We start from the raw sequence: 56,085 nt of genomic DNA on the forward strand, positions 1-56,085 counted from the left end.
GATCGCGCAGGCCATGCTCGGGATGCCGGACCTGCTGATCCTCGACGAGCCGACGAACGGTCTGGACCCGCCGCAGATCCGGGAGATGCGGGACGTGATGATCCGGTACGCGGCGGGCGGGCGGACGGTCATCGTCTCGAGTCATCTGCTGTCGGAGGTCGAGCAGTCGTGCACCCACCTGGTGGTCATGGACCGCGGACGGCTCGTGCAGGCCGGCGAGGTCGCGGAGATCACGGGCGGCGGGGACGTGCTGCTGGTGACGCTGGCGGAGCCGGTGGACGAAGGGGTCGTGGGCAAGGTGGCCGCTCTGGAGGGAGTGGGTTCCGTGGCGGCGGCCGACGACGGGCTGCTGGTACGGCTGGAGGGAGCGACGGCCGCCGGGCTGATCGCCGAGCTGGTACGGCTGGAGGTGCCGGTGTCCGCAGTGGGGCCGCACCGGCGGCTGGAGGACGCGTTCCTCACCCTGATCGGAGGTGCGGCGTGAGCGCCGTGACGGAGACCGTGACAGAGGTGGCCCCCGGCTACCGGGCGAGCCGTACGCTGCCGCTGCGCGTGGAGGCACTGCGCCAGTGGCGCAGGCGGCGGACGCTGGTGATGGCCGGGGTGCTGGCCGCGCTCCCCTTCGTCATGATCGTCGCGTTCGCGGTGGGCGGCGGACGGGACGGCGGCCGCGGGGGCGGGGACGGGCGGATCACGCTCATCGACACGGCGACGGCCTCGGGCGCGAACTTCGCGGCCACCTGTCTGTTCGTTTCGGCCGGCTTCCTGTTGGTGGTACCGGTGGCGCTGTTCTGCGGGGACACGGTGGCGTCGGAGGCGAGCTGGTCCTCGCTGCGCTACCTGCTGGCCTCGCCGGTGCCGAGGGCCCGGCTGCTGTGGAGCAAGCTGGTGGTGGCGCTGGGCTTCAGCCTGGCGGCGATGGTGCTGCTGCCGCTGGTGGCACTGGCGGCGGGCACGGCCGCGTACGGGTGGGGACCGCTGAAGCTGCCCACGGGCGGCTCGTTGCCGGCCGCGGACACCGTGCCGCGCCTCGCCCTGGTCGTGGCGTTCGTCTTCGTGTCGCAGCTGGTCACGGCCGGGCTGGCGTTCTGGCTGTCGACCCGGACGGACGCGCCGCTGGGTGCGGTGGGCGGGGCGGTCGGTCTGACGATCGTCGGCAATGTGCTGGACGCGGTGACGGCGCTCGGCTCCTGGCGGGAGTTCCTGCCGGCGCACTGGCAGTTCGCGTGGGCGGACGCGCTGCAGCCGCAGCTGGAGTGGGGCGGGATGGTCAAGGGGACGGCGGTGTCGGTGGCGTACGCGCTGGTGCTGTTCGCGCTCGCGTTCCGTGGGTTCGCCCGCAAGGACATCGTGTCCTGACCGCCGCACGCGCCGGGCGGGCCGTCGGCTTTCGGCGGGGCCCGCCCGGGGTGTGGGCCGTCCGTGCCAATGGGGTGTGCGCCCGCGTGTGCCTGCCGTCCGGGCGCCCGCGGCGCGCTGAACAATCGCGGTCGTCACGACGTACGACGCGTCTGCGCGGCACCGAGGGGTACCACCCATGCACACGACAGGACTTCCGGCCCGCAGGGCCCTGCTGACCGGAGGCCTCGCGGCCGCCGTCGTCGCGCTCTCGGGGTGCTCGTCCCCGAGGCCGCCTCGGGTGACGACCGCGGCCCCGCCGCCGCGTCCGGCCACCCCCCAGGCCGCGTTCGCGCGCCTTATGGAGGGCAACCAGCGCTGGGTGAGCGGAAACCTCGAACATCCCGACCGCGATCCCGAGCGGCGCGAGCTGGTCGCCGAGGCGCAGGACCCCTTCGGAGTGGTCCTGTCGTGCATCGACTCCCGGGTGGCACCCGAGCTGATCTTCGACACCGGGCTCGGCGACCTGTACGTCCTGCGCACGGGCGGACAGGCGGTCGGCCCGGTCGTGACCGGTTCCGTCGAGTACGGGCCCATGACGGGCGGCACCCCGCTGGTCGTCGTGCTCGGACACCAGCGCTGCGGCGCGATCGAGGCCGCGTACAAGGCACTGAAGGGCGGCACGCCGCTGCCCGGCAATCTGCAGGCCATCGCCAAGGCCATGGTGCCGGCGTACGAGCTGACGGCCGAGAACCCCGGCGCCGACCCCGTGGACACCATGACCCGCCACCAGGTCAAGGTGACCGCGGACGATCTGCGGGCCAACGCCGACCTGGGGCCCCTCGTGCAGAAGGGCGCCCTGGCCGTCGTCGGCGCCTACTACTCGCTGGACACCGGCAAGGTGGAGGTCCTGACGGGTGCGCCCGCCTGAGCCGCCCCGCCGGAGCACTGCGCCGCGGCTCAGGCCGCCGCGATCGCGTCGATCTCCGCCAGCAGTTCCGGCTCGAGCGGGCGGTCGGCGACGGCCGCGTTGGCCCGTACCTGCTCGGGGGAGGTGGCGCCCGCGATGACGGAGGAGCAGCCCGGCTGGGCGGAGAGCCATCCGATGGCCAGCTCGAGGACGCTGCGGCCGTGCTTGTCGGCGACGGCGGCCAGCGCCTCGACCGTGTCGAGCCGCTCCTCGGTGAGGTACGCGTCGCGCCCCTCCAGGCGGGAGCCGGCCGGGACCGGGGCACCCCGGCGGATCTTGCCGGTCAGCAGGCCGTTGGCGAGCGGGAAGTACGGGAGCACGCCGAGGCCGTAGTGCACGGCGGCCGGGACCAGCTCCGCCTCCGCGTCCCGCCGGAGCAGCGACCATTCGTTCTGCGCCGACACGAAGGGGGACGCGCCCGTTTCGCGGGCGACGTGGGCGGCTTCGGCGAGCTGCCAGCCGCTGAAGTTGGAGTGGCCGATGTAGCGGACCTTGCCCTCGGTGACCAGTTCGGTGAGCGCCGCCAGGGTTTCGGCGACGGGGGTCGCCGGGTCGGGGCTGTGCAGCTGGTAGAGGTCGATGTGGTCGGTGTCCAGGCGGCGCAGGGACTCCTCGACGGCCCGCCGGATGTACGCGCGGCCGCCGCGGGACCCTGCGGCGGGCCCGTACTCCATGTCCATGCCCGCATAGCCGAACTTGGTGGCGAGGACGACCTGGTCACGGCGGCCCTTGATGGCCTGTCCGAGGTGGCGCTCGGAGCCGCCGCGGCCGCCGTAGATGTCGGCGGTGTCGAGGAGGGTGATCCCCGCGTCGAGGGCTGCGTCGACGACGGCGCGGGTCGCCTGGGCGTCGAGGCGGCCTCCGAAGTTGTTGCAGCCGAGTCCGACGGCGGATACCTGCAGACCTGAACTGCCCAGCGGGATGTAGCGCATGCGTTTCGTTCCTCCGCACTCGTCCGGCACATGATCGACCAATTGATCAGTCTAGGCAGGCCGGTTCGACGGAAGCTGCTCTTCCCCTTCTCAGGCCGTCCGGCCGGCCCCGGCGGACGGCTCCGCCGTCGTGATGCGCGGCGGCTTGTGGCCCGCCCGTACGAAGGCCTCCGTCACGGCCTCGGCCACCAGCGGCTCGGCGTCCGCGTCGATCAGGGCCAGGGCCGAACCGCCGAACCCGCCGCCGGTCATCCGGGCCCCGTACGCGCCCGCCGCGTTGGCGGTGGCGACCGCCAGGTCGAGTTCGGTGCAGGACACCTCGTAGTCGTTCCGCAGCGAGGCATGGCCCTCGGTCAGCAGCGGGCCCGCCTCCCGCAGCCGTCCGGCGCGCAGCAGTTCCTCCACCCGTACGACCCGTTCGTTCTCGGTGACGACGTGCCGGACCCGTTGGCGCCGGACCGGGTCGTCGAGGCGCGCCAGGGCCTGGTCGAGCTCCTCGTACGGGAGGTCGCGCAGGGCGGGCACCCCGAGATCGGCGGCCGCCCCGTGGCAGGAGGCGAGGCGTTCGGCGTAGGCCCCGTCGGCCAGGTCGTGCTTGACCCGGGTGTCGATGACCAGGAGGCGCAGGCCCGCCGCCGCGCAGTCGAAGGGGATGTGCCGCTGTTCGAGGGTGCGGGTGTCCAGGTGCAGGGCGTGGCCTTCGGTGGCGCAGGCCGAGGCCGTCTGGTCCATCGCCCCGCAGGGCACGCCGACGTACGCGTTCTCGGCGCGGCGGGCGAGCGCGGCCAGTTCGGTCCGGGTGAGCGGGATCCCGTACAGGTCGGTGAGCGCCAGGGCGGTGGCCACCTCCAGGGCGGCGGAGGAGGACAGTCCGGCGCCGGTGGGCACGTCGGAGCGGATGTGCAGATCGGCGCCGCCGAGCGGAAGGCCGGCGTCCAGCAGGGCCCACAGCACGCCGGCCGGGTACGCGGCCCATCCTGCAGCGCCGGCGGGCGGGCGGGCCGGGTCGAGGTCGGCGGGGCGGACGGTGACCACGCCGGAGGGGACGTCGGCGGAGTGGAGCCGGAGGATCCCGTCGGCGCGCCGGGCGGCGGCGACCTCCGTGCGCTGCGGGAGCGCGAAGGGCAGGGCGAATCCGTCGTTGTAGTCGGTGTGTTCGCCGATCAGGTTGACCCGGCCCGGAGCCGCCCAGACTCCCTCGGGCTCGGACCCGTACAGCCGGCGGAACCCGTCCGCTGCCTGGTTCACAGGCTCGCCACCTCCCGCAGCCGCGCGGCCGCGTCCTCGGGGCGGACGTCGTTCATGTAGGCCTCCATACCGGATTCGGTTCCTGCCAGGTACTTCAGCTTGTCAGCGGTGCGGCGGACCGTGAAGAGCTCCAGGTGGAGCGCGAAGTCGGCCCGGCCCTCGCCGGAGACCGGCGCCTGGTGCCAGGCGGAGATGTACGGGGTGGGCCCCGGTGCCCCGAACAGCCGGTCGAAGCGTCGCAGCAGCTCCAGGTAGAGGCGGGGGAACTCGGCGCGGGCCGCGGCGTCCAGGGTGGTCAGGTCGGCGGTGCGGCGGTGCGGATAGAGGTGGACCTCGTAGGGCCAGCGCGCGGCGTAGGGCACGAAGGCGGTCCAGTGCTCCCCTTCGAGGACGACCCGGGTGCCCTCGGCGCGTTCGGAGGCGAGCACCTCCTCGAAGAGGTTGCCGCCGGTGCGGGCGATGTGGGCGGCGACCGTGGCGAGCATGCGGGTGGTGCGCGGGGTGATGAAGGGGAAGGCGTAGATCTGGCCGTGCGGGTGCGCGAGGGTCACGCCGATCTCGGTGCCGCGGTTCTCGAAGCAGTAGACCTGCCGGACCCCGTGGTGGGCGGAGAGTTCGGCGGTGCGGTCCGTCCAGGCGGCCAGGACGAGCGCGGCGCGTTCCTCGTCGAGCTCGGCGAAGGAGGTCAGGTGGTCGGGGGTGAAGCAGATGACCTCGCAGCGGCCGGTGTCGCCGGCGAGGGAGGGGAAGCGGTTCTCGAAGACGACCACGTCGTAGTCGGGGGCCGGGATCTCGCTCGCGCGCCCCTCGGTGGAGGGGCACAGCGGGCAGGCGTCGGCGGGCGGGTGGTAGGTGCGCCCCTGGCGGTGGGAGGCGATGACGACGGCGTCGCCCAGCAGCGGGTCGCGGCGCACCTCGGAGGAGGTGGCGGACGCGTCGAGGGGGCGGGTGTCGGGGACGGCGCGGGCTGCGCCGTCGTCGGCGTCGTAGTACAGGATCTCGCGGCCGTCGGCCAGGCGGGTGCTCGTTCGCTTCACGGGGAGAGCTTCTCTCAAGGGATGGTCACCGGAGTGCGCTGGGGTGCCCGCGGTTCGCGGGGCTCGCCGGGGTCAGGCGGGGTTCATTCGAGCGTGACGACGGTGGGGCGGCCCAGGTCGGGGCGGTCGCGCAGCGGCAGGTCGGCGCCGGGACGCTCCAGCTCGAGGACGACGATCTCGTTCCGGCCGGTCCGCCACAGCGGGGCGGGCGCGTAGAGGGTGCGCTGCGGGCCGCGCGGGGTGTCGTAGTGGCCGAGGAGGAAGCCGTTCAGCCAGAGGAGGCCGGTGCCCCAGCCGGAGACGTCGACGAATCCGTCGGCGGGGGCGTCCGGGAGGGCGTGGGTGAAGCGGTGGAAGGCCGGGCGGCCTGCGCCGGGTGCGCCGGGTGCGCCGGGTGTGTGGCGTGACCAGCGCAGGCCGGTCGGGTCGGTCAGCGGGAGCGGCCGGATCTCCCACTCGAACAGCAGCTGGTGGCCGTGGCGGACGCCGCGCCAGATGCCCTTGCGGTCGTCGAGGAGCGGGCCGTAGTTGACCCGGCCCTGGGCGCGGACGAGGACGTCGAGGACGACCCCCGCCTCGCCGACGGACAGGTCGAGGCCCTCGTCGGGCCGGTTGCGGTCGAGGATGCCGAGGGGCTCCCCGTCGGCGAACACGTACGCGCGGTCGCCGAGGCCGTCGATCCGGACGGGCATGGCGGGGCGCGGGCCGGTGACGGTGGTGCGGTAGTGGATCATGCCGTGGGCCTGGCCGAGCTTCTCCATGGACTCGGGCGCGGCTCGCAGGACGGGCTCCCCGCCGAGCAGGTCGAGGTGGGCCAGGAGCGGTGCGGTGCCGGCCGGGACGGCGAGGGCGGGGGTGATACGGGGCGGCGGCTGCGGCAGCGGCCCGTCGGGCAGCGGTACGTACTTGCCGATGACCTCGCGGAACGCGTGGAACTTGGGGGTGAGTTCGCCGGCCTCGCCGATGGGGGCGTCGTAGTCGTAGCTGGTGACGGTGGGCTGGTAGCCGGGGTCGCCGGGGCGGGACCCGGTGTGGTTGGCGCCCGCCCAGAAGCCGAAGTTGGTGCCGCCGTGGGCCATGTAGAGGTTGACGGAGGCGCCGGTGGCGAGGAGTTCGTCGAGGGACTGCGCCGCGTCCTCGACGGCTCGGACGTGGTGGCCCTCGCCCCAGTGATCGAACCAGCCGATCCAGAACTCCATGGCGGTGAGCGGGCCGGTCCTCTGGTAGCGGCGCAGCTGGGCGAGGCGTTCTGCGGGCCGGGCGCCGAAGGTGGCGGTGGCGAGCCGGCCGGGGACCGTGCCGCCCTGGAGCATGGCGTCCTCGGGCCCGTCGGCAGTGAACAGGAGGCAGTCGACGCCGCGTTCGACCAGGGCCTGCTCGACATGGGCGCGGTAGCGGGTGTCGTTGCCGTACGAGCCGTACTCGTTCTCGATCTGTACGGCGACGACCGGACCGCCGCGGCTCGCGAGCAGGGGCAGCAGCTCGGGGACGACGAGGTCGAACCAGCCGTCGGCCTCGGCCTCGAAGCGCGGGTCGGAGCAGCGCAGGCGGAGGCCGTCGACGGCGAGGAGCCGGGCGGGCAGGCCGCCGAAGTCCCATTCGGCGCAGATGTACGGGCCGGGGCGGACGACGGCGTCGAGGCCGAGGTCCTGGGCGGTGCGCAGGAAGCGGCCGAGGTCGCGCGGGCCGGTGAAGTCGGCCTTGCCGGGGGCGGTCTCGTGGAAGTTCCAGGGGACGTACGTGTCCACGGTGTTGGCACCCAGGGCGCGCAGCCGCCGCAGCCGGTCCTCCCACAGGCCGGGATGGACCCGGAAGTAGTGCAGGGCTCCCGAGACGATGCGGTGGGGGCGGCCTGCGCGCCGGAATCCGTCCTGGTCGTACGTGAGCATGCGCTGACTCCCGGGAGAGGTCGTGATGCCGTGAGGTGCCGGACGCCGCCGAATATATGAACGCACCCTCCGCGCCGTCAATGACCGGTTGATCGGAAACGATCGAATCGATCGGTTCGGTTCTCTATGATGACCAGGACACGGCGCGCGGACAGGTGATGCCGTCGAAAGACCGCAGGGGGTACGGAAACCTTGAGACCACATGTGGACCAGCGCCAGGCGCAGGTGCTCGCGCTCGTGCGGGCACGGGGCAGCGTGCGCGTGGCGGACCTGGCGCAGGAGCTGGGCGTCTCGCCGGTCACCCTGCGGCGCGACATCGAGGCGATGGCGGCCCGGGGCGAGATCCACCGGATGCACGGGGTGATCAGCCGGGTGGAGACCGGGCGGCCGGGCGCTCCGGCAGCCCGGGCGTCGGCGCCACCGGCGTCGGCGGACGCCGCCTCGGCGGGCGCCGAGGGGCTGGTGATCGGGATGGTGGTGCCGACCACGGAGTACTACTACGCGGAGGTCGTACGCGGAGCCCGCGAGGTGGTCGAGGCGCGCGGCGCGCGGCTGACCGTGGGCCTGACCCGGTACCTGCCGGGCGAGGACCGCACGCAGGCCGACCGTCTGCTGTCCACCGGGGCGGACGGGCTGCTGCTCACCCCGAACTGGGACGCCGGTTCGCCCGGCCCCGGGGAGGGCGCGTGGACGGCGGAGTTGCCGGTTCCGACGGTGCTGGTGGAGCGGTGGGCCCCGCCGGGGCATCCGGCCGCGGCCCTGGACCGGGTGGCCTCCGACCATGCGCACGGCGCTGCGGCGGCCGTGCAGCACCTGGTGGAACGGGGCCACCGGCGGATCGCGCTGGCCAGCCGTGCGACGCCGACGACGCCGCGGCTGCGGGCCGGGTACGAGGCGGCGGTGGCCGCCCTCGGACTGGAGCCCGCGCCGCCGTGGCCGCAGGCCGGACCGGGGCCGCTCTCGGACGCCGACCTGTTCGCGCGGATGCTGGACTACCTGTGCGAGGCGGTGACGGCGGGCGGGGTGACCGCTGCCCTGATCCACAGCGACACCGACGCGATCATGCTGATCCCGAGACTGCAGGCGCGCGGCGTACGGGTGCCGGAGGACCTCGCGGTGATCACGTACGACGACGAGGTGGCGGGGCTGGCCGACGTACCGCTCTCGGCGGTGGCGCCGGCCAAGCACGAGGTGGGGGCGCGGGCGGCGGGGCTGCTGCTGGACCGCGTGACGGCGGCCGGCGAGGGACGGGGCGGGGGGCAGGAGGCGGGATCGCGGCAGCATCTGGAGCTGCTCCCCCGCCTGACGATCCGCTCGTAAGGAACAGGAAAGGACCCCCGGACCGATCATTTCGATCGAGTTGCGCATTCGCTCTTGACGGTGTGCGTGTTCGCACAAAAGATGGGTCGCGTTCTCCCCTCCGCCGCCGTCTGCGGTCGTCCGTAGGAGTCACTCCATGTCGCGCAGCTTCCGTTCCTTCCGCATGCCCCGGTTCGTCCTGACCGCCTCGGCCGTCTCGTTCGTCCTGCTCGCCGCCGCGTGCGGAGGGGAGACGGAGCCGGGCGCGGCCGGGGCGGCCGGCGGCTCGCCGGAGCAGCCGGTCACCGTCACGTACTGGTCCTCGTCCGCGGGTGCGCAGCAGACCGCGGACGCCTTCAACAAGACGCACCCGAACATCCGGGTGCAGTTCTCGGCGGTGCCGGGCGGGCCGGACGGGGCGGCCAAGCTGGCCAACGCGGTCAAGGGCGGCAACGCGCCGGACGTCGCGACGATGGACTACTCGGCGCTCCCGGAGTTCGCGAGCGGCGGCAACCTGGAGGATCTGAGCGGGACCTCCGGGAAGCTGGTCTCCGAGAAGTTCCCCGAGGCGGTCCAGTCCCTGGTGAAGCTGGGCGGCAGGACGTGGGCGGTGCCGTTCGACGTCACCCCGCTCGAGCTCTTCTACCGGAAGGACATCTTCGAGGAGCACGGAGTGGCCGTGCCGAAGACGTGGGACGAGTACAAGGCGGCCGCGGAGAAGATTCACCAGGGGGACCCGTCGGTGAGGATCACGAACTTCGGCGGCGGTGACCCGGCGGTGCTGGCGGGCCTGTCCTGGCAGGCGGGCGCGCGGTGGTACGGGACCGAGGGCGACAAGTGGAAGGTCGCGATCGACGACCCCGCGTCGAAGAAGGTGGCGGAGTACTGGAACGGGCTGATGGCCTCGGGGGTGGCGTCGAAGACCCCGCTGTGGGGCGAGGGTGAGGCGAAGGAACGTTCGTCCGGGCAGGTCGCGACCGTCATCGGTGCCGCCTGGACCGCGGGCACCTTCCTCGCGAACTACCCGGACCTCAAGGGGAAGTGGGGGATCGCCCCGCTCCCGACCTGGGACGGCAAGCCCGCCACCGGCATGTACGGCGGCACCTCGTACATCGTGCCGAAGGGCAGCAAGCACACCAAGGCTGCGGCGGAGTTCATCAAGTGGGTCACCACCGACCCGGAGGCGATCAAGGCCCGGCTCAGCTCGCTGAAATCGCCGAGCAGCGCCCTGCCGGCCAATGCCGAGATGCGGGCCGAGGCGGCGAAGCTGTTCGACACGACGTACTTCGAGGGGCAGGACCCGTACGGCCTGGCCGGCGCCGCAGCGGCGACCATCGTGCCGGGCTGGACATGGGGTCCCGTCCACCTCCAGGTCACCTCGGCGCAGAACGCGGCCGGGCCGGACCTGGTCAAGGCCCTCGGCGAGGGGCAGTCGGCCGCCGAGAAGGCCATCAAGGACCGCGGCCTGGGCCTGGCCGGCTGATGCGCAGCCCCCAGCCGCACGCCTCCCACCACCCCGGCCCCGCCTCCGCGGCCACCCGCCCGGCAGCCGGACGCCGCTCGGCGCAGTCGGCCCGAACCGTTCCCACCGCCGCAGGCCGCCGGATGTCCTCGCCGGAGTACTCCCGATCCGGCGCGGCCGGGTGGTTCATGGCCCCCTTCTTCCTCCTCTTCGCGCTCGTGACCCTCGCCCCCATCGGGTACGCCGCCTGGCTCAGCCTCTTCCGCGCGGAGCAGTCCGGCCTCGGATTCGGCGGCGCCCGACAGGTCTTCAGCGGAATCGGGAACTACACCAAGGCTCTGTCCGATCCCCTGTTCCTGGCCTCGTTCCGCCACGTCGCCGTCTACTGCCTGCTCTACATCCCGGTCATGGCCAGCGGCGCCCTGGTCCTCGCCCTGCTCCTGGACTCCGCCCTCGCCCGCGCCCGGCGGTTCTTCCAGATCGCCTTCTACCTGCCCCACGCCGTCCCCGGCCTGATCGCCGCGATGATCTGGCTCTACCTCTACACGCCCGGCCTCAGCCCCGTCCTCGACGTCCTCGACTCGGCCGGGATCTCCTGGAACTTCTTCGGCCGCGACGAGGCCCTGCTCTCCGTGGTCAACGTCTCGGCCTGGCAGTGGATGGGCTACAACATGATCATCTTCTACGCCGGGCTCCAGGCTGTCCCCCGCGAGACCCTCGAGGCCGCCACCATGGACGGCGCCGGGGCCGTCCGCACCGCCTTCCACGTCAAGGTGCCGAGCATCCGGCCCACCATCATCCTGACCGTCCTGTTCACCTGCGTCGGCGCCGTCCAGCTCTTCGACGCCCCGCAGCTGCTCCAGCTCCGGGCCACCGAGATGGGCGAGTCCTGGTCCCCGACCATGTACATCTTCAGCGCCGCGTTCAAGGGCCACGACTACGGGCTGGCGGCCGCGAGCGCGCTGCTCCTCGCCCTGGTCGCCGGCGCCGCCTCCTACGTCGTCACGAAGCTCGGCAACCGCTGGAGGTCCGTATGACCGCCTCGCCCGCCCGGGCCGAGGCCGCGCCCCCGGCCCGCGGCCCTGCCCCCGGTCAGGGCCCCGGCCAGGCCCCGGGACCCGCCTCGGGACCCGCCCCGGCCCGCCTCGCGCCGAGGAGCGCCCTGCTTTCCCGTACCGCCGTCAACGCGGCCCTCTTCCTCGTCGCCGCCTACACCCTGATGCCCCTCGCCTGGCTGGTCCTGGCCGCCACCAAGAACCGCCGCGACCTCTTCGCCACCGCCCCCTACGCCCTGGGCGACTTCGGCCTCCTCGCCAACCTCGGCGAGGTCTTCACGTACGACGACGGCATCTTCGGCCGCTGGCTCGCAAACAGCCTGCTGTACACCGTCGTCGGCTCCACCCTCTCGGCCCTCATCAGCGTGGCCTGCGGCTACGCCTTCCACGCCTACGAGTTCCGCCACAAGGACAAGCTCTTCGGCGTCGTCCTCGCCGGCATCCTCGTCCCCGCCACCGTGCTCCAGCTGCCGCTGTACCTGATGGCCTCGGCCGTCGGCGCCGTGAACACGTACTGGGCCTACCTGGTGCCCGCCCTGGTCAATCCCTTCGGGGTCTACCTGGCCCGCGTGTTCGCCGAGGGCTACGTCCCCGACGAGGTGCTGGCCGCCGCCCGCGTCGACGGCGCGGGTGAACTGCGGCTGTTCGCTCACGTGTCGTTCCCGATGCTGTGGCCGGGGTTTGTGACCATCTTCCTGTTCACCTTCACGGCCATCTGGAACAACTTCTACGGCGCCCTGACCATGCTGAACGACGAGCGGCTCTACCCCGTCAGTCTGGGCCTGTTCATGTGGAACCGCAGCGTCTACCAGCAGCCCGAGCTCTATCCCCTGGTGATCACCGGTTCACTCGTCGCCGTCGTCCCGCTCGTGCTGGCCTTCCTCGGCCTGCAGCGGTTCTGGCGCTCGGGTCTCACCGCAGGAGCCGTCAAGTGACCCACCGTCTCCTCCCCCGGCGGCGCCCCGCCACGGTGCTCGCCATGAGCCCCGGCACCCGGGCCGCCGTCCTCAGCGGCCGGATGCTGCCCGAGCTCGTCCGCGTCGCCGACGTGGACGCCGATCTGCTGCTGACCGGCTTCGACCACGACGATCCCGAGCTCCACCGCCGCCTCGCGGAGGCCGAGGTGCTGTTCACCGGCTGGGGCTGCCCTCCGCTCGACACCGGGGCGCTGGACCGGATGCCGCGGCTGCGCGCCGTGGTGCATGCCGCCGGGAGCGTCAAACACCATGTCACGGAGGCCTGCTGGGAGCGCGGTCTGCTGGTCTCCAGTGCCGCCGCCGCAAATGCCCTACCGGTCGCCGAGTACACGCTCGCCGCGATCCTGTTCGCCAACAAGCGGGTCCTGGAATCCGCCCACGCCTACCGGGCGGCGCGCGCCCCGATCGACCTGCTGCGCCGCTACCCGGCCGTCGGCAACTACCACCGCACCGTCGGCATCGTCGGCGCCTCGCTCATCGGCCGACGCGTCATGGAACTGCTGCGCCCGTTCGACCTGCGGGTGCTCGTCCACGATCCGTACGTCGACCCGGCCGAGCTCGCCACGCTGGGCGGCGAGTCCTGCGCGCTCGACGAACTGCTGCGCCGCAGCGACGTGGTGAGCCTGCACGCCCCCGCGCTCCCCACGACCCGCCATCTGCTGGACGCCGCCCGGCTGGCCCTGATGCCGGACGGCGCGACGCTCGTCAACACCGCGCGGGGCTCGCTCGTCGACACCGTGGCGCTCACCGAGGAGCTGGTCGCGGGACGGCTGCACGCCGTGCTCGACCACACCGAGCCCGAGGTTCTGCCCACCGGCTCCCCGCTGTACGACCTCCCGAACGTACTGCTCACCCCGCATGTGGCGGGCTCGTTGGGCGGGGAGCTGGACCGGCTGGCGGCCACCGCGGTCGAGGAACTGGAGCGGTACGCCATGGGCCTGGACTTCCGCTACGCCGTCGACCGCGGGCGGCTCGCCTACTCGGCCTGAGGCGCGGCCGCCGCCGCCTGCACCGTCGCCACGAGGCCCTCCAGGTAGTCCCGGCCCCGTGCGAGCTGTCCCGGCAGCTCGGCGGCGCCGGGATACCAGCGTTTCTCGTACTCCCAGCAGAGCCAGCCGTCCGGCGGTACGGCGGCCACCGCCTCGGCGAGCGGCAGCACTCCGGTGCCGAGCCCGAGGGGGGTCAGCTCCTGCGCCGACGCCACGTCCTTCACCTGTACGTAGCCCAGGTGCCCGGCCAGGGACCGCCGCGTCTCGGCCGGGGACTCGCCCCCGAGCCAGGTGTGCAGTACGTCCCACAGCGCGCCCGCACCGCAATGCGCGACCCGGTCCAGCACCCGCCCGGCGGCGGCTCCGGTCCGGTGCGAGTCGTGCGTCTCGAGCAGGATCCGCACCCCGTGCCGCTCGGCGAACGGCGCGGCGGCGGCCAGCCGGCGTACCGCATGCGCGTCGGCGACGGCCGCGGACTGCTGGGCTCCGCCGGGGAACACCCGGACGTACGGGGCTTCGAGGTCGGCGGCGAGCCGCACCAGGCCGTGCAGTTCGGCGAGGACCGGCTCGTCCGCTCCGGGGGCGGCCACTCGGGCATAGCCCGCGACCCCGAGGACCGTGACGCCGGCGGCGGTGAGGGTGCGCAGACCCGCCGCACGGTCGGCCGGCGGGCTGTCGGGGTGCAGGGGCTCCTCGGGGTGGGCGCGCAGTTCGAGGCCGTCGTAGCCGTGGGCGGCGGCGAGGGCGGCGGTCCGGTCGAGCGGCGTGCCGGGCAGGCCGAGCGTGGAGTAGGCGTACCTCACGGACGGCTCGCGCCGGCCGGGGGCGGCGCGGTGGAGCCGCGCACCATGAGCTCGGTGGGCAGGGTGGTGATGCCGCCCGGGGGCAGCGGTCTGCGGCCGGTGACCAGCTGGGCGGCGAGTATGCCCGCCTCGCGCAGCGGCACGCGCACGGTGGTGAGCGCGGGGGCGGTGTCGACGCAGAAGGGGAGGTCGTCGAAGCCGGCGACGGAGACGTCTTCGGGGATGCGCAGACCGGCCTCGCGCAGGGCCGCGGCCACTCCGGTGGCGACGGTGTCGTTGGCCGCGGCGACGGCGGTGAAGGGTTCCCCGCGGCGCAGCAGTTCGCGGGTGGCGTCGTAGCCGGCGGAGCGCTCGAAGCCGGCGTGCACGGTGAGCGGGTCGCAGGCCGCGGGCAGGGCGGGATCGTGGCGCCGAAGCGCCTCGACGTGTCCGCCGAGCCGCTCCCGGGTGGTGCTCAGCCCCGGGGGGCCCGCGACGTACGCGATGCGCCGGTGGCCGAGCGTCAGCAGGTGCTCGGCGAGGCGGAAGGTGCCACCACGGTCGTCGAACATGACGGTGGCGACGGGCAAAGCGGCGGATACGGGCAGCGGGGGCCGGCCGCACAGGACGACGGGCGCTCCGGTGCCCGCCATCCGGGTGATGCGGGCGGTGAGCGCCGCGGTGTGCCCCGGCTCCTCCACGGCGCCGCCGGTCAGGACGACCCCGCCGGCCCGCTGGCCCTCCAGCAGGGTGAGGTAGGCGAGTTCGGCCGCGGGGGCGCCCTCGGTGTTGCAGACGACGGCGAGCCGGCGGGCGTCCGGCCGGCTCGCAGGCGAGAGGGCGCTCTGCAGGGATCCGGCGAGGATGCCGAAGAAGCTGTCCGCGACGTCGTGGACGAGGACGCCGATCAGGTCGGACGTGGCGGCCGCGAGGGCGCGGGCGGGGCCGTTGGCCACGTAGCCGAGCTGTTCGACGGCTTGTTCCACCCGCGTCCGGGTGCCCCCGGCCACCGGGTATCCGCCGTTGAGCACCCGCGAGACCGTCGCGGGCGATACGCCCGCGTGCGCCGCGACCTCGGCGAGAGTCACCGCCATCCTGCACCCCTCCTGCTCGTCCCGGGTCATCGTCTCATCCGGTGTGTGCCCCTCCATACTCCCCGATGAAGAAAGCGCTTTCCATCACCCGAATGAGTGTTGCGCGGTGACGATTCCCGGGCCTAGCCTGAACTGAGTGAAAGCGCTTTCTATCGAGGCTTTCCAGCACAACGCACGACCGAGCACGAAGAAGACAAGCGCCGGCACGAAGGAGGGGACACCGTGGAACGCAGGACGATCAAGGTCGCCATGAACGGCGTGACCGGGCGGATGGGATACCGCCAGCATCTGGTCCGCTCGCTGCTCGCCCTGCGGGAGCAGGGCGGGCTGGACCTGGGCGACGGCCGGGTGCTGTGGCCCGAGCCGGTGCTGGTCGGGCGCCGGGAGCCGGCGCTGCGGGCCATCGCCGAGGAGCACGGACTGGAGCACGTCAGCACGGACCTGGCGGCCGTGCTGGCCGACCCCGAGGTCGAGATCTACTTCGACGCCCAGGTCACCGGTGCCCGCGAGGCCGCGGTCCGGCAGGCCGTGGCGGCGGGCAAACACGTGTACTGCGAGAAGCCGACCGCCCTGACCTTCGCGTCCTCGCTCGAACTGGCCCGCCTGGCCTCGGCGGCGGGGGTGAAGCACGGCGTGGTCCAGGACAAGCTGTTCCTGCCGGGCCTGCTGAAGCTGAAGCGGTTGATCGAGGGCGGCTTCTTCGGCGAGATCCTCTCCGTGCGCGGGGAGTTCGGGTACTGGGTCTTCGAGGGGGACTGGCAGCCGGCCCAGCGGCCGTCGTGGAACTACCGGGCCCAGGACGGCGGGGGCATCGTCGCCGACATGTTCCCGCACTGGGAGTACCTGCTGCACGAGCTGTTCGGCCGGGTCCGCACGGTGCAGGCCCTGGCCCGTACGCACATCGGCCGCCGCTGGGACGAGGAGGGCAAACCGTTCGAGGCGACGGCGGACGACGCCGCGTACGGCGTGTTCGAGCTCGAGGGCGGTGCCGTCGCGCAGATCAACTCCTCCTGGGCGGTGCGGGTCCACCGGGACGAGCTGGTGGAGTTCCAGGTGGACGGGACGCACGGGTCGGCGGTGGCCGGGCTGCGCGGCTGCCGCATCCAGCACCGCGGGGCGACACCCAAGCCGGTGTGGAACCCCGATCTGCCGCAGCCGGAGGCGTTCCGCGCCCAGTGGCAGGAGGTCCCGGACAACGTCCCCTTCGACAACGGCTTCAAGGCTCAGTGGGAGCTGTTCCTGCGCCATGTCGTACTCGACGAGCCCTGGCAGTGGGACTTGCTGGCCGGTGCGCGCGGGGTGCAGCTCGCCGAACTGGGGTTGCGGTCCTCGGCGGAGGGCCGGCGGCTGCCGGTGCCGGAGGTGGTCCTGTGAGCATCCGGCTGCCGTCTCCGGACGGCGGCTACCGCCTGCACCGGCCGTGTGGCAATCCGCTTCCTCCATTGGTCTGCGGTCCGGCGCGCAGCCGCAGGTTCTATGCGGCCGCGCATGTGGTCGCGGATCCGCTCGCGGCCTCGGCGGGCGGCTCGGGGCAGACCGGTCAGGAGGTGGACTGGGAGGCGACGCTGGCGTTCCGGCACCGGCTGTGGGCGCAAGGCCTCGGCGTCGCGGAGGCCATGGACACGGCGCAGCGCGGGATGGGCCTGGACTGGCCGGCCGCGGCGGAGCTGATCCGCCGGTCCGCCGCCGAGGCCCGGGCGGTGGGCGGCCGGATCGTCTGCGGCGCGGGCACCGACCAGCTGACCCCGGGCAGGCACGCGCCGGCCGTCATCACCGCGGCGTACGAGGAACAGCTCGCGCACATCGAGGCGTGCGGGGCGGGGGCCGTCCTGATGGCCTCCCGCGCCCTGGCGGCCGCGGCGCGCGGGCCGGAGGACTACCTGGAGGTGTACGGGCGGCTGCTGCGACAGAGCGCCCGGCCGGTCGTCCTGCACTGGCTCGGCCCGATGTTCGACCCGGAGCTGGCCGGGTACTGGGGCCACGCCGACCTCGACGCGGCCACCGAGGTGCTCCTGAAGATCATCGCCGACTGCCCGGAGAGGGTGGACGGGGTCAAGGTCTCGCTGCTGGACGCGGAGCGGGAGCGGGACATCCGGCGCAGACTCCCGCCCGGCGTGCGCTGCTACACGGGCGACGACTACCACTATCCGGAACTGATCGCCGGGGGCGGGGAGGGGGCCGACGACGGGGAGCCCGGCAGCGACGCGCTGCTGGGCGTCTTCGACCCGATCGCCCCGCTGGCCGCCCGTGCGGCGCTCGCCCTCGACCGCGGCGATGCTGCGGGGTTCCGGGAGCTGCTGGATCCGACGGTGGTGCTGTCCCGGCACCTGTTCGCCCCGCCGACCCGCCACTACAAGACGGGGGTGGTGCTGCTGGCCTGGCTGGCGGGGTACCAGGAGCACTTCACGATGGTGGGCGGGCTGCAGTCGGCCCGGCCGCTCCCCCATCTGGCCACCGCGTACGAACAGGCCGATCTGCTGGGTCTGTTCCCCGATCCGGAGTTCGCCGAGGCGCGGATGCGCCGGCTCCTCGCGGTCTACGGGGTGGCGTCATGAGCCGGGGGCCGGCGCCTGCCCGGTTCAGCCTCAACCAGGAGACGGTCCGGCAGTGGTCGATGCCCGAGCTGGTCGCCGGGTGCGCGGAGGCCGGAGTGGGCGCGGTCGGGCTGTGGCGGGATCCGGTCCGGGAGTTCGGGCTGCGCGAGACGGCGAAGCTGTGCGCCGGGGCCGGCCTGCGGGTCAGCTCGCTGTGCCGCGGCGGGTTCTTCACCGCCGCCGATCCGGCGGGGCGTGCGGCGGCCCTCGAGGACAACCGCCGGGCCGTGGAGGAGGCAGCCGAACTGGGCGCCGACGCACTGGTCCTGGTCTCGGGGGGCTTGGCCGCCGGCGACCGGGACCTGGTCGGGGCACGGCGGCGGATCGCCGACATCGTGGGCGAACTGGCCCCGTGGGCCGACGCGCACGGGATACGGCTGGGGATCGAGCCCCTGCATCCGATGTTCGCCGCGGACCGCTGTGTGGTCTCCACCCTCGGCCAGGCGCTGGACATCGCCGAGCAGTTCCCGGCGCGACAGGTGGGGGTGGTCGCCGATGCGTACCACCTGTGGTGGGACGAACGACTGCCGGCCGATCTGCGCCGTGCGGGTGCGGGCGGGCGGATCGTGTCGGTCCAGGTCGCCGACTGGGTGACCCCGCTCCCCGAAGGGGTGCTGCTGGGCCGGGGGCAGCTGGGCGACGGCTGCATCGATCTGCGGGCGTTCCGGGAGCTGGCCGACGAGGCCGGTTACCGGGGCCCGGTGGAGGTGGAGATCTTCCATCCGGGGCTGTGGGCACGGGACGGCTCCGAGGTGCTGAGGGAGGTGATCGACCGCTACCGCGAGCACGTGGCGTGAGGCAGGCCGAGCGGGGCGGGTGAGGGGCCGGTGCGGGAATCGGTGCGGGAATCGGTACGGGATCGGACAAGGAGCAAGCGATGACAGACGTGTGGAGTCGGCGCGCCTTCCTCTCCGCAGCGGGCGGGGGTGCGCTCCTTTGGGGAGCGCCCGCCACGCGGGCGGGGGCTGCGCCGGCAGGCGAGGTCCACGACGCCATGAGGGCGGTGTGGCGCGGTCTCTTCCTGGGCGGTGAGATCCCGGCCGCGGCCGAGCCGTTCCGTTCGAGACTCGCCGACCTCGGCGTCCTGGCCGGCGGATGGCGCTCCGCCATGGCTCCGGCGGCCGGCTCGCTCTGGCCCGACCTGGGGTACGGCAGCGACCCCGAGATGATGATGCAGAGCTACTACCGGCTGCGGGCGATGGCCGAGGCCTACGTCCGGCCCGGAACCGGGCTCACCGGGGACGGCGCGCTGCGCTCGGCCCTGCTGACCGGGCTGGACCATCTGCACGCGGACGTGTACCACGCCGGCCAGCTGCGGTACGGCAACTGGTACTGCTGGCAGATCGGCGCCCCGCAGGCCCTGCTGGATCTGTGCGTGCTGCTGTACGGGGAGTTGCCGGCCGCCCGGATCGCCGATTTCTGCGGCGCCGTCGACCACTTCGTCCCGGACTCGGCCGTCGGCTCGTACACCGGGACCAGCACCGGGGCGAACCGGGTGGACCTGTGCCGGGTGCTGGCGCTGCGCGGGGTGGCCGGCGGGGACCCGGCGAAGATCACTCTGGCCCGGGACGCGCTCGCGCCGGTGTTCCCGTACGTCACCGCGGGCGACGGGCTCTACCGGGACGGGTCGTTCGTCCAGCACACCTGGGTGCCGTACACCGGGACGTACGGGGCGGTGCTGCTCGGCGGGCTGGGGTTGCTGTTCGCTCTGCTGAAGGGCACTCCGTGGCAGGTCACGGACCCCGGGGCGCAGATCGCCTTCGACGCGGTGGAGCGGGCCTGGGCGCCGTTCCTGTTCAACGGGCTGGTCATGGACTCCGTGTCGGGGCGGGCGGTGAGCCGGGGTCTGCTGGTCACCGACCCTCGGCAGGTCCAGCAGGACGACCACGCCCGGGGGCATGCCGTGCTCGCCGCGATCCTGCTGCTCGCGGAGGGCGCGAGCGCCGCCGAGCGGGCCCGCTGGCGGGGGCTGGTGAAGGGGTGGATGGCCCGGGACTACTACAGCCGCCCCCTCGCGGACACGGCGCTCGCGCTGTCCTCCCTCGCCCGGCTGGCGGAGGTCGAGTCCGACACGTCGGTCACGGCGCTGCCCGAGCCGGTCGGGCACCGGCTGTTCGCGTCCATGGACCGGGCCACCCACCGGCGGCCCGGCTGGGCGGCCTCGCTGTCCATGGCCTCGAAGCGGATCGCCCACTACGAGACGGGCAACGGGGAGAACCTGCGCGGCTGGCACACCGGGAGCGGGATGCTCTCCTGGTGGGGGGATACGTACGGCAACGGCCAGTACTCGGACGCCTTCTGGCCCACGGTGGACCCGTACCGGCTGCCGGGGACCACCGTGTCCCGGAAGGTGCTCGCCGACGGGGCGGGCGGTGACTGGGGCGCGTCCCGGCCCGACGCGGCGTGGGTGGGCGGGTCGACCGACGGGGAGTTCGCCTCGCTGGGCCAGCACCTGCGCGGGCTCGGCAGCACGCTCACGGCCCGCACGTCCTGGTTCTTCCTCGACGACACGATCGTCTGCCTGGGGGCCGGGATCCGCTGCTCGGACGGGACCGCGGTCGAGACGGTCATCGACAACCGCAATCTGGGCGCTTCCGGTACGCATGCCCTGACCGTGGGCGGCACGGTCCAGCCGGCCACCCTCGGCTGGTCGGCGGCCTTCGCCTCCCCCGGCTGGGCGCACCTGGCCGGATTCGGCGGGTACGTGATGTCGGGCTCCGGGCCGTTCAAGGCCCTGCGGGAGGTGCGCACCGGCCGGTGGAGCGACATCAACCGGGGCGGCTCCACCACAGCCCTGACCCGGCGCTACCTCACCCTCTGGTACGACCACGGCACGACCCCGGGCAGCGCCGGATACGTGCACCAGGTGATGCCGGGGGCGACGGCTGCCCGGACCGCGGCCCGGGCCGCCGCTGCGGGGTGGCTGGCCGTACTCGCCAACTCGGAGACGGCCCAGGGCGTCTCGGTGCCCTCGCTGGGCTTCACCGGGGTCAACTTCTGGCAGGCAGGGTCGGCCGGCCCGCTGGGAGCGGGAGCACCGTGTTCGGTGACGGTGCGTGAGAGACCCGACGGTACGGCCGCGGTGTGCGTCTCGGACCCGGCCCGCGCGCTGACCTCATTGACCCTGGTCTGGAACCGCCCCGTCGCCGCCGTGCTGACGCGGCCGCCGAGCCTGGTCTCGGAGGCCACCGGCGACCGGTTGCGGCTCGGCTTCGGGGATCTCACCACGGCGGCGGGGGCCGTACAGCAAGTGGTGGTGCGGCTGGGGTGAGCCGGGAGACGGGTGCGGGGCGGGCCGTCCGGGAGGACGGCCGGGCCGGTAGCAGAGGGGCGTCAAGCGTGACATAACGTGCCCTCCATGGATCAGGAGCACATAGCCGGGGCCGGGAGCGGCGAGGGCGCGGGCAGGCGGCGGTTCCTCGCGATCGCGACCGGGGCGGCGACCGCCGCCGGGCTCGGGGCCGTGGCGGGCTGCGCGAACGGAACCGGCGACGGGGCGGCGGCAAACGGTGAGGGCACCGGGCCGACGCCCGGCGGGGCGGCGGGGAAGGGCGGGCCGGCCGGTTTCGACGTCAAGGCCGAGAACGCCAAGCCCGGGAACGGCGACTGGCATGTGACCAAGGCCGGACCGGCGCGGGCCATCGAGGGGTTCGCCGACAAGGTCAGCGTCCTGCCCGGCGAGTCCTTCGGCCTGCACGTGTCCACCACCGCGCCCCGGTTCACCGTCTCCGCCTACCGGATGGGCTGGTACGGCGGCGCCCGGGCCCGGCTGGTGTGGCGGTCCGAGGCCCTGCCCGGCGTACGCCAGCCCGAGCACACGGTGGACCCCGCGACCCGGATGGTCCGCACCCGGTGGCCCCGTACGACCACCGTCGACACCAAGGACTGGCCGGAGGGCTGCTACCTGCTACGCCTGGACGCGCAGGGCGGCGAGGGGCAGCGTTTCGTCCCGGTCACCGTGCGCTCGGCGGCGAGCGCCGGCCGTACGGTCGTCGTGAACGCGGTGGCGACCTGGCAGGCGTACAACCGGTGGGGCGGGTACGGCAGCTATGACGGCCCCAGCGGCGGCTACGCGTCGCGCTCCCTCTCCGTCACGTTCGACCGGCCGTACGAGTACGACGACGGCGCGGGCCTGTTCCTGGTGTACGAGGCCCCGCTGCTCGCCCTCGCCGAACGGCTCGGCATACCGCTGGCCTACGCGACGACCACCGACGTGGCGCGGGAGAAGCGGCTGCTCGAAGGGGCCGCGGCGGTGCTGTCCCTCGGCCACGACGAGTACTGGTCGCCCGAGCAGCGGGCCCACTTCACCGCCGCCCGGGACGCCGGGACCAACATCGCGGTCCTGGGGGCGAACTGCTGCTTCCGCCGGATCCGGCTGGAGCCCTCCGATCTCGGGCCGGACCGTACGGTGGTCTGCTACAAGTCCTCCTACGACCAGGATCCCGGTTTCAAGCGGGGCCACCCCGCCACCGTCGACTTCCGCTCGGCGCCCGGCGCCGACCCGGAGAGCTCGCTGCTCGGCGTGATCTACGACGGCTACCCGGTGGACGCCCCGTACGTGGTGACCCACCCCGGCCACTGGCTGTTCGAGGGCACCGGCGTCAAGGCGGGCGACCGCTTCGCGCACCTGGTGGGCGTGGAGTACGACAAGATCAACACAAGTTTTCCGACGCCCCGGCCGATCGAGATCCTGGCCCACTCCCCCGTGGTGTGCGAGGGCCGCCCCAGCCACCAGGACACGGCGTACTACACGGTGCCGAGCGGTGCGGGCGTGTTCGCGACGGGGACCATGCGCTGGGTGGAGGCCCTGGACGCCACCGGCGACGGCCGCAGCGGGGCGAACCACGGCCTCGACGCGAAGGCGGGGGCGCTGACCACCCGGGTGACGGAGAACCTGCTGCGGGCCTTCGCGGCGGGTCCGGCGGGGCGGACGCATCCGGCCCAGGACAACGTCAAGGCGGTGTACGGGGGTTCGCCATGACCGGAATGCGGTGGACTGACCCGGAAGCGGCCCTTAGGATCGTGATCACGGCATCGCGTGTCGGTCACCGACCGGGTGAGGCATGGAGGTGCCCGTGATGTGCCTTGCGGAGGCATTCACTCATGCCAGTACAGCTCAACCACACGATCGTCCACTCCCGTGACAACCGGGAGGCCGCCGAGTTCCTGGCGGACATCCTCGGCCTCGAGGTCGGCACCGAATGGGGCCCGTTCGTCCCCGTCGAAACCGCCAACGGCGTCACCCTCGACTTCGCGACCGCCCCGGCCGAGTCCATCACCGTCCAGCACTACGCGTTCCTCGTCTCCGAGGAGGAATTCGACGTCTCGTTCGGGAAGATCCGGGCAGGCGGGGTCCCGTACTTCGCCGACCCGTACATGAAGCAGCCCGGCGAGATCAACCACAACGACGGCGGCCGCGGCGTCTACTTCCTCGACCCGTCGGGCCACGGCATGGAGATCATCACCCGCCCGTACGGCTACACGGAACCCACGGCCTAGCCTCCAGATCGGGCGGTCGAACGCCGTCGGGCCCGGCCCCTGGGGAGGGGACGGGCCCGACGGCGCGCACTGCTTGCAGGGGCGGCAGGATTCGAACCTGCGACATCTGGTTTTGGAGACCAGCGCTCTGACCAGCTGAGCTACACCCCTTCGGTGAGACCAACTCTGACACGGAGCGCAGCGAAGATCCAAATGGATTTATGGGTCATCTGGGTGGAAGTTCGGCTCACATGTGTGCGCCGGCGGTCCGGAGCCAGCCGGTCGGGGCTTGGTTTCCGCTGGTCAGAGCGATGCCCAGCGGGGTCGGCCGTCGTACCCGATCGAGTCGACGTCCACCCGGTGAGACAGGAGGTACGGGACGGCCGGGAGTTGACCTCCGTGGCAGGCGGACCTGAAGGCGCCGCCGAGGTCGTCGGCGAGCGGATCGTCGGAGCGCGGGCCCGGCAGGTGGCGGGACCGCGGGGCGCGGAGGATCGTGGGCAGGGGAATCCAGGGAGGAGGCTCCGCCATGCGCCGTCCGTCCCGGCCGCCCCGACCGCGCCCGGCGCCCCTGACGCGCCGCCTCCGAAGCCCCCTGGCCGCGCTCCTCCTCCTCGCCCCCGCCCTGCTCGGTGCCCTCGGTCCGGACGGCTCCGGGGAAACGATCCCGCTCTCCGGCAGCGAGCCCGGCCAGCACCTCGACGTCACCCTCACCAGGGTCGTCGACCCGGCGGCGGATCCCGGGCCGGCGCCCGCGGACTCCGCCTCCGGGTCCGGCTCCGGCTCCGGCTCCGATCGGCTGGTCGCCGTGCAGTTCCGGCTGGAGAACACCGGGACCGCCGTATACCAGGACTCCCCCGCGAAGTGCTCACACCTGCTGGACTCCGACGGGCAGCGGTTCACCGGCTCCCATGCCACGACCGCTGCCGGTCCCGCGTTCCCCGAGACCGTCTCCCTCTCCCCCGGCGGCTCGGCGCTCGGCTTCGTCACCTTCCGCCTGCCGAACCACGCCGCCCTCGCCGCGGTCCAGTTCGCGCTGAACTCCGGCCTCTCCGACGACGTCGGCCACTGGAGCCTCTCCTGAGCCTCCCCTCAGCCTGACGGCCCGAGTTCCGGACGCCCCCTTGACCACCCTGGTCCAGACCAATAGTTTCCGGCATGCACCGCGCACGCGTCCCGCACCGCTCCCGCATCCGCAAAGGAAGCCCATGCGCCGCAGCATGCTCGGCAGGCTGGCCGCCGCCGCCTGTTCCCTCTCCCTGCTCACGGCCCTCGCACCGTCCGCCGCCGCGCAGGGCGACGGCGGTCACGACCGCTCGTACAAGCGGGTCGGGTACTTCACCCAATGGGGCGTCTACGGACGGGACTTCCAGGTCCAGGACCTCGAGACGAGCGGCACCGCCGGCAAGCTCACCCACATCAACTACGCCTTCGGCAACATCAGCGCGGACGGCACGTGCTTCACCGGGAACGTGCCGGGCGAGGCCGACGCCTGGGCCGACTACGTGCGCCCGCTCGACGCCGTGAACTCCGTCGACGGGGTCGCCGACAGCGCCGAGCAGCCGCTCGCCGGGAACTTCAACCAGCTGCGCGAGCTCAAGGCCAAGCACCCGGGCCTCAAGGTCCTGCTCTCCCTGGGCGGTTGGAGCTGGTCCACGCACTTCTCGGACGCCGCGCTCACCCCGGCCTCCCGCAAGGCGCTCGTACAGTCCTGCATCGACCTCTACATCAAGGGCAATCTGCCGCAGAACGGCGCCCGCGGCGGCGCGGGCGCGGCGGCCGGCGTCTTCGACGGGATCGACCTCGACTGGGAGTGGCCCGGCTCGGCGGGTGACACGGACACGAAGTACCGGCCGGAGGACAAGCAGAACTTCACGGCGCTGGTGAAGGAGTTCCGTGCGCAGCTCGACGCGTACGCACGCAGCCGGAAGCGGAAGGAGAAGTACGAGCTCACGGCCTTCGTCCCGACGGCCCCCGCCAAGATCGACGCGGGCTTCGACGTCCCCCGCATCATGCGCGACCTCGACTTCGTGACCCTCCAGGGCTACGACTTCCACGTCTCCGGCGAGCCCACCACCGCCCAGCAGTCCGCGCTCCGCGCCCGCGGCGACTTCAGCGTGGCCGGCACGGTGGAGGCCTGGCGCCACCGCGGGGCGCCGGCGCACAAGCTGATGACGGGCATGCCGTTCTACGGGCAGGGCTGGACCGGTGTCAGCGGCGGCGGGGACGGCATGGGACAGCCGGCGACGGGCCCGGCCCCGGCGACCTGGGCGGCCGGGTACGAGGACTACAAGGCGCTGAAGAAGCTCGCCGGTTCGGGCACCTACAAGGTCTACCGCGACCGGCGCGGCGGCCACGCCTGGCTGTTCGACGGCAGCACCCTGTGGACGTACGACGACCCGCAGGTGCTGCGGAACAAGGCCGCGTACATCCGCGAGAACGGCCTGGGCGGCGCGATGTTCTGGTCGCTGGACGCGGACACCGCCGACGGCGAGCTGATGACGGCCGTCGACCGGGGCCTGGGCGGCCGCTGACCGCCACGATACCGGCGCCGCCGGGCCGCGGAAAATGACCCGGCCCGGCGGCGCCCCACCGCGTACGCTCCCCCGCCATGAGGAACACGACGGTACGGGCGGTCAACCGACTCACCACACGCTGGGCGCGGCAGGCGGTGACCGGCGACCACGGCACCGTTCTCACGGCGGCCGGGGTCTGGCCCCTGCTGGCGTTCCTCGCCGACGGCGCGGGCGGCCCGGCCCGCGCCGAACTCGCCGAAGCCCTCGGGATACCCGCCGGGTCCGCGGCCGCGACCGCCCGGGAGCTGCTGGCCGGCCTGGCCGGCGTGCGAGGCCTCCAGGCGGCCACCGGGCTGTGGACCAAGGCGGACCTCTCCCTGCACGAATCCTGGCTGGCGGGACTCCCGGAGGGCGCCCGCGGCACCCTGACCGGCGACGAGGAAACCGACCGCAAGGCCCTCGACGAATGGGCGGCGGACCGGACGGGCGGGCTGATCGAGCGCATGCCCGCCCCGCTGAACGACGACACCCGGCTGGTCCTCGCCTCGGCGCTCGCACTGCGGCTGAAGTGGATCCAGCCGTTCCGGACCGGAAGCGTCGATCTGTCCGAGGGCCCGTGGGCCGGGCGGTCGGCGCTCGCGCTGTACCGCAGCACCTCCCTCCTGGACCGCGTCCGCGTGGCGCAGACGCCGACCGGCCCCGTGACGCTGCTCGAAGTCGTGGGCGACGGCGGGGTGGACGTCCACCTGGTGCTGGGCGAGCCCGGCGCCCGCCCGGGGGAGGTCCTCGCCGCCGGCGCCGCCGCCGTCACCCGGGCCGTGCCGTCGACGGGCGCGAGCCTGCTTCCCGAGGGGAACCCGGGCCCGGGACTGCACATCGGGACGGTCCGGTCGGTGGGTCGTGAACCCCTCCTGCGCATCGGGACGGTGGCCTTCGAAGTCGGCGCGGACCACGATCTCCTCGACCACGCCCGGCTGTTCGGCCTGCACACCGCCGCGGACGCCCGGTCCGGGCATTTCCCCGGGATCGGCTCCGAACCTCTTGCCGTCGGATCGGCCCGGCAGTCGGCGATGGCCCGCTTCCACGCCGAAGGCTTCGAAGCCGCCGCCGTGACCGCCGTCGCTGTGGCCGCGGGCTGCGCCCTCCCCCGCTACCGGTACCGGGTCCGCCACGCCCAGGTCTCCTTCCACCGGCCCTTCGGCTTCCTCGCCGTCCACCGCACCTCCCGCCTGGTGCTCGCAGCGGGGTGGGCGGCCGAGCCGGTTACCCTCACGCCATGACCTCCGAAACGATCACCGCGGCAGCATCCGGCACATGGCGGCTCGGCGACCTCACCGTCCGCCGCATCGGCTTCGGCGCCATGCGCCTGACGCATCTCGCCGACGGCTCCCCCAGCGACCGTGAGCGGGTGACTTCCGTACTGCGCCGGGCCGTCGAGCTCGGCGTGAACCACATCGACACCGCCGCCTTCTACTTCTCTCCGCTGCGCTCCGCCAACGAGCTCATCAACCGGGCCCTGGCCCCGTACGCCGACGACCTCGTCATCACCACCAAGGTGGGGCCGGGCCGGAACTCCGCCGGGGAGTGGTGGTGGGCCACCCCCGAGCAGCTGCGCGGGCAGGTCGAGGAGAACCTGCGCCAGCTGGGCCGGGACCACCTCGACGTGGTCAACCTGCGGGTACCGCGCCAGGAGACGACCGGTTCGATCGCCGAGCACTTCGGCGCCCTCGCCGAGCTGCGTACGGCCGGCCTCATCCGCCACCTCGGGGTGTCCAACGTACGGCCCGACCACCTCGCCGAGGCGCGGGCCATCGCGCCGGTCGTGTGCGTGCAGAACCCGTACGGGATCGGCTCCCCGGCCGAGGACCACGCCTTCCTCGACGCGTGCGGGCAGCAGGGCATCGCCTTCGTGCCGTTCTTCGCGATCGCCGGCGCGGGCAAGGAGGCCGGGGTGGTCGCCGAGGACGCCGAGCAGGTACGGGCCGTCGCCGAGGCCCACGGTGTGTCGGCGGCGCAGCTGCGGCTCGCCTGGACCCTGAACCGGGGCCCGCACGTCCTGGCCATCCCGGGCACCGGGAACCCCGACCACCTGGTCGAGAACATCGCCACCGGGGCGCTGAAGCTGTCCCCGGAGGAGATCGCGCTACTCGAAGCCGCTTAGGGGGTGGGCGGCGGCCAGGGCCGCCGTTTCGGGGAACGCGGGGACGTGGCCCGTGCCGCCACGGCCGGAGACCGAGAGGGAGGCGGCCGCCATGCCGCACGCGACGGCGTCGGCGAGGCGGTCGCCCAGGGCGAGCCGGGCCGTGGCAGTGCCGGTGAAGCAGTCCCCGGCTCCGGTCGCGTCGACCGGAGCCGGGTTGACGGGCACGGGGTGGTAGCCCGCCCGCGTGCCGTCGTCGAGCAGCAGCCGGCCGGCGCCCGCGGTGACGACGACCGTCGGGGCGCCCAGGGCGCGGCAGCGGGCGGCGGCGGTCCGCGGATCGCCGGTGCCGACCAGGGCCTGTGCGTCTGCCGGGCAGGAGGTCTTGAGGAGCCCGGTCAGCGGGGCGATCCGGGCCAGCAGCTCCCGGGCCTCGGCCCGACCGGTCAGGCGGGGGCGGAAGTTGGGGTCGTACGAGACGTGACCGCCGGCGGCGTGCACGGCCTCGGCGCCGGCCACCACGGCGTCGCGGCTGCTCGGGGACAGTGCACCGGTGATCCCGCTGGTGACGAGGGCCTTGGCGCCGGTCAGCAGGTCGCGCCAGGACTCGATGTGCCGGGTGGACAGGGTGGAACCGGCGCTGTGGGTGCGCCAGTAGACGAAGGCCCGGTCGCCCTCGGTGTCGGAGCCGAGCAGGTAGGCGCCGTTGGGGCGCGGGGCGCGGCGTACGTGCGAGACGTCCACGCCGAGCTCGGCCGCGCGCTGGAGCAGCGGGAGGCTGAGCTCGTCGTCGCCGACGACGGTGAGCAGGGCGGTCCGGGCCCCGGCGGCCGCGGCGGCGGCCGCCGCGTTGAGGGCGTCGCCGGAGTAGGAGATCCGGGCCCCGGTGCCGTCGGCGGCTTCGCCCAGGGCGCTGTCGGCGTGGATCTCGACGAGGACCTCGCCGAGGACGAGTACGTCGTAGCCGGTACGGGGCACGGACGCGGGCGCCATGCTCAGCACCCCTCGGCGGTGCAGCGGGAGCAGCACGGCCGTGCCAGCGCGGCGAAGACGGCGGCCAGTTCACCCGGATCGTCGGGCAGGCCGCTGCCGATGCCCACGGCGGCCGCCCCGGCGGCGAGCCACTCCGGGATCTCGCCGGGCCGGATCCCACCGGTCGGGATGAACAGCGCCCCGGGCAGGACCGCCTTGAGGGAGCGGATGAACTGCGGGCCGCCGACGTGCGCCGGGAACACCTTGGCGGCGCCCGCGGACCTGACGGCGGAGGCGATCTCGCCGGGGGTGAAGCCGCCCTCGACGAAGACCGCGCTGCGGCGGGCGGCGACGGCGCGGACCTCGGGGGCCGGATAGGGGGAGATCAGGAAGGCCGCGCCCGCGTCGAGGGCGGTCTCGGCGTCGGCGGCGGCGGTAAGGGTGCCGACGCCGATCAGCGCGGGCCGGCCGTACGCGTCGGCGAGCGGGGCGGTCCGGGCGACGGCCTCGGCCCAGCGGGGGGTGGAGGTGGTCAGCTCGACCGTGCGGCAGCCGGCGGCCAGCAGGGCGGTGGTCCGGCGGACCGCTTCGTCCGCGTCGGCGTTGCGCAGCACCGGCAGCAGGCACTGGGCGGCCATGGCGTCGTACGGGTGGCAGGACAACAGGACCCCTCCATCTGTTTCCCGGCAGCGGTTACCACCCACGCAGGGAAAATTGTTCCATGTAGTGGCACGGTGTACCGTGTAACGGAACGCCTTGCCGCTGACCCTACCCCCGCCCGCCCTGACTGTGGAGAGCGCATGCCCGACGACGGGAAGACGACGGAGGTGACCGGGGGTCCCGCGCGCGGTGGCCGGACCTCGGCGGCCGGCACGGCGCTGGAGAAGTCGATGCGGATCCTGGAGGCCGTGGCGGCGCCCGGCGGACCGCACCGGCTCACCGATGTGGTGGCGGCCGCGGCCGTGCCGAAGTCGAGCACCTTCCGGATCCTCGCCTCGCTGATCGAGCAGGGCTTCGTACGCCCGGAAAGCGAATCGCGGTACGGGGTGGGCCCCCGGCTGCGCGAGCTGTCCGCGCTGGTCACCGGCAGCGAGCCGCCGAGCATCGGGCGGATCCTCGGCGAGCTGCGCGGGACCACCGGCCAGACGGTCCATCTCGCCCTGCACAGCGGGGAGACGCTCACCTACATCCGGAAGCTGGAGAGCGACCAGCCCTTCCGGACGGCCTCCCGGGTCGGGATGCGGATGCCGCTGCACAGCACCGCCATCGGCAAGGCCATCCTGGCGCACCTGCCCGAGGAGGAGGTCCGGGCGCTGATCGCGGGCGCGGGGCTGCCGCGCCGCACGCCGCGGACCCTGACCGACCCGGGGGCACTGCTGGCGGAGCTGGAGGAGGTCAGGGCCCGGGGCTTCGCCGTGGACGACGAGGAGAACGAGCCGACGATCCGGTGCATCGGCGCCGCGATCCCGGGCCCGGCCGGCCGCCCGGTCGGCGGGGTCAGTGTCACCACCGTCGCGTTGCTCGTCTCCCGCGAGGAGATCGAGGCGTACGCACCCGCCCTGCGCGCGGCCACGCAGGCGCTGGCTCCGCTGCTGTAGGACAAGGCGCGAGCGGCCTTCGCGGCCCGCCGGCAGCAGCCCGAGGACCTGGTCGGACGCGTGGTGACGGGCAACGTCCTGGGGGATGCGATGCTCGCCGCACTGCGGCGGATCGCCAGGCGGGCGGACCGGCCGCGGCGCCGCCCTCCGCAGGCTCCGGAAAGTTCTCCGGGTTCTTCTTCCGGAAAACCGTTATCCGGGCCGCGCTCGACGGTCTCCCAGGTATCGGGCATCATCGACCGCCGGTACGGACAGGGAACCTCACATGACTACACAGCACACGGCAGCGCTGGTGGCAGCCGCCCGCGCGGGCGATGCCCGCGCGCAGGACGAGCTGGTCAGCACCTATCTGCCGCTCGTCTACAACATCGTCGGGCGCGCTCTGAACGGCTCCTGCGACGTGGACGACGTGGTGCAGGACACGCTGCTGCGGGCGCTCGACGGGCTCGGCACCCTGCGGTCGGACGAGAGTTTCCGGTCCTGGCTGGTGGCGATCGCCATGAACCGGGTGCGGGCGCACTGGCAGGCCCGGCACAGCGCCCCCGGCGAGAGCGGACTCGAAGCCGCCTGGGAGCTGGCCGACCCGGGCGCCGACTTCGTTGACCTGACCGTCCTGCGGCTCCAGCTCGAAGGCCAGCAGCGGGAGACGGCCCGTGCCACCCGCTGGCTGGAGACCGACGACCGGGCCCTGCTGTCGCTGTGGTGGCTGGAGTGCGCCGGTGAGCTGACCCGTGCCGAGGTGGCAGCTGCCCTCGAACTCTCCCCGCAGCACACGGCGGTACGGGTGCAGCGGATGAAGGCGCAGCTGGAGTCGGCCCGGGTGGTGGAGCGGGCGCTCGGCGCGCAACCCCCGTGCGAGGCGCTGCGGACGGTGACCGCCGGCTGGGACGGTCTGCCGTCGACCCTGTGGCGCAAGCGAATAGCCCGGCACGCGCGCGAGTGCGTGCAGTGCGCAGGGCTGTGGAGCGGATTGCTCCCGGCGGAGGGGCTGTTGGCCGGTCTGGCCCTGGTCCCGGTCTCGGTGGCGCTGCTGGCCGGTGTACGGGCGGCCGCGGCGGGCGGCATCGTCCCGGCGGGCGCGGCGTACGCCTACGACGGCGGCTCGGGGACGGGCACGGGCGTCGACGGCACGGACCTCGACAGCACGGGATTCGACGGCCAGGACTTCGGCGGCCCGGGATTCGACGGTGTGGGATTCGACGGCACGGGATTCGACGGCACGGACTTCTCCGACGACGCGACCCGGCTCACCCCCAGCGTCTCCGGTCAGGGCGGCATACCGGACGCCGCTCCCGGCGGCGGCCGCAGCGCCCTGCGCAAGCGCCGCCAGAGCCGCCGCCGGGCGATCGGCGGCGCGGTGCTCGCCGCGTGCGTCGCGGGCGGCGGGCTCGCCTACCTCGGCGGCCTCTCCGGCTCGGACGACAAGGAGACCGGCGCCGCACCTGCAACCCCGCTCTCCGCACTGTCGGCGCCCGACGCCGGCTCGGCCCCGCCCTCGGACTCGGGCTCGCCCTCCGCCTCCGCCTCCCCGTCGCCGTCGGCCTCCGCCTCGCCGAGCCCGTCCGCCGAGAGCCCGAGTCCGAGTCCGTCTCCGACCAAGTCCAAGGCGCCGGCGTCGCCTCCGCCCGCGCCGGCTCCGGCGCCCGCCCCGGCGGGGGTCGCGGGCCAGGTGATCGCGCTGGTCAACTCCGAGCGTGCGGCGGCCGGCTGCGGCCCGCTGAAGGATGACTCGCAGCTGCGGGCGGCCGCCCAGGGGCACTCCGACGACATGGCGGCCCGGGACTTCTTCGCGCACACCAACCCCGACGGCGCCGACCCGGGGAAGCGCACGACGGCCTCCGGGTACCGCTGGTCGACGTACGGGGAGAACATCGCGAAGGGCCAGCAGACCGCGGCCTCGGTCATGGACTCCTGGATGAAGAGCCCGGGCCACCGCGCCAACATCCTCAACTGCTCCTTCAAGGACATCGGGGTGGGCATCCACACGGGCCCGGGCGGCCCTTGGTGGACGCAGAACTTCGGCGCCAAGATGTGATCCGGACACTCCGTCCGAGCAGGCCCGAGTGCTTCACATTTGATGCAGGATGGAGACTGGAGCCGAACAGGCTGATCAGAGCGGACGGACGGAGCACGTCGCATGGCGAAGAAGGAGCTCCGGCCGCACCAGCGCGAGGCCGTCGACGCCGTACTGCGGGCGCTCGAGCTGCCGGCCGGGGGCCGGGTGCCCGAGGGCGGGCTCCGGACCCAGGTGATCATGGCGACCGGCTCCGGGAAGTCCCTGGTCGCCGTGCGCTCCGCCGAGGAGCTGCGCGCCGGGCGGGTGCTGGTCCTCGTGCCCTCGCTGGACCTGCTCGTACAGACGGTGACGGCGTGGCGTGAGGGCGGCCGGACCGCGCGCGCCCTCGCCGTGTGCTCGCTGCGCGCCGAGGACGCGGGCGTACCGGCCACCACCGATCCGGCCGAACTGGCCCGCTGGGCCGTCCGGTCGGCGGACCGGCTGACGGTGTTCGCCACGTACGCCTCGCTGGGCCTCGGCACGATCGAGCGCGCCCACCTCGCCGGGCTGCCGGGCTGGGACCTGGTCGTGGTCGACGAGGCGCACCGTACGTCCGGGCGGATCGGCAAACCGTGGGCCGTGGTGCACGACAACACCCGGATCCCCTCCGTCCGGCGGCTGTACATGACGGCCACGCCGCGGGTCTGGCAGGACGGCGCGGAGCCGGAGGAGGGCGAGGAGTCCGAAGCGTCCGAGGAGGCCGGCCGCGGGCGGGGCGATCTCGTCGCGTCCATGGAGGACGATGCGGACGGGCCGTTCGGCGCGCGCTGCCACACCCTCTCCCTCGCGGAGGCCATCGACCGCGGCATTTGCGCCCCGTACCGGGTCGTGTGCGTGGACGTCAGCGACCCGGGCTTCCAGGCGGCGGTGCTGCTGGGCGCCGACGGGCGCTCGGACGCCGTGCGCGGGGCGCGGCTGGCGGCTCTGCAGGCGGCGCTGATCAAGGCCGCCGCCGACCAGGGTTTCCGGCGGACCCTCGTCTTCCACCACCTGACCAGGGAGGCCGAGGCCTTCGCGGCCGGGCTGCCGGCGGTGGTGGAGCGGCTGCGGGCCGCGCCGCGTGACACGCCGGGGCCGGCGTATCCCCGTACGGTCTGGGCGGACTGGCTGTGCGGGCAGCACACGGCGGTGCACCGACGGCGGGTGCTGGAGCTGTTCGCGGCGGACGGGGTCGCCGACAAGGCCTTCCTCGGCAGTGTCCGGGTGCTGGGCGAGGGCGTGGACACCAAGGAGTGCGACTCCGTCTTCTGGGCCGACGTACGGGGTTCCATGCCCGATCTGGTCCAGGCCGTCGGGCGGGCGCTGCGGATCCACCCCGGCGAGGGCAAGGTCGCCTCGCTGGTGGTCCCGGTGCTGCTGGGGCCGGGCGAGACGCCCGAGTCGATGCTGACCTCGCGCTCGTACGGGGACCTCGCTCGGCTGCTGGAGGCGCTGCGGGCGCACGACACCCGGCTCGTCGAAGCGCTGGCCCAGCCGCAGGCGCCGAGCCGGCCTCGGGGGGAATCCGGAACCGAGGCGGTGACGGGCGCGGGCATGCGGACGGGGGCGCAGGCCCTGCTGAGCTTCTCCACACCGCGGGATCCGGCGCTGCTGGCGGCGTTCATCCGGCTGCGCGTGCTGCACCCGGAGCGCGAGCACTGGCGGCGCGGGGTGGAGGCCGCCCGGATCTACGCGGCCAGGGCCGGGGACCTGCGGGTGCCGTTCGCCTTCAGGGTGCCGAAGGCGGCCCGGCCGGCCGCGGAGCAGCCGGCCGCCGAGGCCTGGCCGTCCGGGCTGGCCCGGTTCCCTCTGGGCCAGTGGATCGCGGACGTGCGGCGCACCCACCGCCGGGGCGCCCTCGGCCGGGAGCGGGTCGCGCAGCTCGACGAACTCGGCATGGTGTGGAGCCACTTCGACGTGGCCTTCGAGGAGGGCCTCGCGGCGGCCCGCGGCTGGGCGGCGGAACACGGCCACCTGCTGCCGCCCGTGGAGGCCACCTGGCGCGGCGCGCCGGTCGGGGTGTGGGTCAAGAACCAGCGGGCCGCCGCCCGTCGCGAGGGCCCCGGTGCCCTGCCCGAAGAGCGCCGGGAGGCGCTGGAGGCCATCGACGCGTCCTGGTGCCCGGCCTGGGAGATCTCCTGGCAGCGCGCCTTCCATCTGACCCGCGTCCACCTCGACGCGGGCGGCGGGCTGCCGCTCACCCCGGGCGAGGTGGTCGTACAGGGCGAGGACCTGGGCCGGTGGGTCCGCACCCAGCGGCTGGCCTGGGAGCAGCTGACCTGGGCGCAGCGCTGGCTGCTGGAGCACACGCTGGGCGTGACCGGGGCGAGCGCGTCCGAGCGCCCGCGGCCGCGGCGCACGCAGGCCGAGAAGTGGGCGGAACACCTGGCGGCGGCCCGCCAGTTCCACACCCGCGAGCAGCACCTCCGGGTCCCCCGCAAGCACGTGGAACGGGTCGGCGGCCAGGAGCTGCGGCTGGGAGCCTGGATCGCCAACCAGCGCTCCCGTGCATCGGCCCTGACCCCGGACCGGGTCGCGGCCCTCGACGCGCTCGACATGCGCTGGTCGGCATCCGCCTGAGCGGCTGGATCAGCAGCCGGGACGCGTCATCAGTGCTCGTCCGCAACGGCCTCGGCCCCGTTGCGCCCGTGCATCAGGACGAAGGCCGGGTTGGCAGCGGCGGTGGCCGATTCCAGGCTCTCCGCCTCGTCCGCCCGCCCCTCGGACCGCAGGGCACGGACGACGTCGTGGACCACGGCCGCCTCGTTCCACTCGTAGTCGCCCGACCGGTAGACATCGAGGGCCGCGCCGAAGTCGGCGTGCGCCCTGCTCCGTCATGGAGTTCCCCCGTGGAATCGGCGCGACGTGTGTCGATGATGCCACGACCACGACCCGGCGAAGAGCTCTCCACGGGGCGGGTACGCCACCGGCGCCACCGCCCGGCGACGAGCGCGTCCGGACACTGCTTCGACGGCGCCCCCTAGTGGTGGAAGCCCGAGCGGGGCTCGGTCGCCGGGGCCGGCGGGGGTGTGGCGGTGAGGTGGTCCACCGCATGGCGCAGGTCCGAGACGAGGAGGGCGATCTGGTCGCGGGTCACTCCGTGGCGGATCAGCACGCGCTGGATGACGGTGTCGTCGCGGGCGGCCGGCAGCGGGTACGAGGGCACCTGCCAGCCGCGCATCCGCAGCCGGTCGGAGAGGTCGTACAGGGTGAACCCGGCGGCGGCCTCGTCGGTGAGCCGGTAGGAGACGGCGGGGAGGCCGCCGAGGCCGTCGTAGAGCAGGGTGAACGGGCCCGTGGCGGCGATCTCGCCGGCCAGGTACTGGGCGGTGGCGACGCAGGCCTCGTGGACGCGCCGGTAGCCGGAGCGGCCGAGCCGGAGGAACAGGTAGTACTGGGCGATGACCTCGCCGCCGGGGCGGGAGAAGTTCAGGGCGAAGGTCGGCATGTCGCCGCCGAGGTAGTCCACGTCGAAGACGAGCTCCTTGGGCAGCAGGTCGGCGGTGCGCCACACGATCCAGCCGACGCCGAGGGGCGCGAGCCCGTACTTGTGCCCGGAGGCGTTGACGGAGGCGACGCGCGGCAGCCGGAAGTCCCACACCACGTCGGGGTGGAGGAAGGGTGCGACGAAGCCGCCGCTGGCCCCGTCCACGTGGACCGGGATGTCCCAGCCGTGCTCGGCCTGGATCCGGTCGAGTTCGGCGGCGATCTCGGCGACGGGCTCGTAGTCGCAGGTGTAGGTGACGCCGAGGATGGCGACGACGCCGATGGTGTTCTCGTCGACGTACTCGGCGAGCTGGTGGGGTCGCAGGCCGGTGGCGTCGGGCTCGAGCGGGACCGGGCGCAGTTCCACGTCGAAGTAGCGGGCGAACTTCTCCCAGCAGATCTGGACCGGCCCGCACACCAGGTTGGGCCGGTCGGCGGGAAGGCCCTGGGCCTGGCGGCGGGCGCGCCAGCGGAATTTGAGGGCGAGGCCGCCGAGCATGGCGGCCTCGCTGGAACCGGTCGTGGAGCAGCCGGTGGCCGCGCCGCCGGCCGGTGCGTTCCACAGGTCGGCCAGGATGTTGACGCAGCGGGCCTCGATCTCGGCGGTCTGGGGGTACTCGTCCTTGTCGATCATGTTCTTGTCGAGGCACTGGTTCATCAGGCGGTGCACGCCGTCGTCGGACCAGGTGGTGCAGAAGGTGGCCAGGTTCTGGGCCGCGTTGCCGTCGAGGAGGAGCTCGTTGCTGAGCAGCTCGTAGACCACCTCGGTGGGTGAGTGCGCGTCGGGCATCCGGTGCTTGGGGAGGATCTGGCCGCTCAGCGCGGACGTGAACACGTCCGTGTCGGTGTCACCGGCGGGCACGTCTTTCGTCTCATGAAGAGCCATATCCGGACTATAAGTGACTGATCATTACAAAGGCGGCTTCAATCCCCTTGGGGGAGGATTCGGGCGCCGACACCGAGAGCTTCCGGCCGACTCCACCGTGTGACGCCCTCCATAGGGGACGCGTGCGACAGGACAACTTACTGTCGAGTAGCCTTCTGTTCGAAGATCTTCCCGTCCGGGCCGCTCCAACCGGCCCGGACGGGAAGATCGGCCAACTGGTTCTATGGGCAACTTATCCATGCATGTCCGGATCTCGGTCAACGGCCTTTGCCTTCCTGGTACTTCTTCGGCCCATGAACAAGATCACCCGCCGGCAAGCCTTGGGCACCACCGCCGGCGCTCTCACCGTCCTCGGCCTCGCCGGCGCCACCGCGCACGCAGCCGCCACCGACTCCCGCGCCTCCCTACCCACCGGCGCGGTCGACGAGGTGTACCAGGGCCGCCGCATACAGATCACCCCGGGCGGGGGCGGCCACCACGGCGGCCACCACGGGGGCGGCCACGACGGACTGCCGACCGTCCGGATAGACGGCCGCGAACTGCACGTCATGCGCAACGCCGACGGCACCTGGATCAGCGTGGTCAACCACTACGAGACCTTCGCCGACCCGGCCTCGCTCGCCCGCGCCGCCGTGCGCGAGCTGCAGGGCGCCACCCTCGCCCCGTTCTCGCCCATGGGAGGCACGGCATGACCGTCCGCAAGAACCAGGCCGCCCTCACCGCCGAGGAGAAGCGCGCCTTCACCAATGCGCTGCTGGAGCTCAAGCGCACCGGTACCTACGACCGGTTCGTCACCACCCACAACGGGTTCATCATGGCCGACACCGACTCGGGCGACCGGGCCGGCCACCGCTCGCCCTCGTTCCTGCCCTGGCACCGCCGCTTCCTGCTGGAGTTCGAGGCCGAGCTGCAGAAAGTGGACCCGAAGGTTTCGCTCCCGTACTGGGACTGGAGCGCGGACCGCACCACCCGCTCCTCCCTCTGGGCCGCCAACTTCCTCGGCGGCACCGGCCGGGCCCGCGACGGACAGGTCCTCGACGGGCCGTTCGCGTCCGCCAACGGCAAGTGGCCGATAAACGTACGGGTGGACGGGCGCGCGTACCTGCGCCGGGCGCTCGGCGCCGGGGTGGCCGAGCTGCCGACGAAGGCCGAGGTGGACGCCGTGCTCAACATGCCGGTGTACGACATGGCCCCCTGGAACAGCTCCTCGAACGGCTTCCGCAACCACCTGGAGGGCTGGCGCGGCGCCAACCTGCACAACCGGGTGCACGTGTGGGTCGGCGGCCAGATGGCCACCGGGGTCTCCCCCAACGACCCGGTGTTCTGGATGCACCACGCCTTCGTCGACAAGCTGTGGGCCGAATGGCAGGCCCGCAACCCGAAGTCCACGTACCTGCCGGCGGGGGGCACCGCGAACGTCGTCGACCTGCACGACACCATGCGGCCGTGGAACGACGTGACCCCGGCGGACATGCTGGACCACCGGAAGTTCTACACCTTCGACACCGAGCTGGTCCCGGCCGCCGCCAGCCAGCGGTAGTGCAGTTCGGGGCGGCCGACCTGGCCGTACCGGGGGGTGCGGTCCGCCCGCCCGGTGTCCACCAGGTGCTCCAGGTAGCGGCGGGCGGTGATCCGGGAGATCCCCGCGGCTTCGGCCGCCCCCGCTGCGGTCAGCCCCTCGGGCGCCGCCCGCAGCAGCGCGCCGACCCGGTCCAGGGTCGGCGCGCTGAGCCCTTTCGGGAGCTCGGCGGGGCCCGGGGCGCGCAGGGCGGCGAGCGCCCGGTCCACGTCGTCCTGGCCGGCCGCCTCCCCCGCCGTCGCGCGGAACTCGGCGTAGCGCAGCAGCCGTTCGCGCAGCGTCAGGAAGGCGAACGGCTTCAGTACGTACTGGACCACGCCGAGCGAGACGCTTTCGCGGACCACGGCCAGGTCCCGCGCCGAGGTCACCACGATCACGTCCACGGGATGCCCGGACGCCCGCAGCCGGCGGGCGAAGCGCAGCCCGTGCCCGTCGGGCAGGGTGAGGTCGAGCAGCAGCAGGTCCACCCGGGTCCGCTCCAAGACCCGGGTGGCCTCGGCGAGCGAGTGGACGGCGCCGACGGCGGTGAAGCCGGGCACCCGGCCGACGTACAGGGCGTGCGCGTCGGCGGCGACGGGGTCGTCCTCGACCACCAGCACCCGCACCCCGGATACCGCGGGCGCCTCGTGTGCGCCGCTCATGGCGTGGGCTCCCTTCGGACGGGCAGTCGTACGGTGAACTCGGCTCCACCGTCGGGCACTTCGGCGGCGACCGCGCTGCCTCCGTGCCGGTGGGCCACCTGGCGGACCAGGGCGAGGCCGAGGCCGCGCCCCTCTCCCTTGCCCGACCAGCCGCGCAGGAACACATCGGCGGCGGCGCCCGTGGGCAGGCCGGGGCCGTTGTCGGTGACGCGGAGCAGCAGTGCGTCCTCCTCGGGCCGGACGGTGACCGCGATCCTGGCGGCGGGGACGCCGGTGAGGGCGTCGACGGCGTTGTCGAGGAGGTTGCCGAGCACGGTGACGAGGTCCCGGGCCGGGACGCTTCCGGTCCGGCCGTCGACGGCGCGGCTGTCGGGGGTGAGGACCAGCTCGACGCCCCGCTCGTGCGCCTGGGCGGCCTTGCCCAGCAGCAGCGCCACCAGGACGGGTTCTCCGACGCCGGTGACCACCTCGTCGGTGAGGGCCTGGGCCAGCTCCAGTTCGGCGGTGGCGAATTCCACCGCCTCGTCCGCGCGGCCGAGTTCGATGAGGGAGACCACGGTGTGCAGCCGGTTGGCAGCCTCGTGGGCCTGGGACCGCAGCGCCTCGGTGAATCCGCGCTCCTGATCCAACTCACCGGTGAGCGACTGGAGTTCGGTGTGGTCACGCAGGGTGACCACGGTGCCGCGGCGGCCGCCGCCCGCGACGGGCGAGCTGTTGAGGACGAGTACCCGGTCCGCGGTCAGGTGCACCTCGTCCACCCGGGGCCGGTCGGCGAGCAGGGCGCCGGTGAGCGGTGCGGGCAGTCCGAGGTCTGCGACGCCGGTTCCCCTGGCGTCCCCCTGCAGGCCGAGCAGTTCGCGGCCGGCATCGTTGATCAGGGTGATCCGGCGCTGACCGTCGAGCATCAGCAGGCCCTCGCGGACGCCGTGCAGGGCCGCCTGGTGGTAGTCGTACATCCGGCTGAGCTCGGCCGCGTTCATCCCGTGCGTGTGCCGGCGCAGCCGGGCGTTGACGATGTACGTGCCCACTCCGCCGAGGGCGAGCGCGCCGGCCGCGACCCAGGCGAGGGCGGAGAGCTGCTCCGCGAGCCGGGCGCTGATCGCTCGGACGGTGATGCCGGAGCTGACCATGCCGACGACCTTGCCGTCGTCCACGAGCGGGGTGACGACGCGGATGGTCGGCCCGAGGGTGCCGGTGTAGGTCTCGCTGAAGGTCTGGCCGCGCAGGGCGGGGCCGGTGTTCCCCATGAACGGCTCGCCGATGCGGCGGGGGTCGGGGTGGGTCCAGCGCCGCCCGTCCGGGGCCATGATCGTCACGAAGTCCACCCCGGAGTCGACGCGGACCCGCTCGGCGTAGGGCTGGAGCGCGGGCGAGGGGTCGGCGCCGCGCGCCGCGCCGCGTACGGCCTCGCGGACGGACGGGGAGTCGGCGACCGCGCGGGCCACGGCCCCCGCCTGGCGCCGGGCGGACTCCTCGGCCTGTCCGCGGGCGGTGGCATACGCGAAGACCGCGCAGCCGGCGACGACCACGGCGACCAGCAGCACCTGCATGGCGAAGAGCTGGCCGGCGAGGCTGCGCGGGGGTCGAGGGAACCGGAACATGGCGTTCAGTGTGCACCGGCCCGTGAACTCAATGAACGCAAGGGTGACCGGGGTCACAGCCTCGCGCGATGGTCCTCCCGGGACGTATTCACCACCAGGAGGCGAGCCGTGGCCGGCAGACGCGACAAGACCCACTATCTGTACATCGCGGTGATCGCCGCGGTACTCCTCGGCATCGCGGTCGGCTTCGCCGCACCGGACACGGCCGTGGAGCTCAAGCCGCTGGGCACCGGCTTCGTCAACCTCATCAAGATGATGATCTCGCCGGTGATCTTCTGCACGATCGTGCTGGGCATCGGGTCGGTGCGCAAGGCCGCGAAAGTCGGCGCCGTGGGCGGACTCGCCCTCGGCTACTTCATGATCATGTCCACGGTGGCGCTGGCCATCGGACTCCTCGTCGGGAACCTGCTCGAGCCCGGCAGCGGACTGCACCTGACCGAGGCCGTCAAGCACGCGGGAGAGGCACAGGCCAAGGCGGGCGGGGCGCAGACCACTCCCGAGTTCCTGCTGGGGATCATCCCGACCACCCTCGTCTCCGCGTTCACCGGCGGCCAGGTGCTCCAGACGCTGCTCGTGGCGCTGCTGTGCGGGTTCGCGCTCCAGGCCATGGGTCCGGCGGGCGAGCCGCTGCTGCGCGGTATCGGCCATGTGCAGAAACTGGTCTTCCGGGTGCTGTCGATGATCATGTGGGCGGCGCCGGTGGGCGCGTTCGGCGCCATCGCGGCGGTGGTCGGCGCGACCGGCATCGACGCACTGAAGTCGCTCGCCGTCATCATGATCGGCTTCTACACCACCTGTCTGCTGTTCGTGTTCGTGGTCCTCGGCACTCTGCTGCGGGTGTGCACCGGGCTCAACGTCTTCTCACTGCTGCGCTACCTGGGCCGCGAGTTCCTGCTGATCCTTTCCACCTCCTCCTCGGAGTCGGCGCTGCCCCGGCTGATCGCGAAGATGGAGCACCTCGGCGTCTCCAAGCCGGTGGTCGGCATCACGGTGCCGACGGGCTACTCGTTCAACCTGGACGGGACCGCGATCTACCTCACGATGTCCTCGCTGTTCATCGCGGAGGCGATGGGCAAGCCGCTGGCCATCGGCGAGCAGATCTCGCTGCTGCTGTTCATGATCGTGGCCTCGAAGGGCGCGGCAGGCGTGACGGGCGCGGGGCTGGCGACGCTGGCGGGCGGGCTCCAGTCGCACCGGCCGGAACTCGTCGACGGCGTCGGGCTGATCGTGGGCATCGACCGCTTCATGAGCGAGGCCCGGGCGCTGACGAACTTCGCGGGCAACGCCGTGGCGACGGCGCTCATCGGCACCTGGACCAAGGAGTTCGACCGCGAGCGGGCCACCGAAGTCCTCGCGGGACGACTGGAGTTCGACGAGACCACCCTGGTCGACGACGGCCACGGCACGGAGCTCCCCACCGTGCCCGGACCGTCGCCGGCCGACGCGAAGGAGGGCGTGCCGGCGTAACCGGCAGCGCCCCGTCAGGGGCCGGCCGGGCAGGGCTCGCCCCCATGGTGCCCAGCCCGGTCGGCCCTCACGCAGCCCCATAGTCGATTTTCGGCCATGGGGCTGCGAAGTGTCGTGCGGTAAAAGGTACTTCCATATCGGGGCACACGTCTGACATCTTGCGTCCACCACTCGTTTCGTACGGCCCGGTAGGTGCCATGAGCACCACCGGGCCGTCTTCGGAGGACGCATTGATACCCCACATATCCAGCCGACCTCGACGCACTCTCGTGCTCGCCGCCACGCTCGGCGCGGCACTCGCCTTCGGGGCACCCGCCGCGCTCGCCGGCACCGCCCCGGTCTCCCCGCCCGGCAAGACCGCCCCGTCCGCCCCCGCCAAGGCTGCGGCCGCGGCGCCGACCTCCCAGAGTGCGACCTGGGTTGCCGGCACGCGCGCCTACCTGGTGATCACCGCCCCCGGTGACAGCTCGGCGGTCCGTGCCGCCGTCGCCGCCAACGGCGGCACCGTCTTCTCGAACTTCGACGCCATCGGCGTGATCGTCGCCCACTCCTCCTCCGCCGGCTTCGCCACGGCGATGCGCGGGGTCAGCGGGGTCCAGCAGGTCGGGGCCACCCGTACCTCGGACGTTCCGGCCGACGCCTACAATCCGGCGCTGCCCGCCAACCCGGCCCAGTCGACGACCCCGGTCGGCGAGCCCGTCCGCGCCGACATGAGCCAGATCAAGGCCGACCAGGCCTGGGCCGTCACCACCGGCTCCGCGTCCGTCAAGGTCGGCATCCTGGACACCGGCGTGGACGACCAGCACCAGGACCTGGCGCCGAACTTCAACGCGGCGGACTCCGTCTCCTGCGCCTACGGCAAGCCCGACACCCGTACGGGCGCCTGGCGGGACGTGGACAGCCACGGCACCCACGTCGCGGGCACCATCGCGGCGGCCAAGAACGGCAAGGGCGTCGTCGGCGTGGCCCCGGGCGTGAAGATCTCCGCGGTCCGCGTCGCCGAGCCGGGCAACTCGTTCTTCTTCGCCGAGAACACCATCTGCGGCTTCGTGTGGGCCGGTGACCACGGCTTCAAGGTCACCAACAACAGCTACTACACGGACCCGTGGCAGTTCAACTGCCCGGACAACATCGACCAGGCCGCCATCATCGAGGGCGTCAAGCGCGCCCAGGAGTACGCCGAGGGCAAGGGCTCCCTGCAGGTCGCCGCGGCGGGCAACGAGAACTACGACCTCGCCCACAAGACGACCGACTCCGCGAGCCCGAACGACTCGACGCCGGTCACCCGCACCATCACCAACGCCTGCCTCGACATCCCGACCGAGCTCCCGGGCGTGGTCACGGTCGCGGCGAACGGCACGGGCACCACGAAGGCCTCGTTCTCGAACTTCGGCTCGGGCGTCATCGACGTGGCGGCCCCGGGCAGCGACGTCTACTCCACCGTCCCGGGCGGCAAGTACGGCAGCAAGAGCGGCACGTCGATGGCCACCCCGCACGTGGTGGGCGTCGCGGCGCTGCTCGCCAGCACCAACCCCGGCATCACCCCGGCGCAGCTGCGCGACAAGCTGGCCACGCAGGCCAACGACATCGCCTGCCCGTCGGACAACCGCTGCACCGGCACCGCGGCCAACAACTCGTTCTTCGGCGAGGGCCAGGTCGACGCGCTGAAGGCGGTCGGGTCCACCCCGCCGCCCGGGAAGTACTTCGAGAACCTCGGCGACTTCGCGATCAACGACAACGCCACCGTGGAGAGCCCCATCACCGTCAGCGGGGTGACCGGCAATGCGCCGGCCACCCTCAAGGTGGGGGTGGACATCAAGCACACCTACATCGGTGACCTCAAGGTCGACCTCGTGGCTCCCGACGGCACCGTCTACACCCTGAGCAACCGGGCCGGCGGCGGCACCGACAACATCGTCCAGAGCTTCACCGTCAATGCGTCCTCCGAGGTCGCGAACGGTGTCTGGAAGCTCCGGGTGAACGACAACGCCAACGCCGACACCGGCAAGATCGACGCCTGGAACCTCACGTTCTGACGGCCGTCGGGCTGAAGCACCAACGCTGCAGGACGTCGGCGAGCCAGTCGAAGGCGACGTCGCAGTGCTGCTGCGGGGCCATCGGGGAGCAGTGCAACTGCGCCCCGGTGGCCCCCGTCATTTTCGCGTGCGCGTGCGGTGGTCGGGCTGACCGCGCCGGCAGGCGGGCCACGGCCTCGAGCCGGTGCTCGAAGGCCGCGGCGCGGGCGACCAGGTTGCCGCCCCGACTGAGGCCGGTGATCGCGATCCGGTCGCTGTCCACGTCCCCCCGGGCGTCGAGCCAGTAGACGAGCGGGGCCACCATCTGCTCCCTGCGGGTGGTGAACGGGATCTCCTCGACGAACAGGAGCCGGCCCTGGACCGGGCCGTCGTAGACGAGCGCGTTCCGGCCCCGGCCGGGGAGCAGAGCGGGGTGAAGGTGTCCCAGGCTTTGCGGCCCGCCGGGCAGACCGCCTTCTCCTCGCCGGGGCTGCGGGTCCCGGGGACGTGGAACAGGGCCTGGGCGCAGTACTGCGCGGCCCGCGACGAGGGGAAACGGCGGGTCTGCGAGGGGTTTTCGCCGCCGTGCCGGCCGGCCGCCGGGGCTGCGGCGAGCCGGTCGCCCCAGGCGCGGAACGTGGCGGTGAAGGTCTGCGCGGCCAGCCCGGCGGCGTTGACGGCGGTGAGCACCTCGCCCTCCTCGGAGGCACGCATGCCGGCCGCGCCGAGCACGAGGAGCCCGGCGAAGCCGTACCCGGGGTCGTCGAACGGCACGGCGGCCGCACAGCCGGCGGCTTCGCCGATGGCGAGGACTCCGGCGCCTGCGGCGAGTCCGGCCAGGGCGCCGCGCCGGGGCCGTCCCCAGGGGTCTGCCACCGGGGCTGCGGCTGGGGCGTGCGAGCGTGCGCCGCCATGGCAGGGGCCGTAGGAGACGGCCGCGGCGGACCGGCGCCCCCCACACCCTCCGCTGCTCCCCACGGCCCTGCCCGGCTACCTGGTCCGCAGCACGCAGTCCCCGCAGAGTCCGCCGCCCGGCACCTGGTAGTAGAGGCAGCAGCTGCGCCGTACGAAAGCCACCCCGAGCCCCTCTTCGTGAATGAAGGTGCCGGTCCCGCCGAGCGCCCCGCCCCCGGCCAGCAGCTCCGCGGCCAAGGACACCGCCGGGCCGCCCGGAACCCGGTCGATCAGCACCCGCAGCGCCCCGACCAGCCCCGACGCGGCGTTGCCGCGCAGCACCTTCGGTGACACCCCGTACCGCTCCCGCAGGCGCGCGTCCAGGACCCCGAGGTTGCCGAGCACGCTGTCCCCGAGCAAGTCGGCCGGCAGCGCCCCCGCACCGGGCTCGGGCAGCCACAGTTCCAGCGACGCCGCCGCGGGCAGCCGCCACCACACCCGGTCGACCCCCAGGTCGGGGATCCGCCCGCCCAGCGCGGCGCAGCCCAGCCCGAGCGACCACAGCCGCGAGGCGATCCCGAACTGCGCGGTCGACGCCGCGACCCGGCCGGGGCCGCTCCGGATCCGCCGCCCCACCTCGGCGACGTACGGCTCGAGTCGTGCCCCGTACAGCTCGCCGAGCGGCCGGAAGCCGTCCCCGGGCGGCTCCTTCCCGTACGGCACGGCGAAGAAGGGCCCGACGGCGGCCAGCCGGCGCAGTACGTCCTCCACCTCAGGCTCCGTATCCGTATCCGTATCCGTATCCGTTCCCGGCTCCCGTGCGGGAACCGGTGCGGCCCCATGATCTCATCAGGGGCCCGCGGCCCGGGAGCCGTCGCTCGCCGGGCCGCGGGCGGCCACGGCCAACCGGGACCTGTCGAGGCCGCCTTCCTTCGTGTCGTCGTTGGCGAAGACGAACGACTCGATCGGCACGCCCCGTTCGGCGCTGAGCCGGGCCACCAGCTCCTGCAGGACCACCGTCTCCAGCACCACGCGCACGGCGTCCGGGACCTCGGGAAGGCGGATCACCGACAGGCTGTCCGCCGGCTCGACCCGGGCCGTCGTCAGCAGCAGCGTGAGGTGCCCGGCGCCGGCCAGCGAGCGGGCCAGCTCGATCTCGCGGCCGTCGCCGAACACCAGGTGGAGGGTGTTGCCCGCCGACTCCATCTCCCCGTGCAGGTAGTTGCGGGTCGCCGAGGCGGCCGCGGTCATCCGGACCACCTCGCGCAGCAGCAGCGCACCCTCCTCCGCCGAGGCGCACGAGGCCCCGGCCGCCACCGTGTCGGAGGCGATGCAGCGGGCGCCGCGCTCGCGCAGGCCCGCGACCACCTCGGCGGCCTGCCGGTGGACCGCGGCGGTCTGCTCGGCGATGCCGCCCCAGGGATCCTGCGCGCGGCCCGCGATGGCCCCGGCGATCAGGTCGAGGGCGACGACCGTCCCGGTGTAGCCGATGGTCGAGGCGTACGAGTCGGGCTCGTTGCCGAGGCCCACGGTCACGCCGGCGAGCTCGCCGAGCCGCGACGGTAAGACGTTGAGCAGCGCTGCCCTCGTGACGCCGGGGGCGGCGGACCGGCAGGCGGCGACGGTCTCGCTGCTGCGGCCGCCCTGGGAGACGGCGATCAGGCAGTCCGTGTCGAAGCCGGCGGTGCCGCTCTCGATCTCGCTGGACAGGACGCGCTGGGTGACGAACCCGGCCTTCCGCAACTGCTGTACGGGGACGGCGAGGGCGGCGTACGAGGCGCCCATGCCGGTGAACAGGGGGCGCCGGGCGGCGCGCAGCGCGGCGCGCTCCGGGGACGCCAGCTGGCTGCGGACGCGGTCGGCGATCCGGGCGAGGGCGGCGCCCTGGCCGACCTGGCCCTCGAGGAACGTGATGCGGGATCCGGACATGGTGGGGGGTGTCTCGTCTTTCCGTGAAGCGCTGTGCGGGAACGGTGTGTTGGGGACGGTAGGGGGCAGGCGGCGGCATCGGGCGCCGTCGGCCGCGCCCCGCGCGCGCTCCCGGTCCGCGGTCGCCGGGTCGAACCTCACGAACGCCCAGCGGAAGAGCACGCGGGCCGCCGGAGCGCAGGCGCGGCCCGCTGCGAGGAAGCCAGGGTTGCCGACGCCCCGGAAGTTGACGACCGTCCCGAGCGACGGCCGCCACCGGGGCTCCGCCACCGAGCTCCGCCACCGGGGCGGTTGCGTCCGTCGCCGCGGTGCCCCGCGGCTACTGCGCCCCGACGACGGCCGCCGCGGGCGCGGTTCCCCGGTGAACCGCCCCGGCCCGGCGGACCGCCGGGCCCATCGCGTACGAGGCCGCCAGCAGGACCGCGCCGAGCAGGAGCCAGCCGGGGATCCCCCAGAGCAGGAGCAGGGAGGTCAGCACCAGCGGCCCCAGGGTCCGCGCGACCGGTACCCCGGTCCCGAAGAAGCCCTGGTACTGGCCGATCCGCTCGGCCGGGGCCAGCGAGAAGCCGATCTGCCAGGACCCGGCGGACTGCCGCATCTCGGCGTCCACCTGGAGCACCGCCCCCGCGACGAGCAGCGCCGCGGCCGCCCAGCCGGCCCGGGGCAGCGCCGAGAGGGCGAACACCGCGCAGGAGGCGGCCATGACCAGACCGGACACCCGGACCGCCCGGCGCGCGCTGTCCAGGTCGGTCACGGGCCGCGCCGTCCGCACCTGGAACAGCATCACGGCGACGGTGTTGACCACGAACAGTGCCGACACCAGCCAGCCGGGGGCGCTGGTGCGCTCCACGATCCACAGCGGGATCGCAAGGCTCAGCAGCGGCATCCGCAGCAGCAGGATCGCGTTCAGCAGCGTGACCAGCGCGTACGGCCGGTCGCGGAGCACCGCCAGCCGCGGCTCCCCCGCCGCCCGCTGCGGTACCGGGGCCACCGCGGGCAGCCGCAGCAGTACGCCGGCGCAGAGAAGGAAGCTCAGCGCGTCGAGGACGAACACCGCGAGGTGGGCCCGCTCGGTGCCGGCGCCCAGGGCGAGCCCGCCGAGCGCGGCGCCCAGCGCCAGGCCGGCGTTCAGCACGGACTGGAGGTGGGCCAGGACCCCGGTCCGCTCCTGCGGGTTCACGAGCCCCGCGAGCAGTGCCTGCCGGGCGGCCGCCAGTCCGCACTGGGCGGTGGCGTAGACGACGACGGCGAGCAGGAAGGCCGCGAAGGAGCGGATGAACAGGAACGAGGACACGGAGGCAGCGGTGGCCAGCGCCAGCAGCACGGAGGTGCCGCGCGGGCCGCGGCGGTCGGCGAGGGCGCCCAGCGGAACGCCCGCGACCGAGCCGATCGCCCACGCGAGCGTCAGCCCGAGGCCGATCTGGGCCGGCGAAAGACCGACCACCCGGGTGAAGTACAGGACCGAACACACGTAGTAGGCGCCGTCTCCGACGGAATTGCTCAGCTGGGCGGCGGCCAGTCGGCGCGGCGCCCCCGGCGGGGGCAGGATCCGTATCGTCACCTGCCCATTGGACCAGCCGGATGGCCCAATGGATCGGTCCAATTCCAACTCTGCTTGCCGGGCCACTTCACGCGGGCCGCCAAGCCCCGCCCGGCACCGCCCCGGCCCCCGCCCCGGGACACGTCACCGACGGCCGTCCGTTCGATGTCCGGGCGGTCGGGGAAGGGCCCGAGATCATCCGCCGGGCGTACGGTTGCGGCCTTCCGCGGGCGCGTCCGGAGACCCTTACATCCTCGCAGGTCAGACGCTGTTTGCGCGACAGTCGAGGGCCCTGTGGGCCGCCGTCCGGGGGGCTCTCGCCGGGTGGTGGAACGGATGTCCGCGGATCAGGATTACCGGTGCTCCGGACCGGGGACCGAAGTCATCGAAAAAGATGGCCGCGACGTTGCCATTTTGGGGGTTCATGAGAGGAGATTTAGGGGCTACATTGAGCCACTCGCGTTCACCTGACAGCCCGTTGCCTTTCACTCGTGTTTTGCACGGGGGGCGACGTCAGGAGCGCACACTGTGCAACCACCCCACCGCCCAGAAGGACCGAAGGCTCCGTGCCCGTACCCGTACTCCTCGCCGGCCGCACCGTGCGGCTCGAGCCCCTCGCCCCCCACCACACCGAGGCCTTGGCCGTGGCCGGGGCCGAGGATCGTACGACTTACGCCTTCACCCCCGTACCCCATGGGGTGCAGGCGTCCCACGAGTACATCGACCGCGCCCTCGCAGATCAGGCGGCGGGTCGATCGCTCCCCTTCGCGGTGGTCAGAGCCACCGACGGCCGGGTCGTCGGTTCGACCCGGTTCCTGGAACTCGACTACTGGCAGGGACCGCTGGTGTGGCCCGCGGTGCCGGGCGTCCCGTTCGGTGATCCGGCGACGGCGATCCCCGATGCCGCCGAGATCGGGAATACCTGGCTGTCCCCGGGCGCCCAGGGGACGGGCATCAACACCGAGGCGAAGCTGCTCATGCTCCGCCATGCCTTCGAGACCTGGGGCGTCCGCCGCATCTCGCTGCGCGCCGACGCCCGCAACGGACGCTCGCGCGCGGCGATGGAGCGGCTCGGGTTCACCTGCGAAGGGGTCCGCCGGGCCCATTCCAGGGGGCTCGACGGGGCCGTGCGCAGTACCGCCTTCTACTCGATCCTCGACGAGGAGTGGCCGGCCGTGCGGTCGATCATCGAGCTGAGGCTGTCCGCGGGGGCTCAGCGCAAGCGGAGGCGCAAGACGCTGGTCCCGGCGTAACGGTCCTGCATTCGGCGCAACGGTCCTGCACATCGGCCCGGCGGTTCCGGCAGCGGCCCCCGCCCCGTTCCTTCCTCCCGGCGTCAGCCGAGGAAGGCCGGGGCGAGGGCCGAGGTCATCAGCGGGGTGGGAGCGCCGCTGCCGTCGGCCGGTACGGCGTACAGGTCGGCGCCGAAGTCGCCGGGCAGGGAGTAGACGACCGTCTTGTCGTCCCTCCACACCACCTGGTCGTCCACGCTGCGCTCCTCGGCGAGCGGGGTCTCCTGCATCGAGGCCAGATCCAGGGCGTACAGCCGCCAGGGGGCGTCGGGCGACAGGCCGGGCACCCGCTTCTTGAACACGAGCCGGGTCCCGTCGGGCGACAGCGACGGACATTCCAGGTTCTCGCGGAGGGTGGTCACGGTGCGTTCGACGAGGTCACCCCGGACCAGGTAGGTCTGGCCGCCGGTGGCGAGCGTCGCGTAGAAGGTCCGCTCGTCGGCGGCGAAGGTCACGCCCCAGAAGTTGACGTCGGCGTTGCGGTACGCCTTGCCGTCCTTGCGGACCGCGAAGTCCTCCAGCGAGGCCTCGAGCTTGCCGGTGCGCAGGTCGAGCAGCGAGGTGCGGGTGGAGAAGTCCGTCCCGGCGTACGAGTCCCCGCCGACGAAGACCGTCCAGGCGACGAGGTGCCCGCCGGGCGAAACCCGGGCGCGGGTGGGTATGCCGGCCAGCGGGTGTGCCGAGACCTCCTCGAGGCGGGCATCGAGGACGACGGCCCGGTAGCTCTCCTGGACCCCGCCCTTGTCGGCCCGGAGGCAGATCCCGGTGCCCGCCGCCGCATGGAAACGCAGGCAGCTCACGCCGGAGGCGGTACGCGGGCCCTGGGGCGCGGCGACGGGGACGGTGGCGAGCTCGTCGCGGTGCGGGCCCCACGCCATGTTCCGGAACACGATCCGCCGCTCGGCCCCGCCCGGGGCCAGGGACACCTCGCCCCGGCTGATCTGCGGGCCGCCCGCCCGGGTCTGGTTCTTCTCCTCGGCCCGCGAGGAGGCCCGTACGACGGCGAGCACCCCCACCGCGGCGAGCAGTACGACGGCGGAGACGAGGATCAGGATCCGGCGTTGGAGGGTCATGGGGGCCTTTCGGGGATGTGGGAGAACTTCGGAGGCGGCTGAGGGGGCTCAGCCGGCCCGCGCCTCGGCGGCGGACTCGGCGGCCGTCGCGTCCGCCGGCCGGAGCCAGGCGCAGGCGCCGGCCGCGGCCGCCAGCAGCACGCCCGCGACCGCGAGGGCCGGGCGCGGGCCCCAGACGGTCCAGGCGGCGCCGAATCCCAGCGAGGCGGCGAACCGGGCGAGGGCCTGGCCGGTCTGGACGAGGGCGAGGCCGCCGCCGCGGTGCTCCTCGGGCACGGCTCCGGCGGCCGCGGCCATCAGGACGCCGTCGGTGGCCGCGTAGAAGCCGCCGTGCAGCAGGAGCACGGCGTACGGCAGGACCATGCCGTAGGCGTGGCCCGCGCCGCCCGCCAGCAGGAGTCCGTACGCGAAGAGCAGCGCGAGGTGGCCGCCGAGGAAGACGCGCCAACGGCCGATCCGGTCGGCGAGCCGGCCGAGCGGCAGCGCGAGCAGGAAGAACGCGGCGGCGGTGCCCAGCGGCAGCAGCGCGAACCAGCGGTCGGCGATCCCGGTGGCGCGCTGGAGCAGCAGGAATGCGAAGGCGTCGCTGACGGTGCACAGCCCGAGCAGCAGCGCGCACAGGGTGATCCGGCGCAGGTCCCGGCGGCCCAGCAGCCCGAGGGCGGCGCGCAGTGAGACGGGCTCCGCGCCGGGGGCGGGCCCGGTGCGGCGGCCGGGGACGAAGAGGACGAGGACGAGCACGCCGAGGGCGGCGACGCAGGCGCTGACCGTGAAGACGGCGTCGTAGCCGTCGGCGGCGCCGCGCAGGATCAGGAAGGCGAGGATCGGACCGATCAGCGCGCCGGCGGTGTCCATCGCCCGGTGGACCCCGAAGGCCCGGCCGCGGTCCTCGGGGGCGGCGGCCAGGGAGATCAGCGCGTCGCGCGGGGCGGTGCGCAGGCCCTTGCCGGTGCGGTCGAGGGCGAGCACCGCGCCGATGGCGGGCAGGGTGTGGGCGAGCAGCAGCAGCGGTTTGCACAGGGCCGACAGGCCGTAACCGAGGCCGGCGAGGGCCTTGTGGCGGCCGAAGCGGTCGCCGAGGTGGCCTCCGGTGAGCCGGACCAGCGCGCTGATGCCGTTGTAGAGCCCGTCGAGCAGCCCGAAGCCGAGCGGGGAGAGGCCGAGGCCTGCGACGAGGTAGAGGGGGAGCACGGCCGTGACCATCTCGGAGGAGACGTCGGTGATCAGGCTGACCGTGCCGAGGGCGAGCACCGTGGGGGCGAGCGCGGCCCGCCGCCCCCGGGTGGTGCCCGGGGCGGCGGCCTGCGGCTCGGGGGTCACGGCGGGCGCGGGCGTACCGCGACTGTCCGCAACGTACATGCTCAGGAAGCCCAGATACCCGTGATGTCCTTGGCGGTGGCCGCGTTCCCCGCGTGGGTGGTCAGGCCGGCCAGGCCTTCCAGGGTGCGCAGCATGTCGTAGTGGTTGTACGTGGTGCCCGACGTGCTGCCGGGGGTGACGGGCTGGCCGTAGAGGACGGTCGGGATCTTGTTGCCGGCGAGCCGGTTGTCCTCGTCGAAGGTGACGACGAGCAGGCTGTTGTGGGTCTTGGCCCAGTCCGCGTAGGCCTTGAGGTTGTTCTTGAGCCAGGTGTCGCCGGTGCCGACGGAGCAGTCGTGCATGTCGTTGCACAGGTTCGGGACGACGAAGGACACCTTGGGGAGGGTGGTGTGGTCCGTCGGGAACTGGGTCATGGTCTTGGCCGTGCTGGTGGGCACGTTGGAGAAGGCGAACCAGGGGTTGTGCTTGCGGGCGTACTTGCCGCTGCTGCACGTCGTGGAGCCCTGGCTGGGGAGGGTCTCGTTGTAGCTGGCCCAGGTCTTGCCGGCGGCCAGCAGCTCGGAGGCCAGGTTGGGCGCGGAGCTGAAGCCCGGCGTGTAGCAGCTGTCGCCGGTGACACCTTGGTGGGAGCCGGAGAACAGCTGGAGGTAGTTGGGCTGGCTGGGGTGGGTGATGCCGTACGACTGCGTGAGGTTGGCGCCACCGCTCTTGAGGGAGTTGATGTACGGGGCGCTGGAGCTGCCGATGACCTGGCTGTAGGCGTGGTTCTCGAAGACCACGACGACGACGTGGTCGGGGGCCGGCAGTCCGGCCGCGTGCGCGGGCTGGGCGGAGCCGATGCCGGCCCACAGGGCGGTACCGGCGGCGGTGAGGCCGAAGGCGGTGGCGAGGGCGGTCTTGCGGCGGGACCGTGATGAGGGCATGCCAAACACGGAAAATACCTCCGGGCAGGGGGTTTTGGTGGCGGCGCGGACGCACCATACCCAGGGGCATGTGCATGGGCCAGGGACGTGCGGCGAACAGACCGGGAACTCCGGTGGCCTTCCGGGTGTTCGGCAACGACCAGCCCTCGGTCAACCCAAGAGCAGGGAAAAAGGGGAACCACGGAGCACGTAGGCTCATCCTTCGAACAGAAGAGACCACCCCCCGACGGGGCAGCACCAGCCGGAGAGCAACCGCACATGTCGTACTCACCCGACGGACAGCACCAGCCGTACCGGTCGGAAGGGCAGTACCAGCAGCAGCCCTACGGCACTTCGTACGCGCAGCCGTACGAACCCCCACAGCACCACGAGCCCCCGTACGGGCCACCGCAGCCGCCGTACGGCGGGTACGAGGAGCCCGAGGACGACCGGCGGCGACCGCGCCGGGGCAGGCGTTGGCTGATCGCGGGTGTCTCCGTCCTCGCGCTCGCGGGCATAGCCGCCGGGGTGATGTACCACTTCGAGATACCCCCCTTCACCGACAAGGGCAAGGACATCTCCTTCGGCCAGCCGGCCGCGGGCGGCGGCCAGGCGGGCGGCGCCGACGGCACTGCGAAGCAGGCGGCCAACTCCAAGGCCCTGATGCCCACCGGCCCGAAGTCCGAGTTCAAGAACTCGATGACCCTGGCCGACGGCACGCACGTGGCCGTCACCACGCTGGACGGCAAGAAGTCCGGCTTCAAGGGCAAGGTGTGGGTCTGGGCGCCCAAGGAGTACAACGACCCGAAGTTCGCCAAGAGCGGCTTCCCGGTCATGATCGCCCTGCCCGGCGGCGCCGGCTACCCGAGCAACTACTGGATGGGCACCGACCTGGGGCTCCAGACCAGCATCAGCAAGTGGTACGCCGAGGGCAAGAGCAAGCCGTTCATCCTCGCCATGCCGGTGCTGAACCCGGGCCCGGACGACAAGGGCATCTACTGGGACGGCTCCGACATCCCCGACCAGCCCAAGATGGGCACCTGGCTGACCGAGGACGTCCCGGACCTGATGAAGGCGAACTTCCGCACCGTCAAGTCCCGTGACGGCTGGGCCTACATGGGCTCCTCCACCGGCGGCTTCGCGAGCCTGAAGGCGGTGCTCAAGCACCCGGACAAGTTCAAGGCCGCGATCTGCTCCGGCCCTGACATCGTGCCCGACTCCTCGCTGTGGAAGGGCCACGAGAAGGAGAAGGCCGAGAACAACCCGGAGTTGCTGGCGAAGGCCATGATCGACAAGAAGGGCGCTCCGGACGTCTACCTCGCCTTCCAGGTCGGCGACAACGAGAACAACAAGAAGACGTTGCCCGATGTGCAGAAGTTCGTCGCCACGTACGGCAAGGGGCCGATCCACACCAGCCTGAGGGTCATCCCCGGCGGCCAGCACAACGCCAAGACCTACGTGCCGAACATGGGCGAGGGCCCCATCCAGTTCATCAGCAAGGTCATGGAAGGACCGGTGGAGTAACGGGCGGTGTAACCGCCGGTTCGACCGACTCCACGCGCTGCGGCCCGCCGAACACCATCGGCGGGCCGTTGCCGTCCCAGGCCGCCCAGCCCGGGTTCCCGGTCAGGGCGAAGCGCACCCAGGCCGCGTGCATCCGGTCGGCCAGTTCCTGCGGGGCGTCCGGCCCGGCCAGCCAGGAGGCCTCCGGCACGTCGAGCGTGTCGAAGACGAAGCCCAGTTCCAGGGCGTGGCACGCGCCGAGCCCCGGCACGCCGGAGGGCCAGCCGAACTCGTACAGGAAGCTCGGGGCGGTCCGCCGCGCCCCGGCGAGCCGGCGCAGCGGGTCGCGCAGCAGCCGGTCGGTCAGCAGCTGCCCGGCGAGCTCGGCCGGGCCCGCGCCGGGCAGGGCGGCGCGCAGCGCCCGTACGGCGGCCCGGTCCTTGCCGCTGCGGGCGCGGGCCAGGGCCACGGTGAGCGGACCGAGCCGGTCCATGACCCGCAGCGCGCCGGTGGGGGCCAGCCAGAGCCGGTACTCCTCGGTGGTCCAGCCGAGCAGCAGCGGCACCTCCGTCGCCGCCGCGGCCCCGAGCGGGTCGCCCGGAAGCGTTTCCGGGTCGGTGACCAGGCCGAAGGCGGGTCCTCCGGTGAGCGGGCCGGAACGGCGCAGCACGGCGCCCTGCGCGGCGAGCAGGTCGGGCAGGGCGGTGGCGGCGAATGCCTTCGCGGTCGCCGGCACCTTCAGGAGGGAGGCCATCCGCCGGACCATCGTGCGCACCTTCTCGCGCGCCAGCACCTCGGGGGCGCCGCTCTGCAGGACGGCCCCGGCGAAGAGCCCGGCGGCCCGCGGGGCGCCGAGCAGGGCTCCGACGCTGATGGCTCCGGCGGATTCGCCGAAGACGGTGACGCGGCCGGGGTCCCCGCCGAAGGCCTCGATGTTCTCCCGGACCCAGGTCAGGGCGGCGATCTGGTCGAGCAGGCCGCGGTTGGCGGGGGCATCCGGGAAGAGCCCGTAGCCGAGGACGCCGAGGCGGTAGTTGACGGAGACGAGCACGACCCCGTCACGGGCGAAGGCCGCGCCGTCGTAGACGGGGACGGCTGAGGAGCCGCGGGTGAGCGCCCCGCCGTGCAGCCACACCATGACGGGCAGCCGGGCTCCGGGGGCCGGGGCCGGGGTCCACACGTTGAGGTTCAGGCAGTCGTCCCCGGGGACCTCCGGGTCGGGCAGCAGCGCGGCGAACTTCGGCGGGTAGGGCACCTTGGGCGCGGTGGGCCCGAACGCGCCGGCGTCGCGTACGCCGTCCCAGGCGGCCGGGGGCTCGGGCGCGGCGAAGCGGAGCGCGCCGACGGGCGGGGCGGCGTACGGGACGCCCCGGAAGGCGGCGATGCCGTCCGGCCCGGTCCGGCCCTCCACCACGCCGTACCCGGTCCTGACCCGGGGCCGGCCGCTGCCGCCCGCTGTGTTCATCGGTCTCCGCTCCTCCACCGACTCCGGTGCATCCGCTGAATCCACCGTTCCGCCTACCGGGCACGGTCGCACAGGCCTGCGACGGGT

Annotated in this window: 48 protein-coding genes and 1 tRNA gene (1 of these 49 running past the window's edge); 27 read left to right on the plus strand and 22 right to left on the minus strand. The window is 73.3% G+C overall.

Annotated elements, in window-relative coordinates:
* The 3 genes from IF09_RS0116725 to IF09_RS40315 form a co-directional block, all read left to right on the plus strand.
* Window positions 1-484 carry the 3' end of an alpha/beta fold hydrolase gene (locus IF09_RS0116725; RefSeq protein WP_030296450.1) on the plus strand. Its footprint begins 2,267 nt before the window's first position, so 484 of the gene's 2,751 nt are visible here — the last part of the coding sequence; its start codon lies off the left edge, out of view; it ends in the stop codon at window positions 482-484.
* Window positions 481-1,359, plus strand: coding sequence for an ABC transporter permease (locus IF09_RS0116730; protein ID WP_030296452.1), 879 nt, complete (start codon window positions 481-483; stop codon window positions 1,357-1,359). Before IF09_RS0116725 ends, IF09_RS0116730 begins: the two co-directional genes overlap by 4 nt.
* A 178-nt stretch (window positions 1,360-1,537) precedes the next feature.
* Window positions 1,538-2,269 (plus strand): carbonic anhydrase, encoded by a 732-nt coding sequence (locus IF09_RS40315; RefSeq protein ID WP_030296455.1) that lies wholly within the window; start codon window positions 1,538-1,540, stop codon window positions 2,267-2,269.
* A 29-nt stretch (window positions 2,270-2,298) separates the two neighbouring features.
* On the opposite strand, the gene IF09_RS0116740 is transcribed toward IF09_RS40315, so the two are convergent.
* The 4 genes from IF09_RS0116740 to IF09_RS0116755 all read right to left on the minus strand — a co-directional run bounded on the left by IF09_RS0116740 (window position 2,299) and on the right by IF09_RS0116755 (window position 7,414).
* On the minus strand, window positions 2,299-3,240 hold the full coding sequence (locus tag IF09_RS0116740; protein ID WP_030296457.1) for an aldo/keto reductase: 942 nt from the start codon (window positions 3,238-3,240) through the stop codon (window positions 2,299-2,301).
* A gap of 90 nt (window positions 3,241-3,330) precedes the next feature.
* Complete coding sequence (galK, locus tag IF09_RS0116745; protein WP_030296458.1) at window positions 3,331-4,488, minus strand: galactokinase; 1,158 nt, start codon at window positions 4,486-4,488, stop codon at window positions 3,331-3,333.
* Window positions 4,485-5,525, minus strand: a complete 1,041-nt coding sequence (galT, locus tag IF09_RS0116750; protein WP_030296460.1) for a galactose-1-phosphate uridylyltransferase — start codon at window positions 5,523-5,525, stop codon at window positions 4,485-4,487. Before galT ends, galK begins: the two co-directional genes overlap by 4 nt.
* Before the next feature lie 83 nt (window positions 5,526-5,608).
* Complete coding sequence (locus IF09_RS0116755) at window positions 5,609-7,414, minus strand: glycoside hydrolase family 35 protein (protein WP_030296462.1); 1,806 nt, start codon at window positions 7,412-7,414, stop codon at window positions 5,609-5,611.
* Window positions 7,415-7,606: 192 nt separating this feature from the next.
* On the opposite strand from IF09_RS0116755, the gene IF09_RS0116760 reads away from it, so the two are divergent.
* From IF09_RS0116760 to IF09_RS0116780, 5 genes are all read left to right on the plus strand, one after another.
* Entirely contained in the window at window positions 7,607-8,734 is a 1,128-nt protein-coding gene (locus IF09_RS0116760; protein WP_030296464.1) for a substrate-binding domain-containing protein, read from the plus strand.
* A gap of 136 nt (window positions 8,735-8,870) precedes the next feature.
* Entirely contained in the window at window positions 8,871-10,196 is a 1,326-nt protein-coding gene (locus IF09_RS0116765; RefSeq protein WP_106975071.1) for an ABC transporter substrate-binding protein, read from the plus strand.
* Window positions 10,197-10,363: 167 nt separating this feature from the next.
* Window positions 10,364-11,212, plus strand: a complete 849-nt coding sequence (locus IF09_RS0116770) for a carbohydrate ABC transporter permease (protein WP_030296468.1) — start codon at window positions 10,364-10,366, stop codon at window positions 11,210-11,212.
* Entirely contained in the window at window positions 11,209-12,165 is a 957-nt protein-coding gene (locus IF09_RS0116775; protein WP_078613297.1) for a carbohydrate ABC transporter permease, read from the plus strand. The genes IF09_RS0116770 and IF09_RS0116775 overlap by 4 nt, the downstream gene beginning before the upstream one ends.
* Window positions 12,166-12,209: 44 nt before the next feature.
* Window positions 12,210-13,196 (plus strand): hydroxyacid dehydrogenase, encoded by a 987-nt coding sequence (locus IF09_RS0116780; protein ID WP_051832577.1) that lies wholly within the window; start codon window positions 12,210-12,212, stop codon window positions 13,194-13,196.
* Here IF09_RS0116780 and IF09_RS0116785 read toward each other — a convergent pair.
* Window positions 13,184-13,999, minus strand: a complete 816-nt coding sequence (locus IF09_RS0116785; RefSeq protein ID WP_051832556.1) for a sugar phosphate isomerase/epimerase family protein — start codon at window positions 13,997-13,999, stop codon at window positions 13,184-13,186. The genes IF09_RS0116780 and IF09_RS0116785 overlap by 13 nt on opposite strands.
* Window positions 13,996-15,072, minus strand: a complete 1,077-nt coding sequence (locus IF09_RS0116790; RefSeq protein WP_030296475.1) for a LacI family DNA-binding transcriptional regulator — start codon at window positions 15,070-15,072, stop codon at window positions 13,996-13,998. Before IF09_RS0116790 ends, IF09_RS0116785 begins: the two co-directional genes overlap by 4 nt.
* A gap of 249 nt (window positions 15,073-15,321) precedes the next feature.
* Between IF09_RS0116790 and IF09_RS0116795 the strand changes: the two genes are divergently transcribed.
* The 6 genes from IF09_RS0116795 (at window position 15,322) to IF09_RS0116820 (ending at window position 23,165) form a co-directional block, all read left to right on the plus strand.
* Window positions 15,322-16,446, plus strand: a complete 1,125-nt coding sequence (locus tag IF09_RS0116795) for a Gfo/Idh/MocA family protein (RefSeq protein WP_106975080.1) — start codon at window positions 15,322-15,324, stop codon at window positions 16,444-16,446.
* Window positions 16,443-17,627: a dihydrodipicolinate synthase family protein gene (locus IF09_RS0116800; RefSeq protein ID WP_030296478.1), complete on the plus strand. Its 1,185-nt coding sequence runs from the start codon at window positions 16,443-16,445 to the stop codon at window positions 17,625-17,627. The genes IF09_RS0116795 and IF09_RS0116800 overlap by 4 nt, the downstream gene beginning before the upstream one ends.
* A complete protein-coding gene (locus IF09_RS0116805; RefSeq protein ID WP_030296480.1) occupies window positions 17,624-18,463 on the plus strand; it encodes a sugar phosphate isomerase/epimerase family protein in 840 nt (279 codons plus the stop codon). The genes IF09_RS0116800 and IF09_RS0116805 overlap by 4 nt, the downstream gene beginning before the upstream one ends.
* 80 nt (window positions 18,464-18,543) lie before the next feature.
* Window positions 18,544-20,937: a polysaccharide lyase 8 family protein gene (locus IF09_RS0116810; RefSeq protein ID WP_030296482.1), complete on the plus strand. Its 2,394-nt coding sequence runs from the start codon at window positions 18,544-18,546 to the stop codon at window positions 20,935-20,937.
* Between the two features lie 87 nt (window positions 20,938-21,024).
* Window positions 21,025-22,647 carry a N,N-dimethylformamidase beta subunit family domain-containing protein gene (locus tag IF09_RS0116815; RefSeq protein ID WP_030296484.1) on the plus strand — a complete coding sequence of 541 codons (1,623 nt, stop codon included), beginning with the start codon at window positions 21,025-21,027 and terminating at the stop codon, window positions 22,645-22,647.
* A 122-nt stretch (window positions 22,648-22,769) separates the two neighbouring features.
* The gene (locus IF09_RS0116820) at window positions 22,770-23,165 is read left to right on the plus strand and encodes a VOC family protein (RefSeq protein WP_030296486.1); all 396 of its coding nucleotides are present in this window, start codon (window positions 22,770-22,772) and stop codon (window positions 23,163-23,165) included.
* Window positions 23,166-23,241: 76 nt separating this feature from the next.
* Here the strand turns inward: IF09_RS0116820 and IF09_RS0116825 are convergent.
* Both IF09_RS0116825 and IF09_RS0116830 read right to left on the minus strand, forming a co-directional pair.
* Window positions 23,242-23,315: transfer RNA gene (locus IF09_RS0116825), tRNA-Trp, on the minus strand.
* A gap of 132 nt (window positions 23,316-23,447) precedes the next feature.
* Window positions 23,448-23,675: a hypothetical protein gene (locus IF09_RS0116830; RefSeq protein ID WP_030296489.1), complete on the minus strand. Its 228-nt coding sequence runs from the start codon at window positions 23,673-23,675 to the stop codon at window positions 23,448-23,450.
* Between IF09_RS0116830 and IF09_RS0116835 the strand changes: the two genes are divergently transcribed.
* The 4 genes from IF09_RS0116835 to IF09_RS0116850 all read left to right on the plus strand — a co-directional run bounded on the left by IF09_RS0116835 (window position 23,674) and on the right by IF09_RS0116850 (window position 27,821).
* Window positions 23,674-24,228 carry a hypothetical protein gene (locus IF09_RS0116835; protein ID WP_051832557.1) on the plus strand — a complete coding sequence of 185 codons (555 nt, stop codon included), beginning with the start codon at window positions 23,674-23,676 and terminating at the stop codon, window positions 24,226-24,228. The two genes, IF09_RS0116830 and IF09_RS0116835, sit on opposite strands and share 2 nt — an antisense overlap.
* A gap of 124 nt (window positions 24,229-24,352) precedes the next feature.
* The gene (locus IF09_RS0116840) at window positions 24,353-25,678 is read left to right on the plus strand and encodes a glycoside hydrolase family 18 protein (protein WP_030296491.1); all 1,326 of its coding nucleotides are present in this window, start codon (window positions 24,353-24,355) and stop codon (window positions 25,676-25,678) included.
* A 77-nt stretch (window positions 25,679-25,755) separates the two neighbouring features.
* Window positions 25,756-26,940: a serpin family protein gene (locus tag IF09_RS0116845; RefSeq protein WP_030296492.1), complete on the plus strand. Its 1,185-nt coding sequence runs from the start codon at window positions 25,756-25,758 to the stop codon at window positions 26,938-26,940.
* Window positions 26,937-27,821 (plus strand): aldo/keto reductase, encoded by an 885-nt coding sequence (locus tag IF09_RS0116850; protein WP_030296493.1) that lies wholly within the window; start codon window positions 26,937-26,939, stop codon window positions 27,819-27,821. Before IF09_RS0116845 ends, IF09_RS0116850 begins: the two co-directional genes overlap by 4 nt.
* On the opposite strand, the gene IF09_RS0116855 is transcribed toward IF09_RS0116850, so the two are convergent.
* Both IF09_RS0116855 and IF09_RS0116860 read right to left on the minus strand, forming a co-directional pair.
* Window positions 27,804-28,793, minus strand: coding sequence for a sugar kinase (locus IF09_RS0116855; RefSeq protein ID WP_030296494.1), 990 nt, complete (start codon window positions 28,791-28,793; stop codon window positions 27,804-27,806). The two genes, IF09_RS0116850 and IF09_RS0116855, sit on opposite strands and share 18 nt — an antisense overlap.
* A 2-nt stretch (window positions 28,794-28,795) precedes the next feature.
* Complete coding sequence (locus tag IF09_RS0116860) at window positions 28,796-29,434, minus strand: bifunctional 4-hydroxy-2-oxoglutarate aldolase/2-dehydro-3-deoxy-phosphogluconate aldolase (protein WP_234321028.1); 639 nt, start codon at window positions 29,432-29,434, stop codon at window positions 28,796-28,798.
* A 138-nt stretch (window positions 29,435-29,572) separates the two neighbouring features.
* Between IF09_RS0116860 and IF09_RS0116865 the strand changes: the two genes are divergently transcribed.
* The 3 genes from IF09_RS0116865 to IF09_RS0116875 all read left to right on the plus strand — a co-directional run bounded on the left by IF09_RS0116865 (window position 29,573) and on the right by IF09_RS0116875 (window position 34,985).
* Entirely contained in the window at window positions 29,573-30,370 is a 798-nt protein-coding gene (locus tag IF09_RS0116865) for an IclR family transcriptional regulator (RefSeq protein ID WP_051832559.1), read from the plus strand.
* Between the two features lie 265 nt (window positions 30,371-30,635).
* On the plus strand, window positions 30,636-32,405 hold the full coding sequence (locus IF09_RS0116870) for a sigma-70 family RNA polymerase sigma factor (protein ID WP_030296500.1): 1,770 nt from the start codon (window positions 30,636-30,638) through the stop codon (window positions 32,403-32,405).
* 102 nt (window positions 32,406-32,507) lie between these two features.
* Window positions 32,508-34,985, plus strand: coding sequence for a DEAD/DEAH box helicase (locus IF09_RS0116875; RefSeq protein ID WP_030296501.1), 2,478 nt, complete (start codon window positions 32,508-32,510; stop codon window positions 34,983-34,985).
* 29 nt (window positions 34,986-35,014) lie between these two features.
* Here the strand turns inward: IF09_RS0116875 and IF09_RS45665 are convergent, their stop codons facing one another.
* Window positions 35,015-35,161, minus strand: a complete 147-nt coding sequence (locus tag IF09_RS45665; protein ID WP_158709994.1) for a hypothetical protein — start codon at window positions 35,159-35,161, stop codon at window positions 35,015-35,017.
* A 224-nt stretch (window positions 35,162-35,385) separates the two neighbouring features.
* On the minus strand, window positions 35,386-36,777 hold the full coding sequence (locus tag IF09_RS0116885) for a glutamate decarboxylase (RefSeq protein WP_030296503.1): 1,392 nt from the start codon (window positions 36,775-36,777) through the stop codon (window positions 35,386-35,388).
* 293 nt (window positions 36,778-37,070) lie between these two features.
* Here IF09_RS0116885 and melC1 point away from each other — a divergent pair, with 293 nt between their 5' ends.
* On the plus strand, window positions 37,071-37,469 hold the full coding sequence (melC1, locus tag IF09_RS0116890) for an apotyrosinase chaperone MelC1 (protein ID WP_030296504.1): 399 nt from the start codon (window positions 37,071-37,073) through the stop codon (window positions 37,467-37,469).
* Window positions 37,466-38,317, plus strand: a complete 852-nt coding sequence (gene melC2 / locus IF09_RS0116895; RefSeq protein WP_030296506.1) for a tyrosinase MelC2 — start codon at window positions 37,466-37,468, stop codon at window positions 38,315-38,317. The genes melC1 and melC2 overlap by 4 nt, the downstream gene beginning before the upstream one ends.
* On the opposite strand, the gene IF09_RS0116900 is transcribed toward melC2, so the two are convergent.
* On the minus strand, window positions 38,269-38,997 hold the full coding sequence (locus IF09_RS0116900; RefSeq protein ID WP_051832560.1) for a response regulator: 729 nt from the start codon (window positions 38,995-38,997) through the stop codon (window positions 38,269-38,271). The genes melC2 and IF09_RS0116900 overlap by 49 nt on opposite strands.
* A complete protein-coding gene (locus tag IF09_RS0116905; RefSeq protein ID WP_030296512.1) occupies window positions 38,994-40,598 on the minus strand; it encodes a sensor histidine kinase in 1,605 nt (534 codons plus the stop codon). The genes IF09_RS0116900 and IF09_RS0116905 overlap by 4 nt, the downstream gene beginning before the upstream one ends.
* A gap of 108 nt (window positions 40,599-40,706) precedes the next feature.
* Between IF09_RS0116905 and IF09_RS0116910 the strand changes: the two genes are divergently transcribed.
* Together IF09_RS0116910 and IF09_RS0116915 are read left to right on the plus strand one after the other, a co-directional pair.
* A complete protein-coding gene (locus IF09_RS0116910) occupies window positions 40,707-42,065 on the plus strand; it encodes a cation:dicarboxylate symporter family transporter (RefSeq protein ID WP_106975072.1) in 1,359 nt (452 codons plus the stop codon).
* Between the two features lie 269 nt (window positions 42,066-42,334).
* Entirely contained in the window at window positions 42,335-44,101 is a 1,767-nt protein-coding gene (locus tag IF09_RS0116915) for a S8 family peptidase (RefSeq protein WP_030296514.1), read from the plus strand.
* On the opposite strand, the gene IF09_RS47045 is transcribed toward IF09_RS0116915, so the two are convergent.
* From IF09_RS47045 to IF09_RS0116935, 4 genes are all read right to left on the minus strand, one after another.
* Window positions 44,091-44,405, minus strand: coding sequence for an alpha/beta hydrolase family protein (locus IF09_RS47045; protein WP_030296515.1), 315 nt, complete (start codon window positions 44,403-44,405; stop codon window positions 44,091-44,093). The two genes, IF09_RS0116915 and IF09_RS47045, sit on opposite strands and share 11 nt — an antisense overlap.
* A 665-nt stretch (window positions 44,406-45,070) precedes the next feature.
* On the minus strand, window positions 45,071-45,745 hold the full coding sequence (locus IF09_RS0116925) for a (2Fe-2S)-binding protein (RefSeq protein ID WP_030296516.1): 675 nt from the start codon (window positions 45,743-45,745) through the stop codon (window positions 45,071-45,073).
* Between the two features lie 78 nt (window positions 45,746-45,823).
* On the minus strand, window positions 45,824-46,903 hold the full coding sequence (locus IF09_RS0116930) for an SIS domain-containing protein (protein WP_051832579.1): 1,080 nt from the start codon (window positions 46,901-46,903) through the stop codon (window positions 45,824-45,826).
* 319 nt (window positions 46,904-47,222) lie between these two features.
* Entirely contained in the window at window positions 47,223-48,464 is a 1,242-nt protein-coding gene (locus IF09_RS0116935) for an MFS transporter (protein WP_030296520.1), read from the minus strand.
* 545 nt (window positions 48,465-49,009) lie between these two features.
* On the opposite strand from IF09_RS0116935, the gene IF09_RS0116940 reads away from it, so the two are divergent.
* A complete protein-coding gene (locus tag IF09_RS0116940; protein ID WP_030296521.1) occupies window positions 49,010-49,696 on the plus strand; it encodes a GNAT family N-acetyltransferase in 687 nt (228 codons plus the stop codon).
* Between the two features lie 83 nt (window positions 49,697-49,779).
* Here the strand turns inward: IF09_RS0116940 and IF09_RS0116945 are convergent, their stop codons facing one another.
* Genes IF09_RS0116945 through IF09_RS0116955 form a run of 3 tightly spaced genes read right to left on the minus strand, consistent with a single transcriptional unit; the run spans window position 49,780 to window position 53,051 of the window.
* Window positions 49,780-50,808, minus strand: coding sequence for a TolB family protein (locus IF09_RS0116945; RefSeq protein ID WP_030296523.1), 1,029 nt, complete (start codon window positions 50,806-50,808; stop codon window positions 49,780-49,782).
* Window positions 50,809-50,856: 48 nt separating this feature from the next.
* Window positions 50,857-52,167: an MFS transporter gene (locus IF09_RS0116950; protein ID WP_030296524.1), complete on the minus strand. Its 1,311-nt coding sequence runs from the start codon at window positions 52,165-52,167 to the stop codon at window positions 50,857-50,859.
* A gap of 2 nt (window positions 52,168-52,169) precedes the next feature.
* The gene (locus tag IF09_RS0116955) at window positions 52,170-53,051 is read right to left on the minus strand and encodes an alkaline phosphatase family protein (RefSeq protein ID WP_030296526.1); all 882 of its coding nucleotides are present in this window, start codon (window positions 53,049-53,051) and stop codon (window positions 52,170-52,172) included.
* A 258-nt stretch (window positions 53,052-53,309) separates the two neighbouring features.
* Between IF09_RS0116955 and IF09_RS0116960 the strand changes: the two genes are divergently transcribed.
* Window positions 53,310-54,554 carry an alpha/beta hydrolase gene (locus IF09_RS0116960; RefSeq protein ID WP_078613298.1) on the plus strand — a complete coding sequence of 415 codons (1,245 nt, stop codon included), beginning with the start codon at window positions 53,310-53,312 and terminating at the stop codon, window positions 54,552-54,554.
* On the opposite strand, the gene IF09_RS0116965 is transcribed toward IF09_RS0116960, so the two are convergent.
* Entirely contained in the window at window positions 54,532-55,998 is a 1,467-nt protein-coding gene (locus tag IF09_RS0116965) for a carboxylesterase/lipase family protein (protein WP_051832561.1), read from the minus strand. The two genes, IF09_RS0116960 and IF09_RS0116965, sit on opposite strands and share 23 nt — an antisense overlap.
* Between the last annotated feature and the right edge of the window lie 87 nt (window positions 55,999-56,085).

Origin of the sequence: Streptomyces katrae (assembly GCF_000717655.1) — a bacterium.
In the GTDB taxonomy this organism is placed as follows: domain Bacteria; phylum Actinomycetota; class Actinomycetes; order Streptomycetales; family Streptomycetaceae; genus Streptomyces; species Streptomyces katrae_B.

What these genes read in the sequence shown, in the direction of transcription:
- IF09_RS40315 (WP_030296455.1), top strand. Translation starts at nt 1,538, where the DNA reads ATGCACACGACAGGACTTCCGGCCCGCAGGGCCCTGCTGACCGGAGGC.
- IF09_RS0116740 (WP_030296457.1), bottom strand. Translation starts at nt 3,240, where the DNA reads ATGCGCTACATCCCGCTGGGCAGTTCAGGTCTGCAGGTATCCGCCGTC.
- IF09_RS0116755 (WP_030296462.1), bottom strand. Translation starts at nt 7,414, where the DNA reads ATGCTCACGTACGACCAGGACGGATTCCGGCGCGCAGGCCGCCCCCAC.
- IF09_RS0116765 (WP_106975071.1), top strand. Translation starts at nt 8,871, where the DNA reads ATGTCGCGCAGCTTCCGTTCCTTCCGCATGCCCCGGTTCGTCCTGACC.
- IF09_RS0116770 (WP_030296468.1), top strand. Translation starts at nt 10,364, where the DNA reads ATGGCCCCCTTCTTCCTCCTCTTCGCGCTCGTGACCCTCGCCCCCATC.
- IF09_RS0116775 (WP_078613297.1), top strand. Translation starts at nt 11,209, where the DNA reads ATGACCGCCTCGCCCGCCCGGGCCGAGGCCGCGCCCCCGGCCCGCGGC.
- IF09_RS0116780 (WP_051832577.1), top strand. Translation starts at nt 12,210, where the DNA reads ATGAGCCCCGGCACCCGGGCCGCCGTCCTCAGCGGCCGGATGCTGCCC.
- IF09_RS0116790 (WP_030296475.1), bottom strand. Translation starts at nt 15,072, where the DNA reads ATGGCGGTGACTCTCGCCGAGGTCGCGGCGCACGCGGGCGTATCGCCC.
- IF09_RS0116795 (WP_106975080.1), top strand. Translation starts at nt 15,322, where the DNA reads ATGAACGGCGTGACCGGGCGGATGGGATACCGCCAGCATCTGGTCCGC.
- IF09_RS0116805 (WP_030296480.1), top strand. Translation starts at nt 17,624, where the DNA reads ATGAGCCGGGGGCCGGCGCCTGCCCGGTTCAGCCTCAACCAGGAGACG.
- IF09_RS0116810 (WP_030296482.1), top strand. Translation starts at nt 18,544, where the DNA reads ATGACAGACGTGTGGAGTCGGCGCGCCTTCCTCTCCGCAGCGGGCGGG.
- IF09_RS0116815 (WP_030296484.1), top strand. Translation starts at nt 21,025, where the DNA reads ATGGATCAGGAGCACATAGCCGGGGCCGGGAGCGGCGAGGGCGCGGGC.
- IF09_RS0116820 (WP_030296486.1), top strand. Translation starts at nt 22,770, where the DNA reads ATGCCAGTACAGCTCAACCACACGATCGTCCACTCCCGTGACAACCGG.
- IF09_RS0116835 (WP_051832557.1), top strand. Translation starts at nt 23,674, where the DNA reads ATGCGCCGTCCGTCCCGGCCGCCCCGACCGCGCCCGGCGCCCCTGACG.
- IF09_RS0116830 (WP_030296489.1), bottom strand. Translation starts at nt 23,675, where the DNA reads ATGGCGGAGCCTCCTCCCTGGATTCCCCTGCCCACGATCCTCCGCGCC.
- IF09_RS0116840 (WP_030296491.1), top strand. Translation starts at nt 24,353, where the DNA reads ATGCGCCGCAGCATGCTCGGCAGGCTGGCCGCCGCCGCCTGTTCCCTC.
- IF09_RS0116845 (WP_030296492.1), top strand. Translation starts at nt 25,756, where the DNA reads ATGAGGAACACGACGGTACGGGCGGTCAACCGACTCACCACACGCTGG.
- IF09_RS0116850 (WP_030296493.1), top strand. Translation starts at nt 26,937, where the DNA reads ATGACCTCCGAAACGATCACCGCGGCAGCATCCGGCACATGGCGGCTC.
- IF09_RS0116855 (WP_030296494.1), bottom strand. Translation starts at nt 28,793, where the DNA reads ATGGCGCCCGCGTCCGTGCCCCGTACCGGCTACGACGTACTCGTCCTC.
- IF09_RS0116865 (WP_051832559.1), top strand. Translation starts at nt 29,573, where the DNA reads ATGCCCGACGACGGGAAGACGACGGAGGTGACCGGGGGTCCCGCGCGC.
- IF09_RS0116870 (WP_030296500.1), top strand. Translation starts at nt 30,636, where the DNA reads ATGACTACACAGCACACGGCAGCGCTGGTGGCAGCCGCCCGCGCGGGC.
- IF09_RS0116875 (WP_030296501.1), top strand. Translation starts at nt 32,508, where the DNA reads ATGGCGAAGAAGGAGCTCCGGCCGCACCAGCGCGAGGCCGTCGACGCC.
- IF09_RS0116885 (WP_030296503.1), bottom strand. Translation starts at nt 36,777, where the DNA reads ATGGCTCTTCATGAGACGAAAGACGTGCCCGCCGGTGACACCGACACG.
- melC1 (WP_030296504.1), top strand. Translation starts at nt 37,071, where the DNA reads ATGAACAAGATCACCCGCCGGCAAGCCTTGGGCACCACCGCCGGCGCT.
- melC2 (WP_030296506.1), top strand. Translation starts at nt 37,466, where the DNA reads ATGACCGTCCGCAAGAACCAGGCCGCCCTCACCGCCGAGGAGAAGCGC.
- IF09_RS0116900 (WP_051832560.1), bottom strand. Translation starts at nt 38,997, where the DNA reads ATGAGCGGCGCACACGAGGCGCCCGCGGTATCCGGGGTGCGGGTGCTG.
- IF09_RS0116905 (WP_030296512.1), bottom strand. Translation starts at nt 40,598, where the DNA reads ATGTTCCGGTTCCCTCGACCCCCGCGCAGCCTCGCCGGCCAGCTCTTC.
- IF09_RS47045 (WP_030296515.1), bottom strand. Translation starts at nt 44,405, where the DNA reads ATGGTGGCCCCGCTCGTCTACTGGCTCGACGCCCGGGGGGACGTGGAC.
- IF09_RS0116930 (WP_051832579.1), bottom strand. Translation starts at nt 46,903, where the DNA reads ATGTCCGGATCCCGCATCACGTTCCTCGAGGGCCAGGTCGGCCAGGGC.
- IF09_RS0116945 (WP_030296523.1), bottom strand. Translation starts at nt 50,808, where the DNA reads ATGACCCTCCAACGCCGGATCCTGATCCTCGTCTCCGCCGTCGTACTG.
- IF09_RS0116950 (WP_030296524.1), bottom strand. Translation starts at nt 52,167, where the DNA reads ATGTACGTTGCGGACAGTCGCGGTACGCCCGCGCCCGCCGTGACCCCC.
- IF09_RS0116955 (WP_030296526.1), bottom strand. Translation starts at nt 53,051, where the DNA reads ATGCCCTCATCACGGTCCCGCCGCAAGACCGCCCTCGCCACCGCCTTC.
- IF09_RS0116960 (WP_078613298.1), top strand. Translation starts at nt 53,310, where the DNA reads ATGTCGTACTCACCCGACGGACAGCACCAGCCGTACCGGTCGGAAGGG.
- IF09_RS0116965 (WP_051832561.1), bottom strand. Translation starts at nt 55,998, where the DNA reads ATGAACACAGCGGGCGGCAGCGGCCGGCCCCGGGTCAGGACCGGGTAC.